At 71.7% G+C, this 43,448-nt stretch carries 41 protein-coding genes (1 of these 41 cut by a window edge); 25 read left to right on the forward strand and 16 right to left on the reverse strand.

Annotated features, from left to right (window positions below):
- Positions 1-909 carry the 5' portion of a phosphoribosylamine--glycine ligase gene (purD, locus tag DEO23_RS04285; protein WP_109274717.1) on the reverse strand. It extends 423 nt beyond the left edge of the window, so the window shows 909 of its 1,332 coding nt (coding positions 1-909); its start codon is at positions 907-909; its stop codon lies off the left edge, out of view.
- Between the two features lie 446 nt (positions 910-1,355).
- On the opposite strand from purD, the gene truA reads away from it, so the two are divergent.
- From truA to rpsI, 3 genes are all read left to right on the forward strand, one after another.
- Positions 1,356-2,210, forward strand: coding sequence for a tRNA pseudouridine(38-40) synthase TruA (gene truA / locus DEO23_RS04290; protein WP_109274718.1), 855 nt, complete (start codon positions 1,356-1,358; stop codon positions 2,208-2,210).
- Positions 2,211-2,662: 452 nt separating this feature from the next.
- Positions 2,663-3,106 (forward strand): 50S ribosomal protein L13, encoded by a 444-nt coding sequence (gene rplM, locus DEO23_RS04295; protein ID WP_109274719.1) that lies wholly within the window; start codon positions 2,663-2,665, stop codon positions 3,104-3,106.
- Positions 3,107-3,155: 49 nt separating this feature from the next.
- Positions 3,156-3,650 carry a 30S ribosomal protein S9 gene (gene rpsI, locus DEO23_RS04300; RefSeq protein ID WP_109274720.1) on the forward strand — a complete coding sequence of 165 codons (495 nt, stop codon included), beginning with the start codon at positions 3,156-3,158 and terminating at the stop codon, positions 3,648-3,650.
- Here rpsI and DEO23_RS15945 read toward each other — a convergent pair.
- Positions 3,610-4,041, reverse strand: coding sequence for a type III PLP-dependent enzyme domain-containing protein (locus DEO23_RS15945; protein WP_133249832.1), 432 nt, complete (start codon positions 4,039-4,041; stop codon positions 3,610-3,612). The genes rpsI and DEO23_RS15945 overlap by 41 nt on opposite strands.
- Positions 4,042-4,090: 49 nt before the next feature.
- On the opposite strand from DEO23_RS15945, the gene DEO23_RS04310 reads away from it, so the two are divergent.
- The gene (locus DEO23_RS04310) at positions 4,091-5,689 is read left to right on the forward strand and encodes a succinic semialdehyde dehydrogenase (protein ID WP_109274722.1); all 1,599 of its coding nucleotides are present in this window, start codon (positions 4,091-4,093) and stop codon (positions 5,687-5,689) included.
- Positions 5,690-5,722: 33 nt separating this feature from the next.
- Here the strand turns inward: DEO23_RS04310 and DEO23_RS04315 are convergent, their stop codons facing one another.
- Positions 5,723-9,076 (reverse strand): DEAD/DEAH box helicase, encoded by a 3,354-nt coding sequence (locus DEO23_RS04315; RefSeq protein ID WP_109274723.1) that lies wholly within the window; start codon positions 9,074-9,076, stop codon positions 5,723-5,725.
- 211 nt (positions 9,077-9,287) lie between these two features.
- Between DEO23_RS04315 and glmM the strand changes: the two genes are divergently transcribed.
- A complete protein-coding gene (gene glmM / locus DEO23_RS04320) occupies positions 9,288-10,637 on the forward strand; it encodes a phosphoglucosamine mutase (RefSeq protein WP_109274724.1) in 1,350 nt (449 codons plus the stop codon).
- 106 nt (positions 10,638-10,743) lie between these two features.
- Here the strand turns inward: glmM and coaA are convergent, their stop codons facing one another.
- Positions 10,744-11,700 (reverse strand): type I pantothenate kinase, encoded by a 957-nt coding sequence (gene coaA, locus DEO23_RS04325; protein WP_109274837.1) that lies wholly within the window; start codon positions 11,698-11,700, stop codon positions 10,744-10,746.
- Between the two features lie 258 nt (positions 11,701-11,958).
- Here coaA and glmS point away from each other — a divergent pair, with 258 nt between their 5' ends.
- The 7 genes from glmS (at position 11,959) to DEO23_RS04360 (ending at position 19,302) form a co-directional block, all read left to right on the forward strand.
- Positions 11,959-13,827, forward strand: a complete 1,869-nt coding sequence (gene glmS, locus DEO23_RS04330; protein WP_109274725.1) for a glutamine--fructose-6-phosphate transaminase (isomerizing) — start codon at positions 11,959-11,961, stop codon at positions 13,825-13,827.
- 57 nt (positions 13,828-13,884) lie between these two features.
- A complete protein-coding gene (locus DEO23_RS04335) occupies positions 13,885-14,325 on the forward strand; it encodes a holo-ACP synthase (protein ID WP_109274726.1) in 441 nt (146 codons plus the stop codon).
- Complete coding sequence (locus tag DEO23_RS04340) at positions 14,322-15,878, forward strand: NAD(P)H-hydrate epimerase (RefSeq protein WP_109274727.1); 1,557 nt, start codon at positions 14,322-14,324, stop codon at positions 15,876-15,878. The genes DEO23_RS04335 and DEO23_RS04340 overlap by 4 nt, the downstream gene beginning before the upstream one ends.
- Complete coding sequence (gene alr, locus DEO23_RS04345) at positions 15,875-17,368, forward strand: alanine racemase (RefSeq protein WP_109274728.1); 1,494 nt, start codon at positions 15,875-15,877, stop codon at positions 17,366-17,368. The genes DEO23_RS04340 and alr overlap by 4 nt, the downstream gene beginning before the upstream one ends.
- On the forward strand, positions 17,368-17,997 hold the full coding sequence (gene tsaE, locus DEO23_RS04350; RefSeq protein ID WP_109274729.1) for a tRNA (adenosine(37)-N6)-threonylcarbamoyltransferase complex ATPase subunit type 1 TsaE: 630 nt from the start codon (positions 17,368-17,370) through the stop codon (positions 17,995-17,997). Before alr ends, tsaE begins: the two co-directional genes overlap by 1 nt.
- The gene (tsaB, locus tag DEO23_RS04355; protein WP_240613199.1) at positions 17,994-18,719 is read left to right on the forward strand and encodes a tRNA (adenosine(37)-N6)-threonylcarbamoyltransferase complex dimerization subunit type 1 TsaB; all 726 of its coding nucleotides are present in this window, start codon (positions 17,994-17,996) and stop codon (positions 18,717-18,719) included. The genes tsaE and tsaB overlap by 4 nt, the downstream gene beginning before the upstream one ends.
- A gap of 67 nt (positions 18,720-18,786) precedes the next feature.
- Positions 18,787-19,302 carry a GNAT family N-acetyltransferase gene (locus tag DEO23_RS04360; protein WP_240613200.1) on the forward strand — a complete coding sequence of 172 codons (516 nt, stop codon included), beginning with the start codon at positions 18,787-18,789 and terminating at the stop codon, positions 19,300-19,302.
- Between the two features lie 117 nt (positions 19,303-19,419).
- Here the strand turns inward: DEO23_RS04360 and DEO23_RS04365 are convergent, their stop codons facing one another.
- Positions 19,420-21,144 carry a hypothetical protein gene (locus tag DEO23_RS04365; RefSeq protein ID WP_109274731.1) on the reverse strand — a complete coding sequence of 575 codons (1,725 nt, stop codon included), beginning with the start codon at positions 21,142-21,144 and terminating at the stop codon, positions 19,420-19,422.
- Positions 21,129-21,950, reverse strand: a complete 822-nt coding sequence (locus tag DEO23_RS04370) for an ABC transporter ATP-binding protein (protein ID WP_109274732.1) — start codon at positions 21,948-21,950, stop codon at positions 21,129-21,131. Before DEO23_RS04370 ends, DEO23_RS04365 begins: the two co-directional genes overlap by 16 nt.
- A 225-nt stretch (positions 21,951-22,175) precedes the next feature.
- Here DEO23_RS04370 and DEO23_RS04375 point away from each other — a divergent pair, with 225 nt between their 5' ends.
- Entirely contained in the window at positions 22,176-23,504 is a 1,329-nt protein-coding gene (locus DEO23_RS04375) for an AI-2E family transporter (RefSeq protein ID WP_109274733.1), read from the forward strand.
- A 156-nt stretch (positions 23,505-23,660) separates the two neighbouring features.
- Here the strand turns inward: DEO23_RS04375 and greA are convergent, their stop codons facing one another.
- Together greA and DEO23_RS04385 are read right to left on the reverse strand one after the other, a co-directional pair.
- Positions 23,661-24,152 carry a transcription elongation factor GreA gene (greA, locus tag DEO23_RS04380; RefSeq protein ID WP_109274734.1) on the reverse strand — a complete coding sequence of 164 codons (492 nt, stop codon included), beginning with the start codon at positions 24,150-24,152 and terminating at the stop codon, positions 23,661-23,663.
- Between the two features lie 181 nt (positions 24,153-24,333).
- Positions 24,334-24,750: a DUF4307 domain-containing protein gene (locus tag DEO23_RS04385; protein WP_240613201.1), complete on the reverse strand. Its 417-nt coding sequence runs from the start codon at positions 24,748-24,750 to the stop codon at positions 24,334-24,336.
- 182 nt (positions 24,751-24,932) lie between these two features.
- Here DEO23_RS04385 and mca point away from each other — a divergent pair, with 182 nt between their 5' ends.
- Both mca and DEO23_RS04395 read left to right on the forward strand, forming a co-directional pair.
- Entirely contained in the window at positions 24,933-25,820 is an 888-nt protein-coding gene (mca, locus tag DEO23_RS04390) for a mycothiol conjugate amidase Mca (RefSeq protein WP_109274735.1), read from the forward strand.
- Positions 25,821-25,828: 8 nt separating this feature from the next.
- Complete coding sequence (locus DEO23_RS04395; RefSeq protein WP_133249833.1) at positions 25,829-26,245, forward strand: hypothetical protein; 417 nt, start codon at positions 25,829-25,831, stop codon at positions 26,243-26,245.
- Positions 26,246-26,336: 91 nt separating this feature from the next.
- Here DEO23_RS04395 and trhA read toward each other — a convergent pair whose 3' ends face one another.
- Positions 26,337-26,996, reverse strand: coding sequence for a PAQR family membrane homeostasis protein TrhA (trhA, locus tag DEO23_RS04400; RefSeq protein ID WP_420808012.1), 660 nt, complete (start codon positions 26,994-26,996; stop codon positions 26,337-26,339).
- Between the two features lie 409 nt (positions 26,997-27,405).
- Here trhA and DEO23_RS04405 point away from each other — a divergent pair, with 409 nt between their 5' ends.
- Both DEO23_RS04405 and DEO23_RS04410 read left to right on the forward strand, forming a co-directional pair.
- A complete protein-coding gene (locus DEO23_RS04405; protein WP_240613202.1) occupies positions 27,406-28,164 on the forward strand; it encodes an isoprenyl transferase in 759 nt (252 codons plus the stop codon).
- Between the two features lie 605 nt (positions 28,165-28,769).
- A complete protein-coding gene (locus tag DEO23_RS04410; RefSeq protein ID WP_420808013.1) occupies positions 28,770-30,113 on the forward strand; it encodes a PhoH family protein in 1,344 nt (447 codons plus the stop codon).
- 219 nt (positions 30,114-30,332) lie between these two features.
- Here DEO23_RS04410 and DEO23_RS04415 read toward each other — a convergent pair whose 3' ends face one another.
- Positions 30,333-31,730: a class II fumarate hydratase gene (locus DEO23_RS04415; RefSeq protein WP_109274739.1), complete on the reverse strand. Its 1,398-nt coding sequence runs from the start codon at positions 31,728-31,730 to the stop codon at positions 30,333-30,335.
- A gap of 101 nt (positions 31,731-31,831) precedes the next feature.
- Positions 31,832-32,761 carry a carbohydrate kinase family protein gene (locus DEO23_RS04420; RefSeq protein WP_109274740.1) on the reverse strand — a complete coding sequence of 310 codons (930 nt, stop codon included), beginning with the start codon at positions 32,759-32,761 and terminating at the stop codon, positions 31,832-31,834.
- A gap of 55 nt (positions 32,762-32,816) precedes the next feature.
- On the opposite strand from DEO23_RS04420, the gene DEO23_RS04425 reads away from it, so the two are divergent.
- Entirely contained in the window at positions 32,817-33,461 is a 645-nt protein-coding gene (locus DEO23_RS04425) for a DUF4245 family protein (RefSeq protein WP_109274741.1), read from the forward strand.
- 66 nt (positions 33,462-33,527) lie between these two features.
- On the opposite strand, the gene DEO23_RS16310 is transcribed toward DEO23_RS04425, so the two are convergent.
- Positions 33,528-33,731, reverse strand: coding sequence for an exodeoxyribonuclease VII small subunit (locus DEO23_RS16310; protein ID WP_240613219.1), 204 nt, complete (start codon positions 33,729-33,731; stop codon positions 33,528-33,530).
- A gap of 134 nt (positions 33,732-33,865) precedes the next feature.
- Positions 33,866-35,167 carry an exodeoxyribonuclease VII large subunit gene (gene xseA / locus DEO23_RS04435; RefSeq protein WP_109274743.1) on the reverse strand — a complete coding sequence of 434 codons (1,302 nt, stop codon included), beginning with the start codon at positions 35,165-35,167 and terminating at the stop codon, positions 33,866-33,868.
- 233 nt (positions 35,168-35,400) lie between these two features.
- Here xseA and DEO23_RS04440 point away from each other — a divergent pair, with 233 nt between their 5' ends.
- Positions 35,401-36,882, forward strand: coding sequence for an APC family permease (locus tag DEO23_RS04440; RefSeq protein WP_109274744.1), 1,482 nt, complete (start codon positions 35,401-35,403; stop codon positions 36,880-36,882).
- Positions 36,879-37,835: a universal stress protein gene (locus DEO23_RS04445; protein ID WP_109274745.1), complete on the forward strand. Its 957-nt coding sequence runs from the start codon at positions 36,879-36,881 to the stop codon at positions 37,833-37,835. The genes DEO23_RS04440 and DEO23_RS04445 overlap by 4 nt, the downstream gene beginning before the upstream one ends.
- A 29-nt stretch (positions 37,836-37,864) precedes the next feature.
- Here the strand turns inward: DEO23_RS04445 and DEO23_RS04450 are convergent, their stop codons facing one another.
- Together DEO23_RS04450 and DEO23_RS04455 are read right to left on the reverse strand one after the other, a co-directional pair.
- Positions 37,865-39,061, reverse strand: a complete 1,197-nt coding sequence (locus DEO23_RS04450) for a DNA recombination protein RmuC (protein ID WP_109274746.1) — start codon at positions 39,059-39,061, stop codon at positions 37,865-37,867.
- An 84-nt stretch (positions 39,062-39,145) separates the two neighbouring features.
- A complete protein-coding gene (locus DEO23_RS04455; RefSeq protein ID WP_109274747.1) occupies positions 39,146-39,520 on the reverse strand; it encodes a winged helix-turn-helix transcriptional regulator in 375 nt (124 codons plus the stop codon).
- A gap of 198 nt (positions 39,521-39,718) precedes the next feature.
- On the opposite strand from DEO23_RS04455, the gene DEO23_RS04460 reads away from it, so the two are divergent.
- Positions 39,719-40,369 (forward strand): NAD(P)-dependent oxidoreductase, encoded by a 651-nt coding sequence (locus DEO23_RS04460; protein WP_109274748.1) that lies wholly within the window; start codon positions 39,719-39,721, stop codon positions 40,367-40,369.
- Between the two features lie 169 nt (positions 40,370-40,538).
- Here the strand turns inward: DEO23_RS04460 and DEO23_RS04465 are convergent, their stop codons facing one another.
- Positions 40,539-40,979, reverse strand: coding sequence for a hypothetical protein (locus DEO23_RS04465; RefSeq protein ID WP_109274749.1), 441 nt, complete (start codon positions 40,977-40,979; stop codon positions 40,539-40,541).
- Between the two features lie 146 nt (positions 40,980-41,125).
- Between DEO23_RS04465 and ychF the strand changes: the two genes are divergently transcribed.
- Genes ychF through DEO23_RS04485 form a run of 4 tightly spaced genes read left to right on the forward strand, consistent with a single transcriptional unit; the run spans position 41,126 to position 43,308 of the window.
- Complete coding sequence (ychF, locus tag DEO23_RS04470; RefSeq protein ID WP_109274750.1) at positions 41,126-42,211, forward strand: redox-regulated ATPase YchF; 1,086 nt, start codon at positions 41,126-41,128, stop codon at positions 42,209-42,211.
- Positions 42,212-42,216: 5 nt separating this feature from the next.
- Positions 42,217-42,525 carry a type II toxin-antitoxin system RelE/ParE family toxin gene (locus tag DEO23_RS04475; RefSeq protein WP_240613203.1) on the forward strand — a complete coding sequence of 103 codons (309 nt, stop codon included), beginning with the start codon at positions 42,217-42,219 and terminating at the stop codon, positions 42,523-42,525.
- A complete protein-coding gene (locus tag DEO23_RS04480; protein ID WP_109274751.1) occupies positions 42,500-42,820 on the forward strand; it encodes a HigA family addiction module antitoxin in 321 nt (106 codons plus the stop codon). Before DEO23_RS04475 ends, DEO23_RS04480 begins: the two co-directional genes overlap by 26 nt.
- A complete protein-coding gene (locus DEO23_RS04485) occupies positions 42,817-43,308 on the forward strand; it encodes a GNAT family N-acetyltransferase (RefSeq protein ID WP_109274752.1) in 492 nt (163 codons plus the stop codon). Before DEO23_RS04480 ends, DEO23_RS04485 begins: the two co-directional genes overlap by 4 nt.
- Positions 43,309-43,448: the final 140 nt, after the last annotated feature.

Genomic DNA, 43,448 nt, shown 5'->3' on the forward strand with positions numbered 1-43,448 from the left:
GCCGAGCGGGCTGGTCAGGCGCTCGAGCACCACCTGGGTCTCGGGGTCGCCGAAGCGCGCGTTGAACTCGACGACGCGCACGCCACGACGGGTGAGGGCGAGACCGCAGTACAGGACGCCCACGAACGGGGTGCCGCGGCGGGCAAGCTCGTCGATCGTCGGCTGAGCGACCTCGCGCACGACCTCGTCGACGAGCCCCGGCTCGGCCCACGGCAGCGGCGAGTACGCGCCCATGCCGCCGGTGTTCGGGCCCTCGTCGCCGTCGAGAGTGCGCTTGAAGTCCTGTGCGGGGGCGAGGGGGACCACGCGGGTCCCGTCGCTGATGCAGAACAGGGAGACCTCGGGGCCGTCGAGGTACTCCTCGACGACGATCGAGCCGCCGGCGCCGATCACGGCCCGACCGTGCGCGATCGCGTGCTCGATGTCGTCGGTGACGACGACCCCCTTGCCGGCGGCCAGGCCGTCGGCCTTGACCACGAAGGGGACGTCGCGCAGCGGGTTCACGCGGTTCAGGGCGGGGATCATGTCGTCGCCCGTGGTGACGGCGACCGACGCGGCGGTCGGCACCCCGGCGGCGCGCATGATCTCCTTCGCCCAGGCCTTGGAGCCCTCGAGGCGCGCGGCGTCGGCCGACGGCCCGAAGACGGTGAAGCCCGCCTCCGTGAGCACGTCCGCCAGCCCGGCGACGAGCGGGGCCTCCGGGCCGATCACGACCAGGTCGGGATCGAGCTCGCGGGCGAGGTCCAGCTGGCCGTCGAGGTCCTCGGGGGCCACGTCGTGGCACTGTGCGTGATCGCCGATGCCCGGGTTTCCCGGGGCGGCGTGGAGGACCGGTGCAGGGGTGTCACGGGAGAGGCGACGCACGATCGCGTGCTCGCGGCCCCCGGAGCCGATGACGAGGATCTTCACCCGGCACACCCTACCGGCCGGCCCCTGGAGGGTGGGGTGGCGCCCAGGAGCGCCGCGGGGCGCGGTGGATGTGCTGGTCGGAGGGGTGGGTGCGGGGGTAGGCGGGGTGGCGGGCAGGTCGGCGCGGTGTGGGGGTGGTCGGCGTGGCGGGGCAGGACGGTGTGGTGCGGCGCGGTGCGGTGCGGGTCAGGAGGGCGCGGGGCAGGAGGGCGCGGTCGGCGTGTTCGGCGTGGTCGGCCAGGTCGACGTGGCCGGACGCAGCGGTCGTGGCCGTCTATAGGACAGTTCCGGAGCAAGAACGGGCATTCTCGCTCCGGAACTGTCCTATAGACGGGGGATCGACGAGACGGGAGGGGATCGACGAGACGGGAGGGGATCGACGGGACGGGGGGAAGGGGACCGGCTGTGCGGGGGAGGGGCGGGCGGGCCTCGATAGCATCGCTGTTATGCGTCTGCGCCTCGACCTCGCCTATGACGGGACCCGCTTCCACGGCTGGGCCGCCCAGCCCGGCCAGCGGACCGTGCAGGGTGTCCTCGAGGACGCGCTGCACAAGGTCACGCGCTCGCCGGTCCCGGTGACCGTCGCCGGACGCACCGACGCCGGGGTCCATGCGCAGGGCCAGGTCGTCCACCTCGACCTGAGTGATGACGTCGTCGCCGCGCTGCCCGGTCGCAGCGACCGCACCCCGGCCGATTCCCTCGTGACCCGTCTGACCGGTGTGCTGCCGCCCGACGTCGTCGTGCGCGGCGCGCGTCCGGTGCCTGAGGAGTTCGATGCCCGCTTCGGGGCGCTCGCGCGGCTCTACCGGTACCGGATCTCTGACTCCCCGCTGGTGCACGACCCCCTGCGCCGGGACGTGCTGCGACACCGCCGCCCCCTGGACGTCGAGGCGATGGGCGGGGCCAGCGAGGCCCTGCTGGGGGAGCACGACTTCCTCTCCTTCTGTCGTCCGCGCGAGGGTGCGACGACGATCCGCACCCTCCGGGAGCTCAGCTGGCAGCGTCCGGGGCCGGGGCGCCGGGACGAGGGGCTCGTGGTCGCGACCGTCAGGGCCGATGCCTTCTGCCACCACATGGTGCGTTCCCTGGTCGGGGCGATGCTCGCCGTGGGCGAGGGGCGCCGTGGGAGCCACTGGCCCCGCGAGATCCTCGAGGCCCGCACCCGGCAGGCCGCGACCCGCACGGGCGTCGGAGCGGCACCGATGGCTCCGCCCGAGGGGCTCACCCTCGAGTCCGTCGACTATCCGGCCGACGACCTCCTGGCCGAGCAGGCCCGCGCCGCCAGGACCCTGCGCGTCTGAACCCGAGCAGGCCCGCGCCGCCAGGGCCCTTCGCGGACCCTGCTCGCCCGAGGTCGAGCCCGGGAACGATCCGACGCCCGAGCGCGCTCCGACGCCGCTCTCGGGTGCCGGCCCGAGTGGAATCCACCACAGCGGGCGTTCGTGCAGGTCGCCGGGCATGACGGACGTTGACCGCGGTGAGCGGGTCTCGCTATCATGACGAGTCGTCGTGCCCTGATGTGCACCCGAACCGCTGCCGAATCTCACGCGGCGCGAGGAGGGTTCCTCACACGCATCGGGGGCCCCGCAGTCCTGTGCATCGTTGCAGGTCGGGCAGGGGTCCAGGCGCGACGGAACGGCCATGCTTTAACCGAAGGAAGCGTGTCCACGGTCCAGATCGAACCGTGCCCCATGGGGCGTGCCTCCGCACGTCCCGGACCCCTGGGCACACACGACGAGAGAAGAAGGCACGAGTGCGTACGTTCACCCCGAAGCCCGACGATGTCGAGCGCTCCTGGTACGTCATCGACGCAACGGATGTCGTCCTCGGCCGGCTCGCTTCCCAGGCTGCTCAGCTCCTGCGGGGAAAGCACAAGCCGGTCTTCGCACCCCACGTGGATGCAGGCGACTTCGTCATCATCATCAACGCTGACAAGGTTGCCCTGACCGGCAACAAGCGCGAGGCCAAGCTGGCCTACCGCCACTCCGGTTACCCGGGCGGCCTGCGCGGCATCCCCTACTCCGAGCTCCTCGAGACCTACCCCGAGCGCGCTGTGGAGAAGGCCGTCCGCGGGATGCTCCCGAAGAACAAGCTGGCGACCCAGCAGCTGAAGAAGCTCAAGGTCTACGCCGGCCCGGAGCACCCCCACGCTGCCCAGCAGCCCACCGAATTCGCTTTCGACCAGGTGGCGCAGTAAGCGGGCGCGCCCCGCTCCGCCCTGCCGCACGGAACAACTGAGGAGACCCGTGACCGAGACCACCGCACCCGAGGCCGTCGACACCGACGAGACCCCCTCGAACTTCACCACCGAGTCCACTGCTGAGGCCACTGTCGGCACCGGCCAGTCGATCACCGCTCCCGGCGCCGGGACCGGTCGTCGCAAGCAGGCCGTCGCCCGCGTCCGCCTGGTGCCCGGCACCGGCACCTGGACCGTCAACGGCCGCAGCCTCGAGGAGTACTTCCCGAACAAGGTCCACCAGCAGGAGGTCAACGAGCCCTTCAAGGTGCTCGAGCTCCAGGGCCGCTTCGACGTCATCGCCCGTATCAACGGTGGCGGCGCCTCCGGCCAGGCCGGCGCGCTGCGTCTGGGCGTGGCTCGTGCGCTGAACGAGATCGACGCCGAGAACAACCGCCCGGCCCTCAAGAAGGCAGGCTTCCTGCGCCGCGACGCCCGCGTCATCGAGCGCAAGAAGGCCGGCCTCAAGAAGGCCCGCAAGGCCCCGCAGTACTCCAAGCGCTGATCCTCGGATCACCGCAGGGAGCGCTGGGAGCCCTCGCAGGTCCAGCCGCACGGAACCCCGTCACCGACAGGTGGCGGGGTTCCGTCGTCTCAGCGGCCGAGGAGCCGGTCGGTCCAGCGGCTGCCGAAGACCTGACCACGTCGTCCGCGCCGCGCTCGTGCAGCAGCAGCGCCTCGGGCAGGGAGAAGGACAGCAGGCCGCGGAAGGCCGGATGGGACAGGGCGCGGTCGATCGCGGCAGGGACCCGCAGGGACTTCGAGGCCAGACGGACCGGGAGCCCGTCGGCGCGCGACGCCAACGACTCGAGGTTCGCGTCGAAGGCCTCGATGTCCAGGACGGCGCACGGGGCATCGATCCCGCGCAGGGCGTGACGCAGAGCACGGGTGACCATGACGCGTAATGTACGAGTGCACCGTCACCCACGACCTCTCGAGGCTGCCATGACCGCTGATCACGCCGCCGACACGGCCACGGGGGCCCGCCACGCGCCCGAGGATGAGCTCCCCGAGCGACTCCTGGACCTGCTCGCCGAGGAGCCCTACGAGGATGCATCGGGGCACGGTGAGCGCATCGAGGTGCTCATGCCCTTCAGCGGCGCGAGGATGCCGGGGTCCCGTCGCGCCACCGCCGAGGACGTCGAGGCCGGGTTCGGCCGTGCCCGGATCGCGCAGAGGGTCTGGGCCGAGAGGCCGCTCGCCGTGCGCACGCGGGTGCTGCACCGCCTGCACGACACCCTGCGTCGACACGGCGACCTGCTGCTGGACGTGATCCAATTCGAGACCGGCAAGGCGCGCATCCATGCCGTCGACGAGCTGCTCGACGTGCTGAACGTGTGCCGCTACTACGCGCTCGAGGCCCCGCGGGGCCTGCGCCCCGCCGCCCGTCACGGCGCGATCGCAGGGCTCACGCGCACCGAGGTCACCCGCGACCCCCTGGGGACGATCGGCTTCATCACCCCCTGGAACTATCCCCTCTCGCTGGGAGCGGCGGACCTGCTGGCCGCGCTCGTCGCCGGCAACGCCGTGGTGCACAAGCCCGACAGCTCGACCGTTCTGACGGCGGTGCTGGTGCGACGCCTCGCGATCGCCTGCGGGCTCCCCGCGGAGCTGTGGCAGCTGGTCCCCGGTGATGACGACGAGGTCGGGGGCCCCCTGATCGACGGCGCCGACGGACTCTCCTTCACCGGGTCCACCGCGGCGGGCCGGGGGATCGCCGCGCGAGCGGGGGAGCGGCTGCTGCCCACCGCTCTGGAGCTGGGTGGCAAGAACCCGATGCTCGTCCTCGAGGACGCCGACCTGCCCGCCGCGGTCGAGGGCGCGCTGCGCGGCTGCTTCTCCTCCGCGGGGCAGCTGTGCCTCTCGATCGAGCGGATCCTGGTCCACGAGTCCGTGTACGAGGAGTTCTGCACCCGCTTCGCCGAGGGCGCCGAGCGTCTGCGCGTAGGTCCGGGCTTCGCCTACGGGCCGCAGATGGGGTCGCTGGCCGGACCACGCCAGCTCGAGCGCGTCCACGACCACGTCGAGCAGGCGCGAGCGGCCGGCTCCCGTGTCCTCGCCGGTGGCAGAGCCCTGCCCGAGGTCGGACCGTACTTCTACGCCCCGACCGTGCTGGCGGACGTCCCGGCGGCCGCGAGGCTGCACGGGGAGGAGACCTTCGGGCCCGTCGTCTCGGTCTCCCCGGTCACGAGCACCGACCAGGCGATCACCGAGGCGAACGCTAGCGAGTACGGGCTGAGCGCGAGCGTCTACTCGCGCCGCCACGGACGCGAGGCGGCGCTCCGGCTCGAGGTCGGGATGGTCAACGTCAACGAGGCCTTCGCCGCCGCCTGGGGTTCGATCGACGCGCCCTCGGGCGGCGTCAAGGCCTCGGGGCTGGGCCATCGTCACGGCACCGAGGGACTGCTCCAGTTCACCCGCGCGCGCACCATCGCCCAGCAGCACCTGCTGCCGATGGGGCCCAGCGGGCTGCTCGACCAGGCCGGCTACGCGCGCGTGATGGGGTCGGCGATGCGGGTGCTGCACGCCCTGCGTCGGCGCTGAGCGCCGCCGGCGGGTCCACCTCGGAGCCGCGTCTCAGCTCAGCAGCTCCCGGATGTCGTCGGCCGTGATGCCGGAGCGGAAGGCCTTCCCGCTGTCGGTGAGGGCGTCGAAGAGGGCGGCCTTGCGCTGCTGCAGCGCGAGCACCTTCTCCTCGATGGTGTCCTCGGCGACCATGCGGAACACCATCACCTGGCGCTCCTGTCCGATCCGGTGGGCGCGATCGACGGCCTGGTTCTCCGCCGCGGGGTTCCACCACGGGTCCAGCAGGAAGACGTAGTCGGCCTCGGTGAGGGTGAGGCCGAAGCCGCCCGCCTTCAGCGAGATCAGGAACACCGGGTTCTCGCCCTCGCGGAACTCGCGGACCGCGGCGTCCCGGTCGCGGGTGGAGCCGTCGAGGTAGCTGAAGGCCACCCCGCGCATGGTCAGCTCGTCGGCCACGTGTCGCAGGTGCGAGGTGAACTGGCTGAACAGGAGCACGCGGTGCCCGTCGCCGAGCACCTCGTCGAGGCGGTCGAAGAGCGCCTCGAGCTTCGAGCTGGGCACGTCGCCGTGCGCCTCGGCGTCCACGATCGAGGGGTCCAGCGCCATCATCCGCAGCAGGGTGAGGGAGCGGAAGACGATGAAGCGGTTGCGGTCCATGTCCTCCTCGATCAGCCCCAGCACCTTCTTGCGCTCGCGCTGCAGCACCGAGTCGTACAGCGCCCGGTGCTCGGCCCCCAGGGTCACCGTGAGCACCTGCTCCTGCTTCTCGGGCAGCTCGGTGGCGACCATCTCCTTGGTGCGGCGCAGCATGAAGGGACGCAGCCGTGAGCGCAGCACGTCCATCCGCTCGGGGTGCTCGCCGTTCTCGATCGGGAGGGTGTAGCGCTGGCGGAAGCCGATCGCCGAGCCCAGCAGGCCCGGTGCACTGAGCTCGAGGATCGACCAGAGGTCGTCCAGGGAGTTCTCCATCGGGGTGCCGGTGATCGCGAGGTGGAAGTTTGCGGAGATCCCCTTGGCGGCCTGGTGGGTTCGCGAGCGACGGTTCTTCACGAACTGCGCCTCGTCCAGCACCAGGCCCTGGAACCGCTGGCGCGCGAACTCGTCGTCGTCGATGCGCAGCACCGTGTAGCTCGTGACCACCAGGTCCGCGCCGCGGATCTCCTCTGCCAGGTCGCCGCCGCGGGCCCGCGAGGTCCGGTCGACCACCCGCACGTCCAGTCCGGGCGTGAACTTCTCGGCCTCGGCGCGCCAGACGGGCAGCACCGAGGACGGCGCCACCACCAGGAAGGGCGGCGGGACTTCGGCCACGGAGCCGTCGGCCCCGTCGATCACCACGGGGGCGCTCTCGCGGGCGCGGGCGATCAGCGCGAGCGTCTGCACGGTCTTGCCCAGGCCCATGTCGTCGGCGAGCACGCCGCCGAGCGAATGGTCGAAGAGGAAGGAGAGCCAGGCGAAGCCCTCGCGCTGGTAGTGGCGCAGGTCCGCGGTCAGGCCGCGGGGCAGGGGCGGCGTCTCCACCTGGCCGACGTCCCGCAGGGCGCCCACGCTCGCCTCCCACTCGGAGCTCGCGCGAGCGGATTCGGCGATCTCCTCGAGGTCCTCCCACATGCCCAGCTGGAAGCGACTGATGCTCTGCTGCTGCGGGTCCCATTCCGCCAGGGCCTCGCCCTCGGCGATCAGCTCCCGCAGTGCGTCGAAGGCCGGGTTGTCCAGCGAGAAGTAGGTCTTGTCCGGGAGCATGATCCGCGAGCGGCCCTGGGCGAGCGCCGTGAAGAGCGTGGGGAAGGGGATCTGGCGGCCGTCGATGGTGACCTCGAAGCCCAGGTCGAACCAGTCGTGCTTGCCGGGTGACTGCGTCTGGGTGATGCGCACCTGCGGTGCGCCGTCGAGCTCGCGGTAGGCATGACGGGTGCCCACGATCTCGGTGCTCACGTGCGGGAGCTCGCCGAGGGCGTCGAGCACGTGCTCGGAGAATCGGGCGGTGTCGGGCCCGCTCAGGTTCTCGGGTGCGTCGCTGCCGGCCGTCGGCCACAGGGTGCGCACGCGAGCCAGCACCTCGTCCTCGTGGGCGGTGTCGCGGCGCACCCCCTGGCGCTGGTCCATGGGGAGGGTGCGTGCGGGGTCGTGGTAGCGCCAGCTCCAAGTGAGCGTGAGGCGGTCGCCGTCGGTGTAGCGAGCGGAGAGATGCAGGGTCGCCGGATCGATCGCGGGCATCTCGACACTGCCGTCGCTGCTGGTGACGCTGGTGACGACGCGCAGCCGCGGGTAGGCGTCCTCGAGGAAGTCCTCACGGTCCTCGGCGGGGACCACCAGCGGCTCGGGACGCTGGAACAGACGTTGCAGAGCCGTCGGGACGGGGGCGCCGACGGGAGCGATCCGCGCGGAGAAGGCGCGGCCCTGCCGCACGGTGCCCTCCTCCAGCTCCTCCAGGGCGATCACCCCGGCGGTGCCGAGCGGCCTGGCGGTGGGCGCGTCCTGCCCCTCGATGGTGATCCGCGGGCTCACGCGCAGGTCCGTCGACCCCTCGGGGATGCGCAGGTCGACCTCGACCCCGCCGCCGCTGACCAGGTCGATCGAGGCCAGTCCGTCGCCGGGCAGGAACTCCACGCCCGCGTCGCGTGCGTAGGCGAGGGACTGCCAGATCAGCGGGGAGCCGATCGAGTTCAGCCAGAGATGCTCGATCGAACCGCTCGCATAGGACCTCTCGGCCGTTGCCGAGGCGAACATGCGGGTCAGCGCCTCGGCATGGCCCGTGTGGTACGCCCGGCCCGCCATCCGGAACTCGAAGGTGCGCCACGAGAGACCGCCCTTGATCCAGGTGCCCTTCCTGCCCATCGTCATCGGCCGCAGGCCCAGCCAGACGTCGGCGCCCGCGCGCAGCAGCTCGGGGGTCGCGGTCTCGCGGCGGAATCGCGAGCGACCAGGGCCGACGGGGGTGGCCTCGAGGTCGAAGCGGATCGCGAGGGGCTGGGGGACCTCCTGGCTCGGGGACTCGGTGAGCAGGGGGCGCAGCACACTGCGCCACTCCGAGGGAGGGGAGCGACGTTCCTCGTCGGCGCCCAGGTCGTCCAGGTGGTACAGCACGGCGGCGACGTGCTTGCAGTCCGCGCCGATCGGGCACGTGCAGCGGGAGCGCACGGGGCGCCACAGACCGCCCGGCTCGGGGGTCATGAAGCGACGGGAGACCGCGTCCTCCTCGTACTCGCCGAGCCCGACGGTGACGCGGTAGGAGGAGCGCTCCGTGCCGGCGACGTCCGCCGAGACACTCTGGGAGTCGGGGTCCCAGACCAGGTCCTGGACCCGCCCTTCCCTCGCGTAGGCGAGACCGCGGCCGGCGGATCGACTGCCCACGTGGTGGGTGATGACCGTGGGCGGCACGTGGGGGAGCAGATCGGATCCGGGCATACCCTCCAGGCTAATCCTGCCCGAGGCGCCGGGTCACCCGTCCACCGCGCGTCTCACGCCGGTCCTCCACAGCGGGTGCGGCTTGCGATGTGTCACGGCACGGGGCGGACGGCTGCACGGTGGGAGGTGGCTGCGGGGCGCGCGCGTTACTCTCGGGGCTGGATCCGAGAGCGGATCCCGATCCGTGGCGACCGATTCCGAGGAGAACCCTGTGGCACGACTGTTCGGCACCGATGGCGTGCGCGGCACCGCGAACGTGGACATCACCGCGGAGCTCGCGGTCGACCTCTCGGTCGCGGCGGCCCATGTGCTGGCCGACTTCGGCGCGTTCGACGGCACCCGGGCGCGCGCGATCGTGGCTCGCGACCCGCGCCCCTCGGGCGACTTCCTGAGCGCCGCCGTGTGCGCCGGACTCGCCTCCGCCGGCATCGACGTCGAGGACGCCGGCATCCTGCCCACCCCGGGCCTCGCCCATCTGGTGCAGACCTCCGGGGTCGAGCTCGGCGTGATGATCTCCGCCTCCCACAACCCCTCGGCCGACAACGGCATCAAGTTCTTCGCCCGCGGCGGCACCAAGCTGCCCGACGAGGTCGAGGACGCGATCGAGGCGCGTCTCGGCGAGGACTGGCAGCGGCCCCTGGACACGGCCGTCGGCACGATCCGCGAGTACGGGGGCGCCGTCGAGCAGTACGTCGAGCACCTCACCTCGACCCTGGATCGCAGCCTCGAGGGCCTCACGGTCGTCGCCGACTGCGCGAACGGCGCCGCCTGGCAGACCGGTCCGGCCGCCCTGCGCGCCGCCGGCGCGACGGTGCACGTGATCGGCGACCGCACCGACGGCAAGCAGATCAACGAGGACTGCGGATCGACGCACCTGGGCCCGCTCCAGGCCGCCGTGCGCGAGCACGGGGCCGACGTCGGCGTCGCCTTCGACGGCGACGCGGACCGCTGCCTGGCCGTGGACGCCGAGGGACGTGAGATCGACGGCGACCAGATCATGGCGATCCTGGCCGTGGACCTCAAGGAGCGCGGCCTCCTGCACGACGACCTGCTCGTGGTCACGGTGATGAGCAACCTGGGCCTGAAGATCGCGATGAAGGAGCACGGGATCACCCTGGGCCAGACCTCCGTCGGCGACCGCTACGTGCTCGAGGAGATGAACCTGGGGAACTTCTCGCTGGGCGGCGAGCAGTCCGGCCACGTCATCATGGCCGCTCACGCGACCACCGGCGACGGTGAGCTCACCGCCCTGCACCTGCTGCAGCGCATCGCCCAGACCGGGCGCACCGCCCGCGAGCTCGCCGACGTCATGACCCGTCTGCCGCAGGCGCTCATCAACGTGCGCGACGTCGACAAGGCCCGCGCCTCGATCGACCGCGCCGTCCTGGACGCCGTCGCGGCGACGGAGGCCGAGCTGGGGGAGTCCGGGCGCGTGCTGCTGCGCCCCTCGGGCACCGAGCCCGTCGTGCGGGTGATGGTCGAGGCCCCCAGCGACGAGATCGCGACCTCCGCGGCCGAGAAGCTCGCGGGCATCGTGAGCGAGCGCCTCGCGCTGAACTGACGCCCGTGCTCGACGTTCTGTCCCGGATCTCCGGGGGCGGGGCGCCGGACCTCCGGGGGCGGGGCGCCGGACCGGAGTCCTCGAGGCGCGTCCTCGAGCGAAGTCCTCAGACGCGTCGCAGGAGCACGCTGCGCACGCGGTGATCCTGATCCTTGCGCAGCACGAGGTCCGCGCGCCCGCGGGTGGGCAACACGTTCTCGGCCAGGTTCGGGCCGTTCACGGAGTCCCAGATGCCCTCCGCGGTCGCCCGCGCCTCCTGGTCGGTCAGCTGCGCGTAGCGGTGGAAGTAGGAGCGCGGGTCGCTGAAGGCGGTCTGGCGCAGGCGCAGGAACCGCTCGATGTACCAGCGCCGGATCACGTCCGTGCGCGCGTCGACGTACACCGAGAAGTCGAAGTAGTCCGAGACCGCCACCCCCAGTCGCCCGTCGCGCCGCGGTCGCGCGGGCTGCAGCACGTTGAGCCCCTCGATGATGAGCACGTCGGGCCGCTGGACGACGACGCTCTCACCGGGGACGCGGTCGTAGACCAGGTGGGAGTAGACCGGCGCCTCCACGCGCCGGGTCCCGGCCTTCACCTCCGCCACGAAGCGCAGCAGCGCCTTGCGGTCGTAGCTCTCGGGGAAGCCCTTGCGGTGCAGGATCCCGCGCGCCTCGAGCTCCGCCGTGGGCAGCAGGAAGCCGTCGGTCGTCACCAGCTGCACCTCGGGGGTGTCCGGGCGGCGCGCCATCAGCTCACGCAGCAGACGGCCCGTCGTGGACTTCCCGACCGCCACCGACCCGGCCACGCCGATCACGTAGGGGGTGCGCTGGAGCGGCTGGTCGAGGAAGCCACCGCGCGCCCGGCGCAGGTTCTGCGCCGAGCTGACCTGGATGTTCAGCAGGTGCGAGATCGGCCGGTAGACCGCGTCGATCTCGTCGAGGTCGAGCCTGTCCCCGAGACCCCGCAGGTTCTCCGCGTCCTCGGCGGTGAGGGGGAGCGGGGTCTGGTCCGACAGTCGAGCCCAGTCCTCACGGCGGATCTCGTCGAACGGGGTGAACGACCCATGGACCGCGTGCGAGCTCATGGTCATCCATTCTTCCACCGTCGGACCCGGCGCGGGGCCGACGACACCCCCGTGGGACGGGGCACGCCACGATCCGTGCCGCGAGCGCTGCCGGAGAGCCGCGCCGGAACGCGGCGAGAGGCCTCCTGCATGATCGTGACAGGACGTGCGCACGGCCTGTCACGTCCGGGCACGAGGCCCGGGGATCGTGAGGGAAACCTCCCGCGAACAGGTCGGACGAGCATTGCCGTGGGCTCCGCTGCGGTTAGCGTCGAGGGCATGTGTGGAATCGTCGGCTACGTGGGCGCTGCCCCCGCCTCCTCCTCGTCCCGTCCCATCGACCTCGCCCTGCAGGGCCTCGCGCGTCTGGAGTACCGCGGCTACGACTCGGCCGGCATCGCCGTGATCGACGAGAGCCAGGTGTGCGTCGCCAAGAGCGCCGGCAAGCTGCAGAACCTCCGTGAGGAGCTCTCCGGCCAGGAGTCCTCGACCTCGCGGGTCGCGATCGGTCACACCCGCTGGGCGACGCACGGCGCGCCCACCGACACCAACGCCCACCCGCATCTGGGCGGGAAGCACGACGAGCTCGCGCTCGTGCACAACGGCATCATCGAGAACTTCGCCCCGCTGCGCGCCGAGCTCGAGGCCGACGGGTACGCCTTCCGCTCGGAGACGGACTCCGAGGTCGCCGCCCACCTGGTCGCGCGCGAGATGGAGCGCGCCGAGGACCTGACCACCGCGATGGCCGGTGCCGTCGCCCGCCTCGAGGGTGCCTTCACCCTGCTCGCCGTGCACCGCGACGCCCCCGACCGCGTGGTCGCCGCCCGCCGCAACTCCCCGCTCGTCATCGGACTCGGCGAGGGCGAGAACTACCTGGGCTCGGACGTGGCCGCCTTCGTCGACTCGACCCGCGAGGCGCTCGAGGTCGGGCAGGACCAGATCGTCACCGTCACCGCCGACGACGTCGTCGTCAGCACCTTCGCCGGCGAGGTCGTCGCCGAGCCCAAGCGGTACACCATCGAGTGGGACGTCGCCGCCGCGCAGAAGGGCGGCTACGACTCCTTCATGGCCAAGGAGATCCACGAGCAGGCCACCGCCGTGGCCGACACCCTGCGCGGACGCATCGAGTCCGGCGCCCTGCACCTGGACGAGATGAGCATCGACCCCGCCGTGCTGCGCAGCGTCGACAAGATCATCGTCGTCGCCTGCGGCACCGCCGCGAACGCCGGCAACGTCGCCAAGTACGCCATCGAGCACTGGTGCCGGATCCCCACCGAGGTCGAGCTCGCCCACGAGTTCCGCTACCGCGACCCGATCGTCACCGAGAAGACCCTGGTGGTCGCGATCTCCCAGTCCGGCGAGACCATGGACACGCTGATGGCCATGCGTCACGCGCAGGAGCAGGGCGCGAAGGTCGTCGCGATCTGCAACACCCACGGCTCGACCATCCCCCGAGAGGCCGACGCGGCGCTGTACCTGCACGTGGGCCCCGAGATCGCGGTCGCCTCGACCAAGGCCTACCTGGGACAGATCACCGCCTGCTACCTGCTGGGTCTCTACCTCGCACAGGTCCGCGGGAACCTCTTCCCCGACGAGATCGCCGCCCTCATGGAGGACCTCGACCAGCTCCCCTCGCAGGTCCAGCGGGTCCTCGACGACGCCACCCAGGTCACCGACCTCGCCCAGTCGATGGCCGAGGTCACCAGCGTGCTGTTCCTGGGCCGTCACGTGGGCTACCCCACCGCCCTCGAGGGCGCGCTGAAGCTCAAGGAGATCGCCTACATCCACGCCGAGGGCTTCGCCGCCGGCGAGCTCAAGCACGGGCCGATCGCCCTGGTCGAGGAGGGGCAGCCGGTGTTCGTCATCGTGCCCTCCCCGCACGGACGCGACTCCCTGCATTCCAAGGTGGTCTCGAACATCCAGGAGGTGCGCGCCCGCGGCGCCCGCACCCTGGTCATCGCCGAGGACGGCGACGACGACGTGCTGCCCTACTCCGACGTGGTGCTGCGCGTGCCCGCGACCCGCACCCTGTTCGCGCCGCTGCTGTCGGTGATCCCGCTGCAGATCTTCGCGTGCGAGCTCGCCGCGGCCAAGGGTCTCGACGTCGACCAGCCCCGCAACCTGGCCAAGTCCGTCACCGTGGAGTGAGTCCCGCTCGCGCCGACGGGCCCGTCCCGTCGGCGCGATCGGTGTGATACTGCCGGGGTGAGTGAACCAGACCTGGCATCGACCCCGCGCGCCTTCGCCCCGCGTGAGGACGGCACCGTCGTCGGCGTCGGCGTCGACGTGGTGGGCATCGAGCGCCTCGAAGCGCTGATCGCCCGCACCCCCGCGCTGCTCGACCGCCTCCTCACCCCGGGCGAGCGGCTGCTCTCGCCGGCCTCCCGGGCCGCGCGCGTCGCCGCGAAGGAGGCCGTCGGCAAGGCGCTCGGCGCCCCCGGCGACTACTCCTGGCAGGACGTGACCGTCGAGCGCACCGAGGCGGGGCGCCCCTATCTGGTGTTGGGCGGGGCGACCCTCGCGGCCGCCCTGCGCCAGCAGGTCGCCCACCTGCACCTCTCGCTCTCGCACGACGCCGACGTCGCGACCGCGGTGGTGGTCGCCGAGCGCGACCCCGCGGCCCGCGCAGGGGAGGGGGCAGCATGATCCGCGCCTTCACCACCGAGCAGGTGCGCGACGCGGAGAAGCCGCTGCTCGAGGCCGGAGAGCCGCTGATGCAGCGCGCCGCCACCGCGCTCGCCCTGCGGACGCTGCGACTCCTGCGCCAGGACGGCGCGCCCCTGCCCGGGGCGCGCGTGCTCGTGCTCGCCGGGCCCGGGAACAACGGCGGCGACGGCCTGTTCGCCGCCGCCCGGCTGCGCCGACGCGGCGTGGCGGCCGACGCGCTCGCTGTGCTGGGCCGTCACCACGAGGACGGAGCCCGGGCGCTGCGCACCGCCGGGGGCCGCGTCCACGTCGCCGGGAGCGGCGGGACGGGGGAGCGGGACCGCGAGGAGGATCCCACCTCGCTGTTCTCGCGGCTGACGGCCTCGCACGGCGTGGACCTCGTGCTCGACGCGGTCACGGGGACCGGCGGCCGCCCCGAGCTCGCTCCCGCGGTGCGCTCCCTGTTCGACGCGGTCCGGGAGGCCGGTGCCCCGGTCCTCGCCGTCGACGTCCCGAGCGGGACCGATGCCACCACCGGGATCGCGGCCGAGGGCGCCCTGAACGCCCGCGAGACGGTGACCTTCGGCGCCATCACCAGCGGGCTGCTGCTGCCCGGGTGCGCCGACCTCGCCGGCACCGTGCACCTGGCCGACATCGGCCTCGCCCCGCAGCTCCCGGACGTCCCCGACCTGTTGCGCCTGGACGACGGTTCCGCCGCCGAGCTGTGGCCCCGCCCCTCGCGCGATGCCGACAAGTACAGCCGCGGCGTCGTCGAGATCACCGCCGGCTCCGCGACCTACCCCGGTGCGGCCGTGCTCTCGACCAGTGGTGCCGCCCGCGCGGGAGCGGGGATGGTGCGGCTGGACGCGCCGCAGCGCGTGGTCGACCTGGTGCTGCAGCGCCGGCCCGAGGTGGTCGGCGACCGGGGGAAGCACCAGAGCCGCGTGGTCGGCTCCGGGGTGCCCGCCGAGGACGAGCGGCTCGCCGACGCGCTCGAGGACCTCGCCCACGGCACCCGGCCGCACGAGGAGACCCGCCTGCCCGGCGTCGTCGACGCCGGCGGACTCGAGGCGATCGGCCCCGGGGACCGCTTCCACGAGGGCGTCGTCCTCACCCCTCACGCCGGGGAGGCCTCGCGCCTGGCCGAGAAGCTCGGGGTGGATGCCTCGCAGCCCGCGCCCCGTCTCGCCCGCGCACTGGCCGAGGCGACCGGAGCGACCGTGCTGCTGAAGGGGGCTGTGACGATCATCGCGCCCCCGGATCCCGACCAGCCGCTCCTGAGCCAGGACGACGCGACCGCCCAGCTCGCGACCGCCGGCGCCGGTGACGTGCTCGGCGGAGTGCTCGGATCCCTGCTCGCAGCGGGTCTGCCCGGCCCCCGTGCCGCGGCGCTCGCCGCTCTCGTGCACGGCCGCGCAGCGCGGGCCGCCGCCCGCGGAGGCCTCGCCCCGATCGCCGCCCTGGACGTCGCCGAGCACGTGCCCGCCGTGGTCACGACTATCCTTGCCGGGGCCGCACGGAGACATCCGTCGGACGAGGCAGGAGGAGCATGAGCATCCCGATCCCCGCGGAGGACCCCCGACACGTGCCCAACAGGGCCGTCGTGGACACCTCCGCGATCACTCACAACACGCGCGTGATCGCCGACTCGCTGCGCGAGCACACGGCCCTGATGGCCGTGGTCAAGGGCGACGGCTACGGCCACGGGATGCTCAACGCCGCCCGTGCCGCGATCGAGGGCGGGGCGACCTGGCTCGGCGTGGCCCACCCCGCCTCCGCGCTCGCCCTCTCCCGCGCCGGGATCGAGGTGCCGATCTTCAGCTGGCTCTACGAGCCGCACACCGCGGCCGAGATCCTCCCGGCTGTCGTCGCGGAGGGCGTCGAGATCTCGGTGGGAAGCCTCGCGATGCTCAAGCTCGTCGCCGACGCCGCACGTCAGGCGGATCGGCGGGCGCGCGTGCACGTCAAGATCGACACCGGGATGGGACGCAACGGTGCCCTGCCCGGGAAGGTCCCCGCGATCGGGTCCGCTGCCCGGGAGGACGAGTTCATCCGCCTCAGCGGCGCCTGGACGCATCTCTCGGCGGCCGACGACCCCGAGGACCCGATCACCGATCAGCAGGTCGAGCAGTTCGACGCCGCCTGCGCGGCCCTCGAGGAGGAAGCGGGCCCGGTCCCGCTCCAGCACATCGCGAACACGGCGGCGACCCTCAGCCGTCGCGACCTCCACCGCGACATCGTCCGCCCGGGCATCGGGCTCTACGGCTACCCGCCGGTGGCCACGGACCTGGACCTGCGACCCGCCCTGACCGTGACCAGCCGACTGGCCATGATCAAGGACGTCCCCGCCGGGCAGACCGTCGGCTACGGACACATCCACACCACTCCCGCGCCCACCAAGCTCGGTCTGGTCCCGATCGGCTACGCCGACGGGCTCCCGCGCGCGGCCTCGGAGGGCGTCTCGGTGCTCGTGCGGACCTCCGAGGGCGACCACCGTGCCCCGCAGGTCGGGCGCATCAGCATGGACCAGATCGTCGTGGACCTCGGCTCCGACTCGGTCGCCCGCACCGGCGACGAGGTGATCCTCCTCGGCTCCGAGCAGTACCTCGCCCCGGCCCCCGCCACGCAGCAGCGCGCCGAGCCCGCACCCTCCCCGGAACCAGAGGAGGCCCCGGAGGCGGCCACCGAGGACGAGGGATCCGCCGCCGTCGCGGCCACCGCGCCCGAGGACGCCCCCGAGACCGCGACCACCGCTGCGAGCGAGGCTCCCGCGGCCGAGGGCCCCTCGAACGACTCCGAGCCGCCGGGGCCCGACGCCCTCCCGCTGCCGGATCTCACCGCTCCCGAGGACGCGGCGGAGGACACCATCGGGTCCGGGGACGCCGAGCGCTCCGGCGGTGCCGAGGGGCCGGGCACGGCCTGGGAGCTGCCCGAGGGGCATCCCGGTGTGCCCACCGCCGAGGACTGGGCGCGCGCCGCCGGGACCATCTCCTACGAGGTCCTCACCTCGGTCACCAACCGCGTGCCCCGCGAGGTGCGCTGATGAGCTCGTCCGGGACGGCCGTCCGTCTGCGCACCGCCGGCGCCCGGCAGACCCGAGAGATCGCCCGCGAGCTCTCCGCCCTGCTGCACCCCGGCGACCTTCTCGTCCTGGACGGGCCGCTCGGTGCGGGCAAGACCACCTTCACCCAGGGGCTCGGCGAGGGGCTGGGCGTCCGGGGGCCCGTCGCCTCCCCGACGTTCGTGATCTCGCGCGTGCACCCGAACCTCGGCGACGGCCCGGCCCTCGTCCACGTGGACGCCTACCGGCTGGGCGGCGGCGCCGACATCGACGACCTCGACCTCGACTCCGAGCTCCCGCGCGCCGTGATGGTCGTCGAATGGGGCAGGGACGTCGTCGAGCAGCTCAGCGACTCCCACCTGCTCGTCGAGCTCTCCCGCGCCGAGGGCGCGCAGGGCGCCGACACCGACGTCGCCCCCGAGGACGCCGCGGCGGGCGATGTCGCGACGGCCGACGCCGCAGCGAGCGACGACCAGGCCACCGAGGAGTTCGACGAGCACCGCACCGTGACGCTCACCCCCGTGGGCCCGGCATGGGACGAGGCACGCACACAGGGACTGCGGGAGGCCCTCGAGGGCCTGCCGTCGACGTCGGAAGGACAGCAGGGATGATGTGGCTCGGGATCGACACCTCCGGCGCCGTCGGCGTCGCCGTCGGCGACCGTGAGAGCGGCGAGGTGCTCGCCGCCCACCAGGACGAGCGCGCCCGTCATCACGACGAGGTCCTGATGGAGCTCATCGACCGGTGCCTCCGCGAGGCCGGCGGTCAGCGCAGCGACCTCGAGGCGGTCGTCGCCGGGCGTGGCCCGGGGCCCTTCACCGGCCTCCGGGTGGGACTGGTGACCGCCCGCGAGATCGCCTTCGTCCTCGACCTGCCCCTGTACGGGCTGTGCTCCCTGGACGCCCTCGCGCTGCAGGCGGCGAGCGAGGCCCCCTCGGCCCGTGACCTCGTGGTCGCCCTCGACGCGCGGCGACGCGAGGTCTACTGGGCCCGCTACTCCCGCGACGCGGGCGACGACTCCGGGGAGCCCGCCACGACGCCTGCCGCCGAGGCTCCCCTGACACGGGTCGCCGGCCCCACGGTGTCCGCGCCCGCCGACATCGCCGAGGGGATCACCGCGGCGGACGTCGTCGCCGGGTCCGGCGCCCTGCTGCACGCGGAGCAGCTCCGGCCGACGTCCGCCCTCGCGCACGCCGACCCCGGATTCCTGCTGCGCGAGGCGTGGCGCGCCCTCGATGCGGGTCAGGACCTCACCTCGACCGAGCCCCTCTACCTGCGCGAACCCGACGCCAAGAAGCCCACGGCCCGCAAGAGCGCCCTGGGCCGCGCGTGACGTGCCGATGAGCGGCGACGCCGCCGGGGCACCTCTCGAGCGGGACGGACTACCGGACGGGGCACGGATGCGTCCGGCCGATCTCGCGGACGCCCCAGCGCTCGCCGAGCTCGAGCACGAGCTGTTCCCCGAGGACGCCTGGAGCCTGGCGATGCTGAGGGACGAGATCGCCCACCCCTCCCGGCACGTCGTCGTGGTCGAGGTCGCCGACGGGTCTGCGCCGCGTCCGCGCAGCGCCGGCCCGATTGGCACCCCGCTCGAGGCGGCGTCCGACGCCCCGTCGCGCCGCATCATCGGCTACGCGGCCGTGATGCTGCTGGGGGACTCCGCGGACCTGCACACCATCGGGACCACGAGACCCGGTCGGGGCGTGGGCCGGGCACTGCTGGACTGGGCGCTGCGCACGACCCGCGAGGATGGCGCGAGCGCGCTGCTGCTCGAGGTGCGCGAGGACAACACCCGGGCGCGGCACGTCTACGAGGCGGCGGGGTTCCGCGACATCGGTGCGCGCCGTGGCTACTACCCGGGGCCCGACGGGCCCGTCGACGCACGCGTCATGATCCGCGAGCTGCCCACCGACTGACCCGGTCGTCGACCGGCCCGACCATCGGCCGACCCGATCACGCGCCAATCCGATCAGCGACGATCCGATCAGCGACGAGCCGACCGGGCCCGACTTCGACCGTCGGCATCCGTGGTGTCACACGTGGTGGTGCACGCGTTGGAAGAGATCGACGTAGCCCGATTCCAGGCGCTTCTCGGCCAGGCGCAGCCCGAACACCAGCACGATGATGCCGATCGCGAGCGAGAGCATCCCGGCCGCGAGCACGATCATCGGTGCCTGCGCCACCAGCCCCCAGATCGCGATCCCCAGCGCGGGCAGCTGCGGGACGAACACCCCGGCGGTCGCCGCGAGCATCGCGACCATCGCGCTCGCGCTCGAGGAGGAGCGGTCCTTCATCGGGTTCGTGCCCGGCGCCGCCGTGGGGTACGGCATCAGCGTGCCGATCAGCGAGGAGACGCCCCAGCCGCCCACCGTCAGGCCGAGCGTGCCGAGCACGAGGGGGAGGATGAACTGGGCGCCGCCCATCAGCAGCGGCACCGCGATCGCGGCGAGCAGCAGGAACGGGGTCGTGAACAGGGCCATCGCAGCGACGCGGCCGCGCAGGTTCGCCCGAGCCGGCACCCCTGCGGTGATGTTCACCCAGCCGGCCGGGCCGTCGAACCCGACCTCGTTGGCCAGGGTGATCCCGCTGATCGCGCCCACCAGCAGCACTCCCATGTAGGAGGTGGCGCGGCTGTCCGGGTTCACCAGCCCCATGCACACGAAGAACGCGAGCATGACCGGCATGATGACGATCGAGGCGAAGTACCGCGAGTCCCGACGCCAGTAGCGCAGCGAGCGGCCCATGACGGCTCCGAACGGGGTGGACCGCGCGAGCCGCGGGACCAGGGCGGAGACCTTCGCGTCGCCCGAGGATGCATCTCCCACCAGGGCCGAGCGCATCGCGAGGTCGAGGCTGCGTCGCCACCACAGCCACACCACGACGATCGTCGCGGCACCGATCAGGGCGCGGACGAGCGCGGGGAGGACGGACCCCTCGGCGAGGTCCACGGGGACCGCGAACAGGGCGCCCAGCGGCGTCCACGCCCCGATCCGGGACGCGAGCGGGAGCACGCGCTCCCAGAACGCGATGGTGGCGCCGTCCATGGTCTGCCCGAGCAGGGAGAACCCGTAGACCGCGGCCAGCACCACCGCGATGCCGATCACCCCGCCCAGCTCACGGCCGCGGCGCGAGGAGGCACGGGAGGCCTGGTGGGCGAGCACGGCGCGCGGGAGCAGCAGGCACAGCACGATCCCGCTCAGGTGCGCGGGGATCACCGCGAGGATCGCCAGGACCATCCACAGCGGCCCTGCGGCATGCAGCGCCGCCCAGACGACGACCCCGACGCTCACGATCCCGACGCCCAGCACCGTGAACAGGGTGGGCAGGCTGATCGCGGCGGCGACCAGGAGGCCGGGCTGCAGCTCCTTCGCGGTGCGCGGGTAGACGGCGAGCTTGCGCGGGTCCAGGGAGTCGTCGATCCCGAAGGCGACCAGGGGCAGCAGGACCCACACCAGCACCAGGACGGTGCCGAGACCGCGCACGACCACGGGCAGCAGGCCGCCGTCGGCGTCGGCCGCGACCAGCACGCTCACCAGAGCGACCAGGGCGACCATCCCGCCGACGCCGTACAGGCCGCCGAAGATGGTGCCCACCAGCTTGCCGACGTTCTTGCGGAAGGATCGCCGCCACAGGATCCACTTGAGCCGGGCCAGCAGTCGCACCAGGGCGAGGCTGCGCACGCTGCCGTGCAGGGCGCCGCCCGCGGCGGTGATGTCGGCCGCGGCCCGGGGATCGGGGGAGTTCACGACTGCAGCCATGACAGGCTCCCCTCCTCGACCTCGCCGCCGCCGACGGCGTCCATGAAGCGCTGCACCAGGCTGCCGCCGGCGCGGACCTCATCGAGCGTGCCGTCGGCCAGGATCTCCCCGCGGGCGATGATGGCGACGTGCGAGCACAGCTCCTCGACGAGCTCCATGACGTGGCTCGAGAGCACCACGGTGCCGCCGCCGGCGACGAAGGCCCGCAGGATCTGGCGGATGCGCTGACCGGAGACCGGGTCGACCGCCTCCAGCGGCTCGTCGAGCACGAGCAGCCGCGGGGCGTGGATGAGGGCGCAGGCGAGCAGGATCTTCTTCGTCATGCCGGCCGAATAGTCCACGACCAGCTTGCCGTCCTCCGCGGCGAGATCCATCGCCTGCAGCAGGGAGTCCGTGCGCTCGTCGACGACCGCAGGCTCCATGCCGCGGATCAGCCCCACGTACGTCAGCAGCTCACGGCCGGTGAGACGGTCGAAGGTGCGCAGGCCGTCGGCGAGGACACCCATCTGCGCCTTGGCGCGATCGGGTTCGGCCCACATGTCGGCCCCCAGCACGTGGGAGCTGCCGCCGTCGGGCCGCAGCAGTCCCGTCGCCATCGAGAGGGTGGTGGTCTTGCCGGCGCCGTTGGGTCCGACGATCCCGTAGAAGGAGCCGCGCGGGATCGAGAGGGTGATCCCGTGGACGACCTCGTTGCCGTCGAAGGACTTGCGCAGCCCGTCGACGTGGAGGGCGAAACCGTCCCGGCCCGCGGTCGAGGTGGACGAAGGAGGAGGGAAGGCCTGGGCATCGGCTGTGTGCTGGCTCATACCGTGAGCGTACGGTGCGGGCACCTGGGGGAGGACCCTCCGCGGGCGGCAGCCGTCCCCGACCTAAGTCGATCAGCCCGACGCCTCCGGTGCCGACCCTGGTCGGGAACGGGGAGACCCGATCCGGCCGATGCCCGCCCGCACGGGGCCGGCATGTCGGCACAATGGCGGGAACGGATAGAGTGCACGGTGGCTCTGCGCCGATCCATCGAGAGGGGACTTCCCATGACGACACCCCGACGCCCGACCGCGGAGGCGGAGCGTCCCGACGACGCCGGCCTGGCGCGCGAGGTAGCCGAGATCCCCATCGGGGTCCGACGCCTCGGCGCCTGGTCCTGGCGCTTGATCGTGATCGTCGCCGCAGTGGCGCTGATCATGTGGGGCCTCCTGCAGATCACGGCGATCGTTATCCCGGTGCTGATCGCCGTGCTGATCGCCTCGCTGCTCTCGCCGCTGGTCACCCTGCTCAGCCGCCACACCTTCCTGGGGCGCGGCGCCGCCAGCGGCGTCGCCCTGATCGGCCTCGTGGTCGTGATCGTCGGCATGTTCACGCTCGCCAGCCGGCAGCTGTTCGAGCAGGCGAGCGATATCTACGACAAGGCCTTCACCGGCGTGCAGACGCTGACCGAGTGGGCGAACACGACGTTCAACATCGACAGCTCGATGCTGGACAAGGCCACCGACGAGATCCTCTCCAAGCTGCAGCAGAACACCGACTCGCTGGTCAGCGGCGCGTTCTCGACGGCAGCGGTGGTGGGCAACATCGTCACCGGCATCGTGATCGCTCTGTTCACCCTGTTCTTCCTGCTCTCCGGGGGCTCCTCGATCTGGCGCTGGGTGGTGGGTCTGCTGCCCACCGCGGCGCGCGGACCCGCCCACGAGAGCGTGCGTCGCGGCTGGAAGGCCCTGTCGGCCTACATGCGCACACAGATCATGGTGGCCGCCGTCGACGCCACGGGCATCGCCATCGGCATGATGTTCCTGGGTGTCGGCTCCTACGTGGTGCCGATCTGGCTGCTGGTGTTCCTGTTCTCGTTCGTGCCGCTGGTCGGTGCGATCGTCTCGGGTGCGATCGCCGTCCTCATCGTCCTGGTCCTCCAGGGCTGGGTGTTCGCGATCATCATGGTCGCCGTGGTGATCGCCGTGCAGCAGATCGAGGGCAACGTGCTGCAGCCCTTCCTGATGGGCAAGGCCGTCGAGCTGCATCCGCTCGCGGTGTTCCTCGGCGTGGCCGCCGGCGCGATGATCGCCGGCATCCCCGGCGCCCTGTTCGCGATCCCGCTGATCGCCTTCGTCAACGCGACGATGCTCTACATGACGGGACGGGACCCCTCGCCCGAGCTCGGCATCGACGAGGAGGCGGAGGCGCACTTCCTGGCTCCGCCGAAGCCGAAGGTGCACGAGGAGTCCGGACGCGCCGCCAAGCGCCGCGCGAAGGCCGAGTCCTCCCGGGCCAAGGACGCTGCGTTGCGCGAGGAGTCCGCCGAGGCCGCGGGATCCTCCTCCGGCGGGTCCCGAGCAGCCGACGGCGACGGTCCGCGCGAGCAGAGCTAGTCCGCTCCGCCCCGACGCACGAGAACGGGGCCGTCACCTCCACGATGGAGGTGACGGCCCCGTTCTCGTGCACGCTGCCCGCGGCGATGTCGCGGTGCGGTGCGAGTGGCGGCGTGCTCGGCCGGTCGCGCGGAACCCCGGAGCCGGGGCGCGCGATCAGGAGCGGTAGGGCTTCGCCGAGACGATCTCGATGGCCAGCGAACGGCCGTTGGGCGCCTCGTAGTCGATCTTCTCGCCGACCTTCGCGCCGTTGATGGACGAGCCCAGCGGGGACTCCGTGGAGAAGACCTCGAGGTCCTCGCCGTCCTCGGCGATCTCGCGGTTGCCCAGCAGGAACGTGCGCTCCTTGCCGGCCATCGAGATCTTCACGACCATGCCCGGCTCGACGACGCCGTCGTCCTTGGGGGTCTCGCCCACGACGGCGTTCTTCAGCAGGTGCGTGAGCTCCCCGATGCGGGCCTCGTTCTTCCCCTGCTCCTCGCGGGCCGCGTGGTAGCCGCCGTTCTCCTTGAGATCGCCCTCGTCGCGAGCCGCGGCGATGCGCTCGGCGATCTCGGTGCGACGAGGCCCCTCGAGCTCGGCGAGCTCCGCGTTGAGGCGGTCGTAGGCGTCCTGGGTGAGCCAGGAACCAGTGGGCTGGCTGCTCATGCGAACACTCCTGAATCTTGACGCGGGCGACCGCTGCTCGCGACCGCCCGACACAGTTCACGGGGCACATGTTGCGCATGCGCCCCGTGTGCGGGTGATGATGACCGACGCGTTGTCGGTATCAGATCATCGTACAACGAATGCGACAGGCGTCTCCAGCATCCGTGCTCGTCGCGGGCGATCAGGCGGCGTCGCAGCCGACGACCTCGGCGCTGACGGCCTCTCCCTGCGTGTCGATGTCGACGGTCCGCACGACCTGCCGCTGGGATCCGGCGGGCACGTCGACCTCGCGGAACCCGACCTGCGCGCGCCCCTTGTTCAGGGCCTGGACCGTGCAGGTCACCGCCTCGTCGGGCTGACGTGTCAGCTGGAAGGTGAGCGAGATCGTGTTGTCGTCGACATGGTCGTAGCCCACGGTCTTCGCGCTCGCCGGCTGATCGGCGAAGCGCAGTCCCACGAAGACCAGCACGGCGAGGAAGACGATCGCGCCGACCACGTACAGCACCCGCGCGGTGCGTCGGGGCACGAGCGGCCCGCCGTAGCGGGCGAGCATCGGATCGGTCGGTCCCGAGTCGGTGCTCGAGGTGCGCGGGGACATGGGGCCATCCTCCCAGATGCTCCCTGGACCGCAGCTCCGTCGTCCGGCGTCGCGCACGACCCGGACGGAGGTCACATCGCGCGGGGGAGGGGCCCGCCGTCCCCACCTGACCACCAGGCGGGTGGCGTATTCTCGACGGGTCCAGACGACTGTCCGAACCGCGATCCTGTGAAGGGGACGTTGTGCCCGAGGTACTGCCGGAGAAGGGCGACCAGCTGCGCCTGGTCGCCGTCCATGCCCATCCCGACGACGAGTCGAGCAAGGGAGCGGGGTCGATGGCCAGGTACGTGCGCGAGGGCGCGCAGGTCACCGTCATCACCTGCACCGGCGGTGAGCGCGGCGACATCCTGAACCCGCAGCTCGCGGGCGACGAGACCATCCTCGCGGACATGCCCGCCGTGCGCCGCACGGAGATGGCCGCCGCCCAGCGGGTGCTGGGTGTGGACCACGAGTGGCTGGGCTTCGTGGACTCGGGACTGCCGGAGGGCGAGCCGAAGCCGGAGCTCCCCGAGGGGTGCTTCGCACTGGTGCCCGTCGAGGAGGCAGCGCGCCCCCTCGTGGAGGCGATCCGCAGGCTGCGTCCGCACGTGCTGACGACGTACGACGAGAACGGCGGGTACCCCCACCCCGACCACATCCAGGCCCACCGGGTGAGCGTGCACGCCTTCGAGATGGCCGCTGACCCCGAGTACGCCCCCGAGCTCGGGGAGCCCTGGGAGGTCTCGAAGCTGTACTACATCAACGGTTTCTCCCGCTCGCGCTTCACCGGGATCGCGACCTTCCTGCGCGACCGCGGCACGCCGGACGAGGAGCTCGAGGCGATGGCGGAGCGTTTCCCCGCGGGCACCGATCGCCTGGTGACCACGCGCGTGGACATCAGCGACCAGCTCGAGGTGCGCGACGCCGCTCTGCGCGCCCACGCGACTCAGGTGGACCCGCTCGGCTTCTTCTTCCACATCCCCAACGACGTGCTGCGGGAGTCGCGCTTCGCGACCGACGACTACGAGCTGAGGACCTCTCGCATCGGCGTCACGCTGCCAGAGACCGACCTGTTCGCGGGTCTGCGATGAACGGGGGCGTGATGACCGTGCTCGCCGCGGGTGTGCCGCTGGGCGGTGCCGTGCTCGCCGACCCCTCCGACGGGGACATGACCTCGACCTCGGTCACCCCGGGCAACGGCGCCTTCATCGTCATGTTCCTGCTGGCGGTGGCGGTCGTTCTGCTGGCGGTGGACATGACGCGCCGCGTGCGCAGGATCCAGGCCAAGGGGCGCGCCGAGGAGCATCTGGCGCAGGAGGAGACGCCGGAGGAGGACGGTGGCGAGACCGCCGACGGGCCCTCCTCGGCAGGGTCGGACACCGGCGAGAGGAACGATGCCACCGCGGGCGACGCCTCGTCTGACGACACAGGTGACGCCCAGGCGCCCTCGGACCGGGCCGAAGGTTCCTCGTCGGCAGATCCGAGCGGCGAGCGGGACCCCCGCGGCGAGAGCTGAGCACCGCCCGCGGCCGGGGCGGTCGCACGCCCTGGTGGGCGGAACCTCCGGCCGCCGGCCGCCGGGCCGCCGGTCCGCGCCCGCTGGCGGGTCAGATCACCGCGATCGCGACCGCCACGAAGTGGCAGGCGAAGCCGGCGATCGTGAGCGCGTGGAAGATCTCGTGGTACCCGAACCAGGCGGGTGAGGGGTCCGGGCGCTTGAGTCCGTAGACGAGCGCGCCCAGGGTGTAGGCGAGCCCTCCGGCGAGGATCAGCGAGACCACGCCCCAGCCACCGCCGTCGAGCATCTGCGGCATGTAGAAGATCGCGACCCAGCCCAGGGCGACGTAGGCGGGGACGTAGAGCCAACGCGGCGCTCCGGTCCAGAAGACCCGGAAGCCGACGCCGATCAGAGCCCCGGTCCAGCAGATGATCAGCAGCGTCACGGCAGAGCGCGGCGACAGCAGCGAGGCCGCGATCGGCGTGTAGGTGCCGGCGATGATCAGGAAGATGTTCGCGTGGTCGAAGCGGCGCAGCATGAGCGTGTGCTCGGTGCGCCAGGTGCCGCGGTGGTAGGTCGCGCTGATGCCGAACAGCAGGCAGGCGGTGAGCACGAAGACCGCGCAGGCCAGCCGCGTCGCGAGATCCTGGCCGAGCGCCACTAGGGCAAGGCCTGCGATCAGGGCGGTGGGGAAGGCGATCAGGTGCAGCACTCCCCGCAGACGGGGCTTGGGCAGTCGCAGTCCCAGCACCTTCGCGCGCGCGGCCATCTGGCGGGTCAGCGAGCGCGGGGCGAACGGATGGGTCGCCGCGGTGGGGATATCTCCGTCCTCGAGGGAGAGCCCCACCTGGTGATCGGGACGCGGCTCCGCGGTGGGATCGTCGGGCTCGGCCGGGGTGATCGGGCGCCGGGCCGCCTGCGACGCGCTGTCGTGGTCGGTCCCGGCGTCGTGTCGGCGGTGTGGTGCGAGGGCCATGCCGCGACTGTAACCTACGGTGCCGTAAGGAGACAGGTCCCGGACTGTGGTGGTGCTGTGAAGAGCGGCCGCGCCGATGCGGCATCACACGCCCACGTGTCCGATAATGAGACGTCCGCCGGGAGCGCAGGCGCTGTTCCGCAGCGCCACGGAGCCCCGGCGGAGGGCCGAAGGAACCCAGTCGAGCGAGGAGGGCCAGCCCGTGGACGATGACGGCGTCCTCTACCGCGTCTATGCGAAGCGCCTGGTCAAGGAGCTCGAGGCGTACCAACTGCCCCAGCACCTCGGCGTCATCGTGGACGGCAACCGGCGCTGGGCGAAGGCATCCGGCATCACCACCGCCGAAGGCCACCGCCAGGGCGGCGAGAAGATCACCGAGTTCCTCACCTGGTGCGAGGAGCTCGGCATCCCCCTGGTGACCGTCTGGATGCTCTCGACGGACAACCTCCGCCGCGGCCCCGAGGAGCTCGCCCTGCTCTTCGAGATCATCGCCGAGACCGTCGAGTCGATCGCCGGCGCCGGCTACACGGTGCGGCTGGCGGGATCCGTCGAGTCGCTCCCGGAGGCGACACGCGAGCGCGTGCGGCACGTGCAGGAGCGATCCCGTCCCTCGAAGTCCCTCACCGTGAACGTCGCGATCGGCTACGGCGGCCGCGAGGAAATCGTCGACGCCGTGCGCGAACTCGTGCGGGACCTCGGTGCCGAAGGGCGCACGCCCGACGAGATTGCCGAGGCCATCTCCATGGAGGGGATCGGCGAGCACCTCTACACCCGCGGCCAGCCGGACCCCGATCTGATCATCCGCTCCTCGGGCGAGCAGCGGCTCTCGGGGTTCCTGATGTGGCAGTCCGCCCACTCCGAGTTCTGGTTCTGCGAGACCTACTGGCCGTGCTTCCGCCGGGTCGACCTGCTGCGCGCGCTGCGCGACTACTGCCAGCGCGAACGGCGCTACGGCGCCTGAGAGCGGGACGTCCGCCAGGGCCGGAGCCCCACGAGGGTCGGGGTGGTGGCCGCGGCCGAGATCGGGGCCGAGTTCGTGGTCGCGGGAAGGCTGCGGACGGGCCCGGTTGGAGGCCGGCCGGGGCCTCGCGGCGAACCCTCGGTGACGGTCCGGTGAACCCTCCGGCGCTGCAGGCGCGCCGGGCGCGTCGTGTCATGGATCACCTGCGGACGCGGAGTAGGTTCGCGGCAAGCGCTCCGATCGGGCCGCGTCCCACCTTCCCCTCCGAGGGCCGCGGCTGACCGCACGGAGCTGAGCACGGACGGAGGCACCCGATGACCGAGACCACCACGACTGCCACCACGGACCGTTCCCTCGACGCCGCGACGGGAGGTGGTCGGCTCGGGCACGGGGAGGACCACGACCCGCGAACGGGCGACGTGCCCCGAACGGGTGATGCGCCTCGAACGGGTGCAGGGGGAGCCGGAGGCGCTGACGCCGACACCCCGGCTCTCGGCAGCGAGGAGATCACAGGGTCCAGCACGGCCACCGGCCTGCTGGACCCTTCCGTTTCCCCGACGACCGCTCCCGGGGTGACATCGGCCGACGGAGCGCCCGTCGCCGTGGTGCGCTCCCTCGAGCCCGGCGGTGCCCAGGAGGCCCTTCCTGATCTCGAAGTGGGAACGCTGACCTACGTGCTGGACACCTCCGTGCTGCTGTCCGACCCGCAGGCGCTCGTGCGCTTCGCCGAGCACGACATCGTGCTGCCGATCGTGGTGATCACCGAGCTCGAGTCCAAGCGTCACCATCCGGACCTGGGCTTCTTCGCCCGCCAGGCCCTGCGGATCCTCGACGACCTGCGGGATCGCTACGGGAACCTCTCGGTGCCCCTGCCCATCGGGGAGGACGGCGGGCACGTGCACGTCGAGCTCAACCACTCCTCGGACCGGTCCCTGCCCGACGGGTTCCGGCTGGGTGACAACGACACCCGCATCCTCGCGGTCGCCAAGAACCTCCAGCTCGAGGGCAAGAGCATCGTGCTGGTCTCCAAGGACCTGCCGATGCGCATCAAGGCCTCGGCCTGCGGGATCCACGCGGAGGAGTACCGCGCCGAGCTCGCCCGCGACCGCGGGTACACGGGAATGGTCTCGGCGGCGACCGGGGAGGAGGAGATGTCGGCCCTGTACGACGGGAACGACGTGGAGGTCCCCGACGTCTCCCACCGTCCCGTCCACACCGGCGTCACCCTCACCAGCCCGCGCGGCAGCGCGCTGGGGAGAGTGACCCGTGATGGTCAGGTGCGGCTGGTGCCGGGGGACCAGAGCGTGTTCGGCGTCCACGGTCGCAGCGCCGAGCAGCGGGTCGCGATCGACCTGCTCATGGACGAGTCCATCGGCATCGTCTCGCTCGGGGGCCGGGCCGGCACCGGCAAGAGTGCGCTCGCCCTGTGCGCGGGACTCGAGGCGGTCCTGGAGAAGCGCACCCAGCGCAAGATCATGGTGTTCCGACCGCTCTACGCGGTGGGCGGTCAGGAGCTGGGCTTCCTCCCCGGTGACCAGGGCGAGAAGATGGGGCCCTGGGGCGAGGCGGTGTTCGACACCCTGGGCTCGATGGTCAGCCAGAACGTCATCGACGAGGTGCTCAGCCGCGGCATGCTCGAGGTGCTGCCGCTGACCCACATCCGCGGACGCTCCCTGCACGACGCCTTCGTGATCGTCGACGAGGCCCAGTCCATGGAGCGCAACGTCCTGCTGACCATGCTCTCCAGGATCGGGCAGAAATCCCGCGTGGTGCTCACCCACGACGTGGCCCAGCGCGACAACCTCCGGGTGGGCCGGTACGACGGCATCGCGAGCGTGGTCGAGGCGCTCAAGGGAAGCGAGCTGTTCGCGCACATGACGCTCCAGCGCTCGGAGCGCTCGAAGGTCGCCGAGCTCGTCACCCATGTGCTGGATGCGCCGGTGGTCTGAGGGAGCGGGCACGCCTCGGGTTGGGCTCGATGAGGCGGGCTCATCTCCGCGAGGGCTGGGCTCGCACGGGCTTCGGAGGGACTAATAGCGCATCATCTGCCATATATGGCAGATGATGCGCTATTAGTCCCTTCCAGGCCCGGACCCTTCGACCGGCGGGCGACCCGCCCGCGCCGGCCGACAGGCCCCGCTGGCGGGCTCAGTCCGCCGGCCGCCCGGTCAGGCCTTCGGCGAGGTCATCGAGAGCACGTCGAGGGCGGAGTCCAGCTGCTCCTCGGTGAGCTCGCCGCGCTCGACGAAGCCGAGCGCGATCGTCGCCTCGCGCACCGAGACCTGCTCCTTGACCGCGTGCTTGGCGATCTTCGCCGCGTTCTCGTAGCCGATCAGCTTGTTCAGCGGGGTGACGATCGAGGGGGAGGCCTCCGCGTAGAAGCGGGCCTTCTCCTCGTTGGCGCTGAGGCCGTCGATCGTCTTGTCGGCCAGCACGGTGCCGGCGCTCGCGAGCAGGCGGATCGACTCCAGCAGGCTCGTACCCATCAGCGGGATCTGCACGTTCAGCTCGAAGGAGCCCTGCGCGCCACCCCAGGCCACGGAGGCGTCGTTGCCGATCACCTTCGCGCACACCTGCAGCACGGCCTCGGGGATCACGGGGTTCACCTTGCCCGGCATGATCGACGAACCGGGCTGCAGGTCAGGGATCGCGATCTCGCCGAGCCCGGTGTTCGGGCCCGAGCCCATCCAACGCAGGTCGTTGCAGACCTTCGTCAGGGAGACGGCGATCGTGCGCAGTGCGCCCGACATCTCCACCAGACCGTCGCGCGCGGACTGCGCCTCGAAGTGGTCGCGGGCCTCGGTGAGTGGCAGGTCGGTCTGCTCGGCGAGGTTCGCGATGACCTTCTGCGGGAAACCGGTGGGAGTGTTGATGCCGGTGCCGACGGCGGTGCCGCCCTGGGGGACCTCGGCGGTCCGGGGGAGTGCGGCCTGGACGCGCTCGATGCCGTAGCGGATCTGCGCCGCGTAGCCGCCGAACTCCTGGCCGAGGGTCACCGGGGTCGCGTCCATCAGGTGCGTGCGGCCGGACTTCACCACGTCCTTCCACTCCGTCGCCTTCGCCTCCAGGGACGTGGCGAGGTGGTCGAGGGAAGGCAGCAGGGTGCGCACGACGGACTGGGTGGCCGCCACGTGCACCGAGGTCGGGAAGACGTCGTTGGAGGACTGCGAGGCGTTGACGTGGTCGTTGGGGTGGACCTTCTGGTCCGACGCCGCCGACGCGATCGTCGCGAGCACCTCGTTCATGTTCATGTTCGAGCTGGTGCCCGAGCCGGTCTGGTACGTGTCGATCGGGAACTGGTCGTCGTGCTCGCCGGCGATGACCTCGTCGGCCGCGGCGATGATGGCATCGGAGACGGCCTGGTCCAGGACGCCCAGCTCGGCATTCGCCCGTGCCGCTGCCTTCTTGACCTGGGCGAGCGCGTGGATGTGCGCGGGCTCGAGCCCCTGGCCGGAGATCGGGAAGTTCTCGACGGCGCGCTGGGTCTGGGCGCCGTAGAGGGCGTCGACGGGGACCCGCACCTCGCCCATGGTGTCGTGCTCGATGCGGTACTCGGTCTGGGTCATGGAGGAACTCCTTCGTTCGTTCGATGTGGTCGATATGGCCCGAGGGGATGCTCGGACCGTATCGGACGGAGAGGGTGCTCAGGGGAGGGACGAGGCGCCGCTCACGAGGGTCGGCTCGTCGACCCGAGCTCGTCGTTCCACGGCGGGTCGGCGCCAGGACGGGAGACCGTGATGGCGGCGAGAGCCGCAGCCTCCTCGAGGACCTGCCGCAGATCGTCGGGATCCATCGCGGCCAGGGCCTCGCGCCGGGCCGCCCCCAGCAGGTCACGGGAGGCCAGCGCATGGAGGATCCCGGCCGAATAGGTGTCGCCGGCACCCACGGTGTCGGCGACGTCGACCCGCACGGGGGCGATCTCGATCCGCCCGGCGGCACCGAATCCGACGGCGCCCTCGCCGCCCCGGGTCATCGCGACCACGCTCGGGCCGAGATCGCGCCAGGAGGCGGCGACGTCCTCGACGTCATCGGTCCCGTACAGCCAGGCGATGTCCTCGTCGCTGGACTTGACGATGTCGCAGCGGGAGATCAGGTCCTCCACCACGGGCCGCACGCGGGCGGGATCCCCCATCAGGTCCGGCCGCGCATTGGGGTCGTAGCTCAGGATGGCGCTCGGGCGGCAGCGATCCAGGACCTCGGCGACGACGGCGCTGCCCGGTGCGAGGACGGCCGCGATCGAGGAGGTGTGCACGGCATCGAGCTGCTCGGGGAGGCCGCGAGGGTCGGGGTCCCAGGCCAGGTCGAAGGTGTACTGCGCGGAGCCGTCGGCATCGATCGTGGCGCGCGCGGTCGACGTCGGGGTGTCGTCGAGGCTGCCGGCGGTGAGATGGACCCGTGAGGACTCGACGTGCTCGCGGATCGCACGGCCGCGATCATCGCGGCCGATGCGGGTGAGCAGGTGCGAGACGTGCCCGAGTCTGCCGAGCGTGACGGCGACGTTCATGGGGGAGCCGCCGGGGTACTCGGCGGGCTCCTGTCCTGGGCGCACGACGATGTCCGTCAGCGCTTCTCCGACGGTGAGGAAAGTGGCCTTCACGGCATAGATCTTGGCATTTTTCGTGGCCCGGGGCGAACACGGGGACAATGCCAACATGGCGACTTCCGAGGACCCCCACGAGGCCACCGCTGCGCGGGAGCCTGCCGCTGCGCCCACCGGGCAGCGGAAGCGCTCGCCGTACGCGATGAGCAAGGGCGATGCCTCGGCGCGCAACATCGCATGGGCGCTGGGCCTCACCCTCGGCTGCGTCGGTCTGGCCGGGGTGATCTTCTTCGGGGTGGGGCGCACGGTGGACCGTGAGGTCCCCGAGACCTCCCGCCTCGACGTCGGCGCGAGCGCCCAGCGCGCGCAGGAGCAGGCGCCGTTCACCGTCGCGGAACCGGCGCTGGGCAAGGACTGGGCCCCGCGCGCGGCGGACTACGAGGCGGGGGAGCGACCGACCTGGACCCTGCGCTACACCGCGCCGTCGAACTCCCTGGTGACCCTGGTCGAGTCCGAGGAGGTCAGCGCTGCCGACCTCTCCACGGCGATGCCGGGCGCCCGGACCGACGGCGAGACCACCATCGAGGGCGTGGAGTGCCAGAAGCTGTCGGCCGATGGCGAGCAGAGCGGGATCAGCTGCCAGGACGAGGACTGGGGTCTGATCATCCACGGCAAGACCGACGAGAAGGAGCTCGCCTCCGCAGCAAAGGCCGCTATCGGCAGCATCCAGGACGGGGCGGCAGGCGCGAAGCGCTGAGAAGCGCTGAGGAGCGCTGAGACCCCGGGCCGGGAGCTAAGGCCCCGGCCAGCCCGTCACGCGGATTCAGCGTCGGGCCTGCACGGCCTCCTCGAGCTTGGTGCGTGCGCCGTCCAGCCACTGCTGGCAGCGCCGGGCGAGCATCTCGCCCCTCTCCCACAGCGCGATCGACTCCTCGAGGCCTCCCTGCCCCGATTCCAGGTGCCGCACGACCTCGACGAGCTGATCGCGGGCGGCCTCGTAGCTGAGAGCGGCGATGTCCTCGGGCAGCTCCTGGGGGCCGGGCTGGTCGGCGTCCCCCGAGCCGGCCTGCGCCGACTCCCCGGTCCGGCCGCCCGTGGCTGGCGGATCCTCGGGGCCGTCGTGCTCGGGATCCTCGGCGGGCGTGGACTTCGATGCTGCGTTCATGGCGTCTCCGTTGCGTCGGTGAGGGTCGTGATGTCCGGGGGTGTGTAGGGATCGTTCTCGGTGCGCACGGATCCGAAGCGGCCACCGGCGACGCGCACGGACAGGGCGGTGTCGACGGGTGCCGCCTCCGGGGTGCGCACGATGGTGCCGTCGGCCGTCTGCACCACGGCGTAGCCGCGCTCGAGGGTGGCCAGCGGGCTCAGGGCGCGGACCTGGCGGCCCAGGTGCGCCGTCTCGTCGCGGGCGCGATCCAGGCGGGAGCCGATCAGCGTGCGTGCGAGCGCGATCCGCGAGCGGACCTCCTCGACGGGGGCGGTGAGGATGGAGGTCGGCTGCTCGAGGACGGGCCGCGAGCGGAACGCATCGAGGTTCGCCTGCTCGCGCTCGAGGCGGGTCCGCACGGCCGAGCGGAGGCGGGTGCGCCCGAGCTCGAGCTGCTCGATCTCGGCCTGGATGTCGGGCACCACGCGCTTGGCGGCGTCCGTGGGGGTCGAGGCGCGGACGTCGGCCGCGAGGTCCACCAGCGGGGTGTCGACCTCGTGGCCGATCGCCGAGACGATCGGCGTGACGGCGCCCGCCACCAGGCGCACCAGCTGCTCGTCGCTGAAGGGCAGGAGGTCCTCGAGGGAGCCACCACCGCGGGAGATGATGATGACGTCGACGTCCTCGCTCTCATCGAGTTCGGTGAGTGCCCTGGAGACCTCCCGCACGGCCTTCTGTCCCTGCACGGCCACCTCGCGGATGGCGAACTCGACGGCGGGCCAGCGCCTGCGGGCGTTGACCACGACGTCCTTCTCCGCCGCGGACTCGCGCCCGCAGATCAGGCCCACGGTGCGGGGCAGGAACGGCGGCTCCTGCTTGCGGGAGGAGTCGAAGAGTCCTTCGTCGGCCAGGCTGCGCTTGAGCTGCTCGAGCTGGGCCAGGAGCTCCCCGAGACCGACCGGGCGGATCTCGCTCGCCTCCAGCTGGAGGCTGCCGCGCTTGGTCCAGAACGTCGGCTTGGCGTGGACGACCACGCGCGCGCCCGGCACCAGCTCTACCGTCATGGAGCGCAGCACGTGCTCGCGGATGGGCACCGAGAAGGACATGTCGACCTCGGTGTCCCGCAGCGTCATGAAGGCGAGCCCGCTGCCGGGGCGTCGGTTCAGCTGGACCATCTGACCCTCGACCCAGATCGGCGACATGCGCGCCACGTACTCGCCGACCTTCACCGAGAGCTGGCGCAGCGGCCAGGGGTTCTCCGGGGTGGTCTCCGCGGCGGTGGCGGCCATCGGCGGACGCGCGGGGGTCTCGGTCATGGGGTCCACTCTGGCACGTCCCGCCGACGATCGAGCGACGACGGCGGTGGTGGGGGAGGACGTCGGCATGGGGAGGAGCCGGCTGAGGGGAGGGGCCATCGGGGGCGCGGCCAGATCCCGTTATCATCCCTGCCTGTGATTGACAGCACACGCGGTTCGGGTGGACTCTTTCCGACACCGTTCCTGCCCGACGCCATCGGCCCAGGGCTCCCCAGCTCACAGAGAGGCGGCCCATGAGCGTTCTGCGGCGCAAGAGCATCGAGACGGTCCTGCATCAGGACGAGGACGAGGACCACGCGCACCTCAAGAAGAACCTCGGGGTCAAGGACCTCGTCGGCTTCGGGATCGGCATCGTCATCGGCACGGGCATCTTCACCCTCACGGGACTCCAGGCGAAGGAGAACGCCGGCCCCGCCGTGATGATCTCCTTCGTGATCGCGGGCGTCGTCGCTCTTCTTGCCGCTCTCTGCTACGCCGAGCTGGCCTCCGCCGTGCCCACGGCCGGCAGCTCCTACACCTACGCCTACTCCACGATCGGCGAGATCTTCGCCTGGATCATCGCCTGGGACCTGATCCTCGAGTTCGCCCTCGGCGCGGCGGTGGTCTCACGCGGCTGGTCCGGGTACGTCGCCGGTGTCTTCGACCTGCCACCGAAGTGGTTCGCCGAGGAGGGGTCGGTCGTCAACGTCGGCGCGATCTTCATCGCGGTGCTGCTGGGCGTGGTCGCGATCCGCGGCATCCGCGAGTCCAAGTGGGTGACCAACGGCCTCGTGGTCATCAAGGTCCTGGTGTGCGTCTTCGTGATCGCCGTCGGGATGTTCTACATCAAGACCGACAACCTGGTGCCGTTCATCCCGCCGGCCCAGCCCTCCGAGGGCACGGGGTCGACCCTCACCTCGCCGCTGTGGCAGGCCGTCACGGGCATCGAGCCCTCGACCTACGGGGTCGCGGGCGTGTTCGTCGCCGCCGCGGTGGTCTTCTTCGCCTACTCCGGCTTCGAGGCCGTCGCCAACCTCGGCGAGGAGACCAAGAAGCCCGCCCGTGACATGCCGATGGGCCTGCTGGGCACGCTCGCGATCTGCACCGTGCTGTACGTGGGCGTCTGCCTCGTGGTCACCGGCATGGTCGAGTACCCCAAGCTCTCCGAGGGCGATGCCGTCGCCGACGTCTTCGATGCCGTGGGCCTGTCCTGGGTGGGGATCCTCGTGGGTATCGCCGCCGTCGCCGGCCTCAGCTCCGTGATCCTCGTGGACATCGTGGCGATGGGCAGGATCGGCTTCGCCCTCTCGCGCGACGGTCTGCTGCCGCCCGCGTTCGCCCGTGTCCACCCGAGCTGGGGGACGCCGGTGCTGATGACGAGCCTGACCGTCGGCGCGGTGGCCCTGCTCGCGGGGCTCGTGCCCATCTCGGTGCTCGCCGAGATGGTCAGCATCGGGACACTGTTCGCCTTCGTGGTCGTCGCGATCGCCGTCGTCGTGCTGCGCCGCACCGACCCCGACATGAAGAGGCCCTTCCGTACGCCGCTGGTGCCGGTGCTGCCGATCATCAGCGTGCTCGCCTGCGCCGGACTGATGTCGAGCCTGGCCGTGGAGACCTGGCTGCGCTTCCTGGGCTGGCTGGCCCTGGGCCTGATCGTCTACGGACTCTACGGCTACCGGCACTCCCGGGTGGGTCGCGCCGGCCGTACGGAGGTCAGGACGGAGGCCTCCCGATGAGCATCCTCGTCGGCTTCGGCCCCGACACCCGCAGCGGCTCCGGGCTCCGACTCGCGGCCGCCCTGGCGCGCTCGCTCGGGGAGCCGCTCGTGCTGTGCTGCGTCATCCACGACGCCTTCGGGTCGCCGACCCTGCGGGACTTCTCCGGGGTGGACGACGACTGGCGCCGCGAGCTCACCGGGATGGCCCGGGAGACCCTCGCCCGGGCCCGCGAACAGCTGCCCGAGGACCTCGAGGTCGAGACCGTGCAGCGCGTCGGCCGCTCGGTCCCGCAGATCCTCGATCAGGAGGCCAGGGCACGCGGTGCCCGGATGCTGGTGGTCGGGTCCTCCGACGGCGTCGTCGGGCGGATCGGGCTGGGCAGCACGAGCGATCGCCTCGTGCACAGCGCCCACGTGCCGATCGCCCTCGCCCCGCGCGGCTTCGACCCCGAGTCCGAAGGCGTCTCACGGCTGGTCCTCGCGGTGGACCCGACCGATCGGGACGCCGCCCTGGTGCCCGGTGTCGCACGAGCACTGGATGCGACCGAGGCCGCGCTGACCATCGTCACCTTCGCGGTGCGCGGAGGGTCCCGCAGTGCCTTCTCCGCCTTCCGGGAGGGCGAGTACTACGCGCAGTGGCGCCAGGACGTCGTGCGCACGCAGGGACGCATCCTCGATGACGTGCGCGACCTGAGCCCCAGCACCTCCGGCACGGCCGGGTCCGTGGTCGAAGGTCCGCGATGGTCCGCCGCCGTCTCGGGGTTCGACTGGCAGCAGGGCGACATGCTCGTGATCGGGTCCAGCACCCATGCGAGCGTCACCCGCGTGTTCCTGGGCTCCACGGCCGCCCGCATCCTGCGGCATTCGCCCGTCCCCGTCCTCGTCCTGCCGCGCGGTCGCGAGATCACGCGCGAGCGGAAGCCCAAGGTCGGGAAGGACAGGAAGGGCAGGAAGCACGCCAAGGATTCCTAGGACCCCGGCCGGGTGGACCCGCTCGAGGGTCAGCCGGCGCTGCGCTCGCTGCCGCCGGCGGGCCCGGGGGCGCGATCCCCGCGCGCGAGGTCGGCGATCTGGTCCTCGTCGAGGCTGCGTGCGCGTCGCGTCAGCTGGTCGACCTCCTCGACCTTCCGGGAGGTCAGTTCCATCTCCTCGAACTTCCGTGCCGTCACCATGACGCGGGACTGCAGGGAGCCGACGGCCTCGTTGTACGCCGCGACCGTGGAATCCAGCGAGCGGCCCAGCTTGCCCAGGTGCCCGGCGAGGGTTCCCAGGCGGTGGTGCAGCTCCCTGCCCGCCTCCAGCACGCTGCGGGCGTCGCGGTTCAGGGAGTCGGTGCGCCAGGTGTGGGCGACGGTGCGCAGCAGCGCCACCAGGGTGGCGGGGGAGGCGATGACGACGTCGCTCGTGAAGGCGTGCTCGAGCAGGCCCGTGTCGGATTCCAGGGCGGCGGCGAGCACGCCGTCGCTGGGCACGAACATGACGGTGAACTCGGGGGTGTCGCCGAGCGCCGCCCAGTAGCTCTTCGAGCCCAGGCGGTCCACGTGCCCGCGCAGCGCCTTCGCGTGGGCTGCGCGCCGCATCCGGCCCCGCTGGGGATCGGGCTCCTCGATCGCATCGAGGTAGGCCTCCATCGGGGCCTTCGCATCGACCACCACGGTGCGACCGCCGCTCAGCCGCACCACCATGTCCGGACGCTGGCCGGCCTCGCCGTCGGCCGCGCGACCGGCGTGCTGCTCGGTGAAGTCCACGTGCTCGAGCATCCCCGCGGCCTCGACGATCCGCCGCAGCTGCACCTCGCCCCACCGGCCCCGCGCGGTCGGCGCGCGCAGGGCGGCGGTGAGGGCGTGGGTGCCGCGGTCCAGATCCTTCGTGCGGTTCTGGAGCTCCTCGAGATGCGTGCGCAGGGCGCCGTCGGATCGGGCGCGGGCGGTCTCGGAGCGCGCCACGTGCTGCTCGAGCTGGGACAGGGCCTGGCTGATCGGAGCCAGGGTGCTGCGCAGGTCGGCGTCCCTCGCGGCCTCCAGTGCCTGGCGCTGCGCCTCACGCTGCTCCGCCTCGCGCTCGAGCTGATGGTGTGCGGGGTCGCTCGCGCCGACGGTGCGGGAGGTCGCACGCGGGGAGCGCATGGCGAGGTAGGTGCCGAACGCCCCGAGGGCGACGCCGACGAGAAGGACGAGGATCACGGTGACGGTGTCCATGCGACCAGCACACCACGGCGGTGGGACGAACGACGGGCGCCGCGCCCGCCGGGGGATCGGGTCGGGCGCCGGTGTGTCATCGGCTCAGACCCCGGCGGGAGCCCCTGCCGCTGTCTCGCGGGCGGCACGGACCTCGTCCATGTGGTCGCTCGCCCAGGTGCGCAGCACCTCGAGGGGCTCGAGCAGGGTGCGGCCCAGCGAGGAGAGCTCGTACTCGACGCGTGGTGGGACCTCGGCGTAGACGGTGCGCACGACCAGCCCGTCGGCCTCGAGGCTGCGCAGGGTCTGGGTGAGCATCTTCTGGCTGATGCCCTCGATGCGCCGGGAGATCTGCGAGAAGCGCAGGGGGCCCTCCTCGAGGGTGCCGATGATCAGCACGGTCCAGCGGTCGCCGATGCGGTCGAGCAGCTGACGGGAGGGACAGACCCGGTAGGGGTCGTAGACCGGGGGAGCGGACATCGTGATCCTCGTTCTCGTGTGCCGGGGCGTTGTCGTCCAGTGGGGCCGAGGGGCCGGTTACCGCAAGGTGCCTACTTCCCCTGAGTGCCTAGGTTACCTATGGTGACCATAGTGGGTGCGGAACACAAGTCGCACCGAACGCGCGCTCGGCGACGAGCGCCACGAACGAAGGACGCGCCGCGTCCGGGAGGAGAAACCATGGCCCGCATCATCGTCCTCGGAGGCACCGGCTACGCCGGCGGTCACATCGTCGAGGAGGCCGCACGTCGCGGACACGACGTGGTCTCGGCGAGCCGGACGGCCCCCGAGTCCCTTCCCGAGGGTGTCTCGCACCGGGCGGGGGACCTGCGCGACGCCGATTACCTCGCCGGCCTCCTGAAGGGTGCGGACGTGGTCGTCGCGACCAGCTCGCCGCGCGGCGAGCTCGCCGAGGAAGGGGTGCTGCGCGCGGCCTACGGGCAGCTCGCGCAGCTGGCCCAGGAGCGCGGTGTGCGGCTGGGCGTGATCGGCGGGGCAGGGTCCCTGCACGTGAGCGAGGGCGGCCCGCTGCTCGTGGACACCCCGGACTTCCCCGATGCCTTCCAGGTCGAGGCGCGCGAGCTCAACGCCGTGCTCGGTGACCTGCGCCAGTCCGGGCAGGCGCTGGACTGGTTCTTCCTCAGCCCGGCCGCCGGGTTCGGTGGCTTCGCACCGGGGGAACGCACCGGGGCCTACCGCGTGGGCGGGGACCTCCTGCTCGCCGACGAGAACGGCGAGTCCTTCATCTCCGGCGCGGACCTCGCGATCGCCGTGGTCGACGAGATCGAGGAGCCCCGACACCGGCGCGCCCGCTTCACCGTCGCCTACTGAGGCGCGCTCACTGCGGCCTCGCGCCGACGGGAAAATAGTCGGCCGACATGCCGAGCGCCCCGCACCACCCATCGGCGGTGCGGGGCGCTCGCCGTCCCGACGACGCGGGACGAGAAACCTGATGAAGGGGAGCAGAGCCGAATCGTCGGCCCGACCTCCCCATCCGGGATCAGGCCTTCGCGCGAACCCTCTTGACCTTCTTCGAGCCGGAGCCGCTGACCAGGAGCGCGATGGCGATCGCCACCAGCCAGCTGTCCTTGGCGATCGGGGTGCCGGCCTCGGACGGGCGGATGCCGTCCTCGGCGGTCAGCTCCGGGGTGCGCAGGTACATCGAGAACATGCTCCCCGAGAAGGCTCCGAGCGCGAGCCCCGCGACGCGGGTGGGCACGATCGGCAGCAGCAGGGAGGAGCCGACAGCGATCTCCCCGAGGCTGAGGAACCAGCCGAACTGCTTGGGGGAGAGCTCGCCGAGGGCCGGGACGCCCTTGGCCGCCATCTGCTGGAGACCGGCCGCGGCCTCCTCGGGCAGACCCAGCTTGCCGATGCCGCTGTTGAGGATGAAGGCGCCCGGGACGGCGCGCAGGACCGTGTTGCTGAGGCTGAATGCCATGGGTGCTCCTTGAAGAGGCGGTATGCGGACGACACGAGCCTAGCGACTCGCGCGCCACCCGGGGCACGCCGCTCGCAGGGTGCTCTCGCCCACGACCGCACCCTGCGGCGCGCGAGCGGGGCCGAGGGAACGTAGACTCGCCTGCCGTGGCTCTCACCATCGGAATCGTCGGACTGCCCAACGTCGGCAAGTCCACCCTGTTCAATGCCCTCACCCGCGCGGAGGTCCTCGCGGCGAACTACCCGTTCGCCACGATCGACCCCAATGTCGGCGTGGTGCCCCTTCCCGACCCTCGACTGGGCCGGCTCGCCGAGATGTTCTCGAGCGAGAAGGAGGTCCCCGCGACCGTCTCCTTCGTGGACATCGCCGGGATCGTCAAGGGCGCCAGCGAAGGCGAGGGGCTGGGCAACAAGTTCCTGGCCAATATCCGCGAGGCGGATGCGATCTGCCAGGTCACCCGCGCCTTCTCCGATCCCGACGTGATCCGCGCCGAGGGCTCCGAGGGGCCGTCGGGCGACATGGAGACGATCACCACCGAGCTGATCCTCGCCGACCTCCAGACCCTCGAGAACGCGCGCCCGCGCATCGAGAAGGAGGTCAAGCGCAAGGTGACCGAGGCCGGTGTGCTCGAGGCGATGGACCAGGCGACCGCGTTGCTGGAGACCGGCAAGACCCTGTTCCAGGGTGCCGAAGCCGCCGGCATCGACACCACCCAGCTGCGCGAGCTGCAGCTGATGACCGCCAAGCCCTTCATCTACGTGTTCAACACCGACGAGGAGGGCCTGGCCGACGCCGCCTCCCAACAGGCGCTGCGCAACCTCGTCGCCCCGGCCGAGGCCATCTTCCTGGACGCCAAGTTCGAGGCCGAGCTCGCCGAGCTCGACCCCGAGGAGGCCACCGAGATGCTCGAGAGCACCGGCCAGGAGGAGTCGGGCCTGGACCAGCTCGCCCGCGTCGGCTTCTCCACGCTGGGCCTGCAGACCTACCTCACCGCCGGTCCCAAGGAATCCCGCGCCTGGACGATCCCGCAGGGCGCGACCGCCCCGCAGGCCGCCGGCGTCATCCACACCGACTTCGAGCGCGGCTTCATCAAGGCCGAAATCGTCAGCTACGACCACCTCATGGAGGCCGGTGGCATGCAGGAGGCCAAGTCCCACGGCTGGGTCCGCATGGAGGGCAAGGACTACGTGATGGCCGACGGCGACGTGGTGGAGTTCCGGTTTAACGTCTAGCGTTAATGACGGGTCGCGTTATAGACTCGCCTCGTGATCAGATCGTTCGGAGCAAGGACACCGAGCGCATCTGGCATGAGCAGTACGTCAAGCGCGTCGATCGCACCGTGCAGCGAGCGACCCTGCGGAAGCTCGAGCTGATCCATGCCGCGAGGGACGTCGAGGACCTCCGGATCCCGCCCGGGAACCGACTGGAGCGGCTCGTCGGCGACCGCCGTGGACAGCACAGCATCCGCGTGAACGCGCAATGGCGTCTCTGCTTCGTCTGGAGAGATGGAGGTGCAGAAGATGTCGAACTCGTCGACTACCACTGAGGCCGATCGGATCGAACCGATCCATCCGGGGGAGATCCTGATGGAGGACTTCATCGAGGGCTTCGGGATCACGCAGAACAAGCTCGCCGTGTCCATCGGGGTTCCGCCGCGGCGGATCAACGAGATCGTGCACGGCAAGCGGGGCATCACCGCCGATACGGCGATCCGTCTGGCGCGCTACTTCGGGACGTCCGAGGAGTTCTGGATGAACCTGCAGTCGAACTACGAGCTGCGCCTCGAGCGCCGGGCGTTGCGTGACAAGGTCGCTGCGATCACACCCCTGGCCGTCGCGTGACCGTCGCTGCGTGGGTTGCTGAGCCGGACCAGCAGGTGCCCGATGATGTCGCACGACTACTTGCCACGGTGCCCGAATGGTTTGGACAGCCGGGATCCAACGCGGAGTACATTGCGGCCGCACGCTGCAAGGAGACATGGACAGTTCGCGACGCTGACGGCCTAGTCGTCGGTGTCACTCTGATCGATCGTCACTTCCCGCATGTCACCGAGGTGCACCTCACCGTCGTCGACCGAGCGGTTCATGGTTCCGGTGTCGGCACGGCGATGCTCAGAGCTATCGAATCCGATGCGGTTCACCGAGGTGTCCGTCTGTTGGAAGTGAAGACGCTCGGGGCCTCACATCCGGACGCCGGGTACGCGCGCACGCGTCACTTCTACGAGAAACGCGGGTTCCTGGCGCTTGAGGAGACCGACCTCTGGGGAGGGGACACCCCATGCCTGATCATGGTGAAGCCACTCGGTGAATCTGGGGTCGCGTCGCACTGAGAGACGTCGACACCAGAGGTTGATCCGTACCGGAACTCAGTGGAGTCCCGGTTCAACGTCTAGGGCGCGTCTCCTATTTTCGTAACCAGGCCACGACCGCGCAGAGGACCACGCAGGCTCGGTAGGAGATGGCGTGCTTG

Origin of the sequence: Brachybacterium endophyticum (genome assembly GCF_003130585.1) — a bacterium.
Classification (GTDB): Bacteria; Actinomycetota; Actinomycetes; order Actinomycetales; family Dermabacteraceae; genus Brachybacterium; species Brachybacterium endophyticum.

Bases quoted from the DNA above. Each gene is read 5' to 3' on its own strand.
- truA (WP_109274718.1), top strand. From the start codon at position 1,356: ATGCGTCTGCGCCTCGACCTCGCCTATGACGGGACCCGCTTCCACGGC.
- DEO23_RS15945 (WP_133249832.1), bottom strand. From the start codon at position 4,041: ATGGTCACCCGTGCTCTGCGTCACGCCCTGCGCGGGATCGATGCCCCG.
- DEO23_RS04310 (WP_109274722.1), top strand. From the start codon at position 4,091: ATGACCGCTGATCACGCCGCCGACACGGCCACGGGGGCCCGCCACGCG.
- DEO23_RS04315 (WP_109274723.1), bottom strand. From the start codon at position 9,076: ATGCCCGGATCCGATCTGCTCCCCCACGTGCCGCCCACGGTCATCACC.
- coaA (WP_109274837.1), bottom strand. From the start codon at position 11,700: ATGAGCTCGCACGCGGTCCATGGGTCGTTCACCCCGTTCGACGAGATC.
- glmS (WP_109274725.1), top strand. From the start codon at position 11,959: ATGTGTGGAATCGTCGGCTACGTGGGCGCTGCCCCCGCCTCCTCCTCG.
- DEO23_RS04340 (WP_109274727.1), top strand. From the start codon at position 14,322: ATGATCCGCGCCTTCACCACCGAGCAGGTGCGCGACGCGGAGAAGCCG.
- alr (WP_109274728.1), top strand. From the start codon at position 15,875: ATGAGCATCCCGATCCCCGCGGAGGACCCCCGACACGTGCCCAACAGG.
- tsaE (WP_109274729.1), top strand. From the start codon at position 17,368: ATGAGCTCGTCCGGGACGGCCGTCCGTCTGCGCACCGCCGGCGCCCGG.
- tsaB (WP_240613199.1), top strand. From the start codon at position 17,994: ATGATGTGGCTCGGGATCGACACCTCCGGCGCCGTCGGCGTCGCCGTC.
- DEO23_RS04360 (WP_240613200.1), top strand. From the start codon at position 18,787: ATGCGTCCGGCCGATCTCGCGGACGCCCCAGCGCTCGCCGAGCTCGAG.
- DEO23_RS04365 (WP_109274731.1), bottom strand. From the start codon at position 21,144: ATGGCTGCAGTCGTGAACTCCCCCGATCCCCGGGCCGCGGCCGACATC.
- DEO23_RS04370 (WP_109274732.1), bottom strand. From the start codon at position 21,950: ATGAGCCAGCACACAGCCGATGCCCAGGCCTTCCCTCCTCCTTCGTCC.
- DEO23_RS04375 (WP_109274733.1), top strand. From the start codon at position 22,176: ATGACGACACCCCGACGCCCGACCGCGGAGGCGGAGCGTCCCGACGAC.
- greA (WP_109274734.1), bottom strand. From the start codon at position 24,152: ATGAGCAGCCAGCCCACTGGTTCCTGGCTCACCCAGGACGCCTACGAC.
- DEO23_RS04385 (WP_240613201.1), bottom strand. From the start codon at position 24,750: ATGTCCCCGCGCACCTCGAGCACCGACTCGGGACCGACCGATCCGATG.
- trhA (WP_420808012.1), bottom strand. From the start codon at position 26,996: ATGGCCGCGCGCGCGAAGGTGCTGGGACTGCGACTGCCCAAGCCCCGT.
- DEO23_RS04415 (WP_109274739.1), bottom strand. From the start codon at position 31,730: ATGACCCAGACCGAGTACCGCATCGAGCACGACACCATGGGCGAGGTG.
- DEO23_RS04425 (WP_109274741.1), top strand. From the start codon at position 32,817: ATGGCGACTTCCGAGGACCCCCACGAGGCCACCGCTGCGCGGGAGCCT.
- xseA (WP_109274743.1), bottom strand. From the start codon at position 35,167: ATGACCGAGACCCCCGCGCGTCCGCCGATGGCCGCCACCGCCGCGGAG.
- DEO23_RS04440 (WP_109274744.1), top strand. From the start codon at position 35,401: ATGAGCGTTCTGCGGCGCAAGAGCATCGAGACGGTCCTGCATCAGGAC.
- DEO23_RS04445 (WP_109274745.1), top strand. From the start codon at position 36,879: ATGAGCATCCTCGTCGGCTTCGGCCCCGACACCCGCAGCGGCTCCGGG.
- DEO23_RS04450 (WP_109274746.1), bottom strand. From the start codon at position 39,061: ATGGACACCGTCACCGTGATCCTCGTCCTTCTCGTCGGCGTCGCCCTC.
- DEO23_RS04455 (WP_109274747.1), bottom strand. From the start codon at position 39,520: ATGTCCGCTCCCCCGGTCTACGACCCCTACCGGGTCTGTCCCTCCCGT.
- DEO23_RS04460 (WP_109274748.1), top strand. From the start codon at position 39,719: ATGGCCCGCATCATCGTCCTCGGAGGCACCGGCTACGCCGGCGGTCAC.
- DEO23_RS04465 (WP_109274749.1), bottom strand. From the start codon at position 40,979: ATGGCATTCAGCCTCAGCAACACGGTCCTGCGCGCCGTCCCGGGCGCC.
- DEO23_RS04475 (WP_240613203.1), top strand. From the start codon at position 42,217: ATGACGGGTCGCGTTATAGACTCGCCTCGTGATCAGATCGTTCGGAGC.
- DEO23_RS04480 (WP_109274751.1), top strand. From the start codon at position 42,500: ATGTCGAACTCGTCGACTACCACTGAGGCCGATCGGATCGAACCGATC.